42 protein-coding genes and 1 pseudogene are annotated in these 50,874 nt (G+C 45.2%); 17 read left to right on the forward strand and 26 right to left on the reverse strand.

The window, feature by feature from the left end; genetic code table 11:
• Positions 1 to 392: 392 nt before the first annotated feature.
• The gene (locus R7Q41_RS17275; protein WP_318144601.1) at positions 393 to 1,421 is read right to left on the reverse strand and encodes a methionine synthase; all 1,029 of its coding nucleotides are present in this window, start codon (positions 1,419 to 1,421) and stop codon (positions 393 to 395) included.
• A gap of 30 nt (positions 1,422 to 1,451) precedes the next feature.
• Positions 1,452 to 2,426 carry a DUF1852 domain-containing protein gene (locus R7Q41_RS17280; protein WP_042523046.1) on the reverse strand — a complete coding sequence of 325 codons (975 nt, stop codon included), beginning with the start codon at positions 2,424 to 2,426 and terminating at the stop codon, positions 1,452 to 1,454.
• 1,098 nt (positions 2,427 to 3,524) lie between these two features.
• Between R7Q41_RS17280 and R7Q41_RS17285 the strand changes: the two genes are divergently transcribed.
• Both R7Q41_RS17285 and R7Q41_RS17290 read left to right on the forward strand, forming a co-directional pair.
• Positions 3,525 to 4,442: a leukocidin family pore-forming toxin gene (locus tag R7Q41_RS17285; RefSeq protein WP_005376731.1), complete on the forward strand. Its 918-nt coding sequence runs from the start codon at positions 3,525 to 3,527 to the stop codon at positions 4,440 to 4,442.
• Between the two features lie 75 nt (positions 4,443 to 4,517).
• Positions 4,518 to 5,201: a topoisomerase I gene (locus R7Q41_RS17290; protein WP_042523048.1), complete on the forward strand. Its 684-nt coding sequence runs from the start codon at positions 4,518 to 4,520 to the stop codon at positions 5,199 to 5,201.
• A 66-nt stretch (positions 5,202 to 5,267) separates the two neighbouring features.
• On the opposite strand, the gene R7Q41_RS17295 is transcribed toward R7Q41_RS17290, so the two are convergent.
• From R7Q41_RS17295 to R7Q41_RS17360, 14 genes and pseudogenes are all read right to left on the reverse strand, one after another.
• Positions 5,268 to 5,972 carry an ABC transporter ATP-binding protein gene (locus R7Q41_RS17295; RefSeq protein WP_086013877.1) on the reverse strand — a complete coding sequence of 235 codons (705 nt, stop codon included), beginning with the start codon at positions 5,970 to 5,972 and terminating at the stop codon, positions 5,268 to 5,270.
• 22 nt (positions 5,973 to 5,994) lie between these two features.
• Positions 5,995 to 7,278, reverse strand: a complete 1,284-nt coding sequence (locus tag R7Q41_RS17300) for an ABC transporter permease (protein WP_238966207.1) — start codon at positions 7,276 to 7,278, stop codon at positions 5,995 to 5,997.
• 2 nt (positions 7,279 to 7,280) lie between these two features.
• Positions 7,281 to 8,495, reverse strand: a complete 1,215-nt coding sequence (locus tag R7Q41_RS17305; RefSeq protein WP_238966208.1) for an ABC transporter permease — start codon at positions 8,493 to 8,495, stop codon at positions 7,281 to 7,283.
• Positions 8,492 to 9,763 (reverse strand): TolC family protein, encoded by a 1,272-nt coding sequence (locus R7Q41_RS17310; protein WP_318144602.1) that lies wholly within the window; start codon positions 9,761 to 9,763, stop codon positions 8,492 to 8,494. Before R7Q41_RS17310 ends, R7Q41_RS17305 begins: the two co-directional genes overlap by 4 nt.
• The gene (locus R7Q41_RS17315) at positions 9,756 to 10,889 is read right to left on the reverse strand and encodes an efflux RND transporter periplasmic adaptor subunit (protein ID WP_017821642.1); all 1,134 of its coding nucleotides are present in this window, start codon (positions 10,887 to 10,889) and stop codon (positions 9,756 to 9,758) included. The genes R7Q41_RS17310 and R7Q41_RS17315 overlap by 8 nt, the downstream gene beginning before the upstream one ends.
• 217 nt (positions 10,890 to 11,106) lie before the next feature.
• A pseudogene (locus R7Q41_RS17320) lies at positions 11,107 to 11,669 on the reverse strand (GNAT family N-acetyltransferase).
• A gap of 3 nt (positions 11,670 to 11,672) precedes the next feature.
• Positions 11,673 to 12,098 (reverse strand): GNAT family N-acetyltransferase, encoded by a 426-nt coding sequence (locus R7Q41_RS17325; RefSeq protein ID WP_165935362.1) that lies wholly within the window; start codon positions 12,096 to 12,098, stop codon positions 11,673 to 11,675.
• A 19-nt stretch (positions 12,099 to 12,117) separates the two neighbouring features.
• Complete coding sequence (locus R7Q41_RS17330) at positions 12,118 to 12,873, reverse strand: class I SAM-dependent methyltransferase (RefSeq protein WP_054866271.1); 756 nt, start codon at positions 12,871 to 12,873, stop codon at positions 12,118 to 12,120.
• 25 nt (positions 12,874 to 12,898) lie between these two features.
• Positions 12,899 to 13,531 carry a class I SAM-dependent DNA methyltransferase gene (locus tag R7Q41_RS17335; protein ID WP_165935363.1) on the reverse strand — a complete coding sequence of 211 codons (633 nt, stop codon included), beginning with the start codon at positions 13,529 to 13,531 and terminating at the stop codon, positions 12,899 to 12,901.
• Positions 13,532 to 13,692: 161 nt separating this feature from the next.
• Complete coding sequence (locus R7Q41_RS17340) at positions 13,693 to 14,208, reverse strand: protein disulfide oxidoreductase (RefSeq protein WP_025767244.1); 516 nt, start codon at positions 14,206 to 14,208, stop codon at positions 13,693 to 13,695.
• Positions 14,205 to 16,316, reverse strand: a complete 2,112-nt coding sequence (locus R7Q41_RS17345) for a protein-disulfide reductase DsbD family protein (RefSeq protein WP_085569769.1) — start codon at positions 16,314 to 16,316, stop codon at positions 14,205 to 14,207. The genes R7Q41_RS17340 and R7Q41_RS17345 overlap by 4 nt, the downstream gene beginning before the upstream one ends.
• A 64-nt stretch (positions 16,317 to 16,380) precedes the next feature.
• On the reverse strand, positions 16,381 to 16,779 hold the full coding sequence (locus R7Q41_RS17350; protein ID WP_033905718.1) for a hypothetical protein: 399 nt from the start codon (positions 16,777 to 16,779) through the stop codon (positions 16,381 to 16,383).
• A 102-nt stretch (positions 16,780 to 16,881) separates the two neighbouring features.
• Positions 16,882 to 17,484, reverse strand: a complete 603-nt coding sequence (locus R7Q41_RS17355; RefSeq protein WP_085569768.1) for a response regulator transcription factor — start codon at positions 17,482 to 17,484, stop codon at positions 16,882 to 16,884.
• A gap of 25 nt (positions 17,485 to 17,509) precedes the next feature.
• A complete protein-coding gene (locus tag R7Q41_RS17360; protein ID WP_085569767.1) occupies positions 17,510 to 19,333 on the reverse strand; it encodes a sensor histidine kinase in 1,824 nt (607 codons plus the stop codon).
• A 178-nt stretch (positions 19,334 to 19,511) separates the two neighbouring features.
• On the opposite strand from R7Q41_RS17360, the gene dsrO reads away from it, so the two are divergent.
• The 10 genes from dsrO to R7Q41_RS17410 all read left to right on the forward strand — a co-directional run bounded on the left by dsrO (position 19,512) and on the right by R7Q41_RS17410 (position 31,586).
• The gene (gene dsrO / locus R7Q41_RS17365) at positions 19,512 to 20,276 is read left to right on the forward strand and encodes a sulfate reduction electron transfer complex DsrMKJOP subunit DsrO (RefSeq protein WP_054729243.1); all 765 of its coding nucleotides are present in this window, start codon (positions 19,512 to 19,514) and stop codon (positions 20,274 to 20,276) included.
• Positions 20,273 to 21,403 carry an NrfD/PsrC family molybdoenzyme membrane anchor subunit gene (nrfD, locus tag R7Q41_RS17370; protein ID WP_206959668.1) on the forward strand — a complete coding sequence of 377 codons (1,131 nt, stop codon included), beginning with the start codon at positions 20,273 to 20,275 and terminating at the stop codon, positions 21,401 to 21,403. The genes dsrO and nrfD overlap by 4 nt, the downstream gene beginning before the upstream one ends.
• A gap of 17 nt (positions 21,404 to 21,420) precedes the next feature.
• Complete coding sequence (locus R7Q41_RS17375; protein WP_206959659.1) at positions 21,421 to 24,513, forward strand: tetrathionate reductase subunit A; 3,093 nt, start codon at positions 21,421 to 21,423, stop codon at positions 24,511 to 24,513.
• A 277-nt stretch (positions 24,514 to 24,790) separates the two neighbouring features.
• Positions 24,791 to 25,354 carry a c-type cytochrome gene (locus R7Q41_RS17380; protein WP_370687796.1) on the forward strand — a complete coding sequence of 188 codons (564 nt, stop codon included), beginning with the start codon at positions 24,791 to 24,793 and terminating at the stop codon, positions 25,352 to 25,354.
• An 8-nt stretch (positions 25,355 to 25,362) separates the two neighbouring features.
• Positions 25,363 to 26,415: a c-type cytochrome gene (locus R7Q41_RS17385; protein WP_318076380.1), complete on the forward strand. Its 1,053-nt coding sequence runs from the start codon at positions 25,363 to 25,365 to the stop codon at positions 26,413 to 26,415.
• A 300-nt stretch (positions 26,416 to 26,715) separates the two neighbouring features.
• Positions 26,716 to 28,047, forward strand: a complete 1,332-nt coding sequence (locus R7Q41_RS17390) for a paraquat-inducible protein A (RefSeq protein ID WP_025767235.1) — start codon at positions 26,716 to 26,718, stop codon at positions 28,045 to 28,047.
• Complete coding sequence (pqiB, locus tag R7Q41_RS17395) at positions 28,040 to 29,686, forward strand: intermembrane transport protein PqiB (protein ID WP_005376682.1); 1,647 nt, start codon at positions 28,040 to 28,042, stop codon at positions 29,684 to 29,686. Before R7Q41_RS17390 ends, pqiB begins: the two co-directional genes overlap by 8 nt.
• Complete coding sequence (locus tag R7Q41_RS17400) at positions 29,686 to 30,264, forward strand: membrane integrity-associated transporter subunit PqiC (RefSeq protein ID WP_042523078.1); 579 nt, start codon at positions 29,686 to 29,688, stop codon at positions 30,262 to 30,264. Before pqiB ends, R7Q41_RS17400 begins: the two co-directional genes overlap by 1 nt.
• A gap of 102 nt (positions 30,265 to 30,366) precedes the next feature.
• Entirely contained in the window at positions 30,367 to 31,140 is a 774-nt protein-coding gene (locus tag R7Q41_RS17405; RefSeq protein WP_042523080.1) for a hypothetical protein, read from the forward strand.
• Between the two features lie 206 nt (positions 31,141 to 31,346).
• Positions 31,347 to 31,586, forward strand: a complete 240-nt coding sequence (locus tag R7Q41_RS17410) for a hypothetical protein (RefSeq protein WP_033905728.1) — start codon at positions 31,347 to 31,349, stop codon at positions 31,584 to 31,586.
• 60 nt (positions 31,587 to 31,646) lie between these two features.
• On the opposite strand, the gene R7Q41_RS17415 is transcribed toward R7Q41_RS17410, so the two are convergent.
• The 8 genes from R7Q41_RS17415 to sohB form a co-directional block, all read right to left on the reverse strand.
• A complete protein-coding gene (locus tag R7Q41_RS17415; RefSeq protein ID WP_318144603.1) occupies positions 31,647 to 33,485 on the reverse strand; it encodes an extracellular solute-binding protein in 1,839 nt (612 codons plus the stop codon).
• 499 nt (positions 33,486 to 33,984) lie between these two features.
• Entirely contained in the window at positions 33,985 to 34,686 is a 702-nt protein-coding gene (pyrF, locus tag R7Q41_RS17420; RefSeq protein ID WP_005376667.1) for an orotidine-5'-phosphate decarboxylase, read from the reverse strand.
• An 84-nt stretch (positions 34,687 to 34,770) separates the two neighbouring features.
• Complete coding sequence (gene lapB / locus R7Q41_RS17425; RefSeq protein WP_005376665.1) at positions 34,771 to 35,946, reverse strand: lipopolysaccharide assembly protein LapB; 1,176 nt, start codon at positions 35,944 to 35,946, stop codon at positions 34,771 to 34,773.
• Positions 35,947 to 35,964: 18 nt separating this feature from the next.
• Complete coding sequence (locus R7Q41_RS17430) at positions 35,965 to 36,261, reverse strand: LapA family protein (RefSeq protein ID WP_005376663.1); 297 nt, start codon at positions 36,259 to 36,261, stop codon at positions 35,965 to 35,967.
• A 269-nt stretch (positions 36,262 to 36,530) separates the two neighbouring features.
• The gene (ihfB, locus tag R7Q41_RS17435; protein WP_005385816.1) at positions 36,531 to 36,812 is read right to left on the reverse strand and encodes an integration host factor subunit beta; all 282 of its coding nucleotides are present in this window, start codon (positions 36,810 to 36,812) and stop codon (positions 36,531 to 36,533) included.
• 213 nt (positions 36,813 to 37,025) lie between these two features.
• Positions 37,026 to 38,696 (reverse strand): 30S ribosomal protein S1, encoded by a 1,671-nt coding sequence (gene rpsA, locus R7Q41_RS17440; protein WP_005385817.1) that lies wholly within the window; start codon positions 38,694 to 38,696, stop codon positions 37,026 to 37,028.
• A 110-nt stretch (positions 38,697 to 38,806) separates the two neighbouring features.
• Positions 38,807 to 39,487: a (d)CMP kinase gene (gene cmk / locus R7Q41_RS17445; RefSeq protein ID WP_318108830.1), complete on the reverse strand. Its 681-nt coding sequence runs from the start codon at positions 39,485 to 39,487 to the stop codon at positions 38,807 to 38,809.
• Between the two features lie 208 nt (positions 39,488 to 39,695).
• A complete protein-coding gene (gene sohB / locus R7Q41_RS17450) occupies positions 39,696 to 40,757 on the reverse strand; it encodes a protease SohB (RefSeq protein ID WP_005385819.1) in 1,062 nt (353 codons plus the stop codon).
• Positions 40,758 to 41,011: 254 nt separating this feature from the next.
• Here sohB and R7Q41_RS17455 point away from each other — a divergent pair, with 254 nt between their 5' ends.
• From R7Q41_RS17455 to R7Q41_RS17470, 4 genes are all read left to right on the forward strand, one after another.
• Positions 41,012 to 41,758 carry a YciK family oxidoreductase gene (locus R7Q41_RS17455; protein WP_005372980.1) on the forward strand — a complete coding sequence of 249 codons (747 nt, stop codon included), beginning with the start codon at positions 41,012 to 41,014 and terminating at the stop codon, positions 41,756 to 41,758.
• Positions 41,759 to 41,887: 129 nt separating this feature from the next.
• Positions 41,888 to 42,580, forward strand: coding sequence for a translesion DNA synthesis-associated protein ImuA (gene imuA / locus R7Q41_RS17460; RefSeq protein ID WP_054577653.1), 693 nt, complete (start codon positions 41,888 to 41,890; stop codon positions 42,578 to 42,580).
• A gap of 4 nt (positions 42,581 to 42,584) precedes the next feature.
• A complete protein-coding gene (locus R7Q41_RS17465; protein ID WP_206970736.1) occupies positions 42,585 to 43,988 on the forward strand; it encodes a Y-family DNA polymerase in 1,404 nt (467 codons plus the stop codon).
• A 27-nt stretch (positions 43,989 to 44,015) separates the two neighbouring features.
• Complete coding sequence (locus R7Q41_RS17470) at positions 44,016 to 47,090, forward strand: error-prone DNA polymerase (protein ID WP_318108832.1); 3,075 nt, start codon at positions 44,016 to 44,018, stop codon at positions 47,088 to 47,090.
• Between the two features lie 72 nt (positions 47,091 to 47,162).
• Here R7Q41_RS17470 and R7Q41_RS17475 read toward each other — a convergent pair whose 3' ends face one another.
• Positions 47,163 to 48,116, reverse strand: coding sequence for a chemotaxis protein CheV (locus R7Q41_RS17475; protein WP_005372976.1), 954 nt, complete (start codon positions 48,114 to 48,116; stop codon positions 47,163 to 47,165).
• A gap of 363 nt (positions 48,117 to 48,479) precedes the next feature.
• Positions 48,480 to 49,697, reverse strand: coding sequence for an ROK family protein (locus R7Q41_RS17480; RefSeq protein ID WP_005372973.1), 1,218 nt, complete (start codon positions 49,695 to 49,697; stop codon positions 48,480 to 48,482).
• A 410-nt stretch (positions 49,698 to 50,107) separates the two neighbouring features.
• On the opposite strand from R7Q41_RS17480, the gene R7Q41_RS17485 reads away from it, so the two are divergent.
• The coding region (locus R7Q41_RS17485) for a pyruvate kinase (protein ID WP_318144604.1) at positions 50,108 to 50,874 on the forward strand (767 nt) is incomplete at its 3' end.

Raw genomic sequence — 50,874 nt, forward strand, 5'->3', positions numbered from 1 at the left:
TGTGGCGAGCAATGCATTTTCCAACATCCGTCATCCTGAACAGCGAGGGACGAGCGTGATTCAGGAGCTACCCACCGGGTGCTTTGAAGTGCGAAAGTTATCGTCATTTCCTAGCGAGCTGTAACCCGATTCCTAGTCTCGTCTAGACTCGCTGGAAAGACCCTATCTTGAAGCTGCTCCAATACCTAGGGTTGTGGCGAGCAATATATCTTCCAACATCCGTCATCCTGAACAGCGAGGGACGAGCGTGATTCAGGAGCTCCCCACCGAGAGCTTTGAAGTGCGGAAGTTATCGCTATTTCCTAGCGAGCAGTAAACCGATTCCTAGTCTCATTTAAACTCGCTAGAATGACTCTAACTTTAGTTCATGGTGCGGAGCCTAAGTATTAATATCAACCCACCAACTCTTTACGAATGATCTCCGCACCCGCACTTAACGCATTGAGCTTAGCGGTCGATACTTCACGAGACAAAGGCGCCATACCGCAGTTGGTACATGGGTAAAGCTTGTCGGCATCAACGTACTTCAACGCCTCTCGCAGTGTGTTCGCCACTTCTTCTGGCGTTTCAATTTCGTTGGTAGCGACGTCAATCGCACCAACCATCACTTTCTTACCGCGAATCAACTCAAGCAACTCAATAGGCACTCGCGAGTTATGACACTCAAGCGAGATAATATCGATATTCGACTGCTGCAATTTAGGGAATACTTCTTCGTATTGTCGCCATTCAGTGCCTAGCGTTTGCTTCCAATCCGTGTTCGCTTTGATGCCGTAGCCATAGCAGATATGCACCGCCGTTTCACATTTCAGCCCTTCAATCGCACGCTCTAAACATGCAATGCCCCACTCGTTCACATCATCGAAAAACACATTGAACGCAGGTTCATCAAACTGAATGATGTCGACACCTGCAGCTTCAAGCTCTTTCGCTTCTTGATTGAGAATCTTCGCAAATTCCCAAGCCAGCTTTTCACGGCTACCGTAATGATCATCATAAAGTGTGTCGATCATCGTCATAGGGCCTGGCAGCGCCCACTTTATAGGTTGCTTAGTTTGCTGACGTAAGAACTTGGCATCTTCAACAAACACGGGCTTTGTGCGGCTTACTGGGCCAACCACCGTCGGAACACTTGCTTCATAACGGTTGCGAATGGTCACCGTTTTACGGTTTTCAAAATCTACGCCGCTTAAATGCTCAATAAAGGTCGTCACAAAATGTTGGCGAGTTTGCTCGCCATCACTGACGATATCAACGTCTGCCAGTTCTTGCTCTTGCAAAGCGACACGTAGCGCATCGCGTTTGCCATCAATCAGTTCTTCACCTTGGAGTTTCCACGGTGACCAAAGTTTTTCTGGTTCGGCCAACCAAGAAGGTTTCGGTAAACTGCCAGCCGTTGAAGTCGGTAATAGTGTTTTCATCGTCATTCCTTTCTAGATTCTCGTTGTCGATTACGCGTAGTTTGCAGACCATTGTTCAAGCACAGATTGATAAGGTTTGATGAAATGCTCCTCGGCAAATTTCCCTTGTTCAATCGCCAGTTGGCTGCGCTCTTCTCGGTCGTAAACGATTTGAGTTAGCGAGTGGTCTAGGTTTTTTAGGTTTGGCTGGTAGCAATTACCGGCAACCGCGTTGGCATTGTAAATCTCAGGTCGGTAAATCTTCTGGAATGTCTCCATCGTGCTAATCGTGCTGATAAGCTCTAGGTTTGAATAATCGTTCAACAAGTCACCGAAGAAGTAGAATGCCAATGGTGCAACAGTGTTTGGTGGCATGAAGTAGCGCACCTGTAAGCCCATCTTCTTGAAGTACTGCTCCGTCAACGAAGATTCGTTCGGCTGATATTCAAAGCCCAAAACAGGATGTTGATTTTCGGTGCGTCGGTATACCTTGTTGTCCGATACGCTCAGACAAATCACTGGCAGCTTTTTGAAATGCTGTTTATAAGACTCAGAATTAACGAAAGCTTTGAACAGTTTGCCATGCAAATCACCGAAGTTCGCTGGGATGCTGAACTGTGGCTGGTTTTTGTTGTGGTCCAACAGCAAAACGCTAAAGTCGTAATCACGCACGTATGAAGAGAAGTTGTTGCCCACAATGCCTTCGATGCGCTCGTTAGTGTTGTGATCAACAATGTTAGTTTTGAGCACTTCAATCGATGGGAATGCTTCTCCACTACCTTGGATATCCATATCAACAGAGATGATTTCAAGTTCAACTGAGTAGCGGTCACCTTGCGCGTTATCCCAATATGCCAACGCATTAAAACGATTGTCGATCATTCGGAGTGCATTGCGCAGATTCTCTCGGCGGTAGTTTCCGCGAGCCAGATTAGCAAAATTGGTAGTGATTCGCGTGTTGTCTGATGGTTGGTAATTCTCATCAAAGCGAATGCTTTTGATAGCAAATGTGAAATCGTTATTCATCGTGAGTTGGTATCCTATTTCCTTAGATAAAGCAGACTATTCCTAACTCTGTGCATGGGGACATTTTTTGTTTTTTGGTTTTCCCAATCGTTAGGTTGCACAGCACTTACGACGAACGGTTAGTACAAAAATGACCGTCGCAGTGCCTAACACCAGAGCAGTCCTTTTTTTATACTTGCTTCACGAGTTAAGTAATATTGGTATTGTTTCACATTGAACATGAAGGAAATTCATAGTGGGAGTTCCAACCCTGAGAGAGTTATCGTAGATACTGTTTTTCATTGACACCAATACACGTAACTTGGCGAGCATATTGCCAATATGTGTAATTAAGAAACTGATAAGGGATTAGCAGTACGTAAACCAGTTTTAAGCCGAGAAAACGCATTGTATAAACAAGGCACCAACTGGAATATAGGACAGCGTAACTTAAATAGTACTTTTCACACTCCATCGTTTATTCAAGCATTCGTTTAATTAGAAGTACGTTACATTTATATTCTCGGAAACATGATTATTTAATTATCTTATTTATTTCTTTTTCTATCTTTACCATCTTAAACGTAAAGTTTAATTTCCTGCTGTAAAAGCACATATAACTTCATACACGAACATGGCAACTTCATTGACGGACTTTATCACCAAACTATTACATTAAGCTCTAAAAAATAATAACAAAAAACACAAACCACTGTTTTAATTTGAATTAAACCCATAAACCCGAGATAACCACATAACGATACTTTACTTAATTTGGTATAACAAAAACCCTAAAAATAACATGGCTAACATTTATAAAATTCACTTTTATCAATAGAAAATCTAAATATAATATTAGAAAATTAAAATTAAGCAATAACTTAAAAAGACAAGACTTAATAACCAAATTCTTATTTATTATAGTTGAGAGGTGAATTTAAAAACTATGAGACATTAATCCCACGAATCTATCCTTTTTCTTTTTTTAATAAAAAACAAGATGCACTATTTCACCGCTCATTTATTGAGCTTGAATTTACAACCTGTCCATAATTATAAAGTGCCCATCAAGATGGTTTAAAACAAAAGTCTTTATGGGCTGACTAATAGGAAACAATAATGGAAAAACAGCATCTTTCCGCGAGTATTATCGCACTCGCTTTACTTGGTTCTTTAGCACCAGCACATGCTGAAGATACATTAAAATCTTACACTTCGACGTTGCTTCAGCTTGATGATGGTGATGCACGCTCGAAAAAAATCCGCTTAATTTATTCTTTAGAAAATGTCTGGAACCAATCTTTGCTACCAAATGGCGCTAAAGAAGCCAAGTTGATCCTAAATGGCGGTTCTGGCTTCGACATGACTAATGTTCCAAACAAAGAACAAATCTATGGTTTTGCTACTGGGGGAGATTACCGTTACACCGTTCCAACGGCTTTTAAGCTGGCACTGAGCTATTTAAATGGCGCCCCTTTACGCCACATGAGCCATGCTCCAGAAAACACCATTGCAACGGCATCTGTCAGTGAGTCTCTAGATTTTAACCTTGGATTCAGTGCTTCTACTTCTCCAAATATTAGTGGGGGAATCTCCTGGAGCAACCGTGTAACGTACGACCAGCCAGAGTTTCAAACGGTTGCCGATTTTAACCAAGCTAACGAAAGCATTAATTGGTTAATTGAAAACAAGACTATCCGCCATAATACGCCAGCTAAAGACTGGTTATTGTATCGTTGGACCAGTTGTGACATGGGTAATTTGATTGATTACAATGAGTTACCTGTCGTTATGCGTTCAGACTTTAAACCACAAGTCGGCGTCGTATATAGAAAAAATGACATTCAAGATGGCCTAGATACATCAGAGGTCAAGCTGGTTGCTGGTTGGCGAAAAACCAATTACTACTTTGGTCGCGACTGGTGTAGCTGGTATACCACTCCAGAAAATACCTGGAAGAAAAATCGTGATAGCAGTCAATGGACAGAGACTAGCCGAGCCGTAACTATCTCTTGGAATGACGATCTCTACCACTAACTTATTAGCCTGCGGCCACGGAATAAATAAGTGGCCGCCGTATTTACTAATGAAATAAACGGTAAGACATGACACATGACAAGTAACAAAAAACTCTTGACTGGATCGGTGCTAGCACTTGGTGCAGTACTCGCCATATTTCTGATTAATTCAAATAACAAGAATGCCCAGACCGAACCTGTTGCAAGCCTTGACGAGCAAATCAAGACAGAAGACGCTGCGACAATAAGTGTAACGCCTCCTGAGAGCGATGCTGCTCAGAAGGTGGTTACCACTCCAACACCACAAAGTGGCAATGATGATACTTCCGACGTCATTCCAGCTACACCTTGGATATCTGCCCCATTAAATGAACTGAGCAATGAACTGTACGATTTTATTGAAGCTGAACAGGTAAGTTACATCAGTACGACCGACTATCCATTCGACGAGCAAAAGCAAAAACAATTGCGAACATTAGCTAGGCAAGGGGTTCCTATCTTGTTTGACAATACGGAGTCATCCTATTTGGATAGCTACGGTGTCAGCGAAACCAAAGTCGTATCAGAGTATTTTGGTACGGCGTCTGAAGGTGATGTCATCATCGCTACCGGAGTACAGAATGCAGATGGCAGCATTCATTATCTAGTTTTGCCTTTGAAGAGCAAAGATCTCAACGATAACAGTAAATTGATTGAGGACACTAAGCTCGCAATCACTCTACTTAAAGAACAAAAGCATGACTTGATAAAAGAGAGACAAAACGAACATCGCGAATAAAAAGTAAAGGGAGATAGCCTCTGTATCGCTATTTCCCTTAAAACTCAGTTCTCAATTAAGAAAAGCTCATTTCTCCCTACTTACCGGCACCCTATCCGAAATTACCTTGCCGTCTTTGATGGTGATGATGCGTTTAGTGCGCTCTGCCAGAGCGTTATCGTGCGTCACGATGATCAATGTTCTGCCTTCAGCGTGAAGTTGATTGAACAAGGCTTCAATCTCTGCGCCGGATTTTGAATCCAATGCACCCGTTGGTTCATCCGCTAAGATGATTTGCGGATCGTTGACCAAGGCTCTGGCGATAGCAACTCTCTGCTTTTGACCACCAGAAAGCTGGTTTGGTTTATGGTCTAAACGATCCCCTAGCCCGACTTGCTCTAGCAATTTAGCTGCGTGCTGGCGACGTTCTTTGGCTTTGATGCCAGAGTAAACCAACGGCAGTGCCACGTTATCAAGCGCCGTCGCGTATTCCAATAAGTTAAAGCTTTGGAAGACAAACCCGATCTTTTGGTTACGAATGCCAGCCAACTCATTCGCACTTAAACTTGCTACGTTTTGGCCGCCAAGTTGGTACTCGCCATCGGTGGGCTTATCTAAACAGCCGAGCATGTTCATTAGCGTTGATTTACCCGAGCCAGACGGGCCAAGAATCGAAAGAAACTCACCTTGATTGATGGTTAAGTCTACGCCGTCGAGCGCACGTACTTCCGCCTCTCCGCTTGAGTAGTATTTGCAGATGTTGGTTAGCTCAACAAGCGGCTGGTTCGACATGTTCTCTCCAGAGTTATTGTTGTTATTCACTTTGTAGCGCCTCCAATGGGCTGACTTTTGCGGCTCGGTTTGCAGGTAACCATGCAGATGCCACACCAATTATCACTAAGGTGAGGATGACAATCGCGACAACGACCCACGACAACTCAGGGACAGGTTTACCCAGTTGTTCATAAAAGGCATTGCCCTCTAAAGGAATGGAACTGATGGCAGACACCAGCGCGTACGTCACGCCTAAGCCAAGCGCGCCCCCCATCATCATTGTCAATAAAGACTGCACTAAATAGTGCATGCGAATGGCCGTTGGGGTTGCACCGACCGCCATGCGCACGCCGATATCACGCGTAGATCGCTTTACGGTGGCATACATCACATTGGCGATGCCAACGCCAGCAACAGCTAACGTCACGAAGCCGATAATGCCAAGAAAACTCTGCAAACCTATCAGAAACTGCTGCATACTCTTTTGTTTAAGGAACATATCATCGACTTGGACGACCTGTTCATCACTGACACTTGCCCCGTGCTTACGGGCAATCACTTGCCTGATCATCTTTGCTAAGGCTTCTCGGTCTACATCGGCTTGTGGTTGCACATTGATGCCACCAATTTCACCGTTGACATGAAATCGCTTCCACGTCGCTAACGGCACAAAGCTGGAATAGTTGATAAGATCCCCCAGTTCTATTTGGGCGCTGTTTTTCTCCAATACGCCCACAACGGTGAACTGCTCATTGCCGATTTTTACCTTTTGCCCCACAGGGTTGACTTGCAATGTGACTGTCGCAAACCAACTAAAGTCCTCATTCGGGTTGAATAAGTCGGCTGCCAGTTCATAACCCAGTACAACGACTTTGCGCGTCTCTTTTTGATCGAGTGGATTTAACCATCGTCCCCCCGCCATCGGCACCAAATTGGTCATGGATTGAAACTCGCTCGTGACTGCTAACGGCTCTTGCCACGAGCTTCTGTCACCAACGGTGATGCGCTCTTTCCACTTCGCCGTTGGCGCAACGCTTTTTACATCGGGTAACGCTCGAACGACCTCTGAATCGTCCATTTTTAGTGTCAGAAACTTACCTTGGTGAAAAGCACCGTGGTCGACGGTGGCCATCCCTCCGGTCAAATAAATCAAGTTGCCGTTACCATTTTGTGCGGTTTTCAATACGCCCTGACGAATACCCTCACCTACCGCCAACATAGCAGCGATACAAAGGGTCGCCCACGCTACTGCTAGAATGGTCAAACCCAGTCTCAGCTTTTCTGCGGCCATTTCTTGGAAAATTTGTCTCATCGGTAACAACATGACTAAGCCCTCGCACTCAAAGCAATGACTGGCGTGAGACGCGATGCTCGCCTTGCTGGGAAATACGACGCCATCAATGCCAAGATAAGCGTCACAAGTAAAGACCAAGCAATGGAATCTGGCGTGATCACAGGTAAACCAATCCATTCCGGTAATGCCATGCTGCTTAAGACAGATACCACGGCATACGAAAACATCAGACCTAATGCCGCGCCCACGGCTACCAAAATAAGCCCTTCAAGAATAAACTGACTGAGTATGGATTTTTGAGTCGCCCCGATCGCCAAACGCACACCGATTTCACGCGTGCGCTCCGTGACAGATAAAAACATGATGTTGGCAACGCCAAGCGCACCGACCGCCATGGTCATCGCGCCGCTCGCTCCAAGAAAAATCTGAATGCCACGCAAAATTCCACTGATGACCGCTGCACCTTCACTAAAATCGGGTAGTTCGACCGCATCTTTATCACTTGGGTCAAAATGAAGCTGCTTGGCGAAAAAGTTCACGATATTTTGTCGAAATGACGATGCATCCATCCCTTCTCTCGGCTTCATCAATACCATCCAAGGTTTCGCATCCCACAAATCGCGGTACGTTGTTTGAGGAATGAAAACCGTGCGGCTATCGCCGAATGAAATGCCAGTGTCCTCACCAACGGTTATCCCAATCACCAAAAACGGAATGCCGTTGACTTTGAGCCTATCCCCGATTTGGATTCCACCCATTTGCGCAATTTGATCGCCTAACACCGCCACGCGAGTGTGGTTGTCCATATCACTTGGTGACAGGTTTCTCGAACCGGATTGCAGCTTGCGTTGCATTAAAGGAAAGTAAGACGTATCAATACCGCTGACCGTACTCGATAAATTCTGTCCTTTGAGATTGGTGATATTCGCATCCCATTTGGCGTAAACGCTCGACGCCTGTTGCACGAAGCCCGACTGTTTGATCATGTCGACTTTTTCTTGTGGAATATCAATTTGTCGCCTTGAAGGTAACCCTTGCCACGGTTTACTGGTGCTCGATGGAAACACCACTTGCACATTGTTGATCATAAATGAAAACGACTGGGTCTGATGGCGATAAAAGCCTTCGCCAAGTGCGATTAACACCACCACAGAGATCACGCCCCAAGCAATCGCGATAATGGCTAGCACGCTCTTCATGCGGTGCGCCATCAACGTTTGCCAAGTTTGTTGCAATAGGCTGCTCATGAATGAAAAGCCCGAGAGATCAACGCCATGGTATCGTCATCGAGTTTCCCTGCGGTTTGCAGTAAGCCGATTCTCTTACGCCAGTAGCTGTACAAGTTGGTTTGCAGACTGTTTTTCGCCTCAAACAAGCTGTTGTGTGCGCTGATAACTTCCGACACTTCAAGCAGACCAGCGTCGTAAAGTTTCTCTTTGCTTTGCAACACTCTGGCGCGCGACTCAACCAGCTCGTTCGCTATCAAAACTTGATTCCAGCTGATATCGACCTGCGTAAACTGCTGAATAACTCGTTTCTGAATATCAATTTCCACTCTACGCATATCTTGCTTGGCGCTTAAAATGTTCAACGATGCTTCGTCCACTTTAGCTCGCACTGCACCATTGAGGTCAATCGGCAAACTCAAACTAATCCCAGCGTTAAACTCGCCGTTTGAACGATTGTCACCATCGCTGTAGCCCACACTGCCTTTGACGGTTGGGTAGTATCCACCTTTAGCTGAATCTTTCGCGAACTCGCTCGCTTTCACCATCTGCGCCGCGACCAACAGCTCTGGACTACTGTCTTTCGCCAGCTTTAGCCATTGCTCCTGAGAGTCCACCAGCATCGGCGGCTGAATTAGAGAATCCGTTCGAATTTGGTCGACACTCTCCGGCATTTGATTGATTAACGCCGCAAGCTCTGCTTTTTTCACTTCGAGATCGGCTTTTGCATTGAGGATACTTGCTTGCTCAGAAACTTGATTCGCTCGCATCTCTTCAACATCAACCGACTTCACTTTGCCTGCTCGATAGCGTTTCTCGATGATGTTGAGAAGTTCTTTCCCCTCCTCCAGCTTGGACTGCGCCAATTTGAGGTCGCCCTGTGCGCTTGCTACATCTAGGTAAGCAGTGAGCAACTTCTGCGCAAGCTCGTTATGTGATTGAGATAGCTCTAACTGTGCTTTGAGATAATTGGCATTCGCTTGATCCAGTTCCGACCACAAACTGCTATCCCAAATAGTTTGAGATAAGGTAGCGCCGTAACTGTTCGAATGGCTTGAGGACTCATTCCAATCCGCTGACGCACTGGCACTTAAACCCGGCAATAACGCACTGCGGCTACTCTGTACGCCAACCTCGCCAAGCTGGACGCCGATTTTCGCTTTTTCGTAATTAGGATCGTTCTGCTTTGCTTGGTGCCAAGCTTGTTCAATAGAAATTGCGTAGGTCGGCAAACTGAGTGTGGCAGCCAACAATGCAAAGGCGATTTTTGATCGTTGCAGTTTAACCATGCGCCGCTCCCATCATGCTGTTGTCGATAACCTCTTCATCAAGCTCCACGCCGTCAAGCACTTCGACATTGATGCCATCTGACAGACCGAGTTTCACCGGTTGTTTATGAAACCCTTGTTCTGAGCTATCGGGGATCAGAACATTCGGTGCGTCACCATCAAATTGCAGAGCGCGCTCCGGTAGAGTGAGCACGTTTTCAGACTTCTTCAGAATGATTTGAGCCGTCGATGAAAAACCAGAACGAAGCAACACATCTTGTGGGATCTTGAGTTCTCCCACTTCAACCTCAAAACCGTTATCAAAACTTTTTGCCGAAGCGTTGCCTTCTGGTGAGTTAAGGTTCTCAGATTGAATCGCCACTTTGGTTAGCACACCAGAAATCGCCACATCAGGATAAGGCGCAACCGTCAACATAACGGGCATTCCCGGAGACAACTGCGCAGCATCATGCTCACTGACGCTACCTTTAAAAATCAGACTGTTCATGTCGGCCAATGACATCATTTCAGTCGCGGCTTGGCTTGATTGAGTCGAGATGATCGGCTCTCCGACCTCAACTTTCTGGTTGAGTACCGTGCCATCAATTGGCGCGTAGATCGTCGACGTTAAACGTGCATCGCCGATAGACGCCTCACCACTGCGGATGAGTTCGAGATTCTGGCGCTTTTGCAATACGTCCGCTTGCGCAGATTTGACTGCCGAGCGCGCACTTACGTATTCGTCGTAGTTACTTGGAATAATGTCCTGCTTGACCAAGCTTTCTAAGTTGGACAGTTTTTGTTTGGCGGATTCCAGATCGGCTTCGCTACGCATGAGCTCTGCCGATGCATCCGTTAATGCTTGGGGTGTTGGGTTTGGACGCACTTTGATCAGCGGCTGGCCTTGCTTCACCTTTTCACCAACTTTCGCGTAAATTTCACCGACGATACCGTCGATTTGTGACTTGATAGACACGGAGTGTGCAGGGACAATTTTACCAACAGCCACCGCTTGTTTTTCAATCGTGCCTTTTTCCACAATCAATGTAGGCAGCAATTCTGGTTGAGCAGCAGATTGGAGATAGAAAGACGTACCACCGCCGAGCAGCGCGAAGCTCACAGCGGAGACAAACCAACGTTTCGTCATTATTTATTCCAACAATTATTGGGTAGTCTAATGACTACTCCTAAAACACAAAGTTGAAGGAATAATATCCTGCTTTAATAGCGGTTTGGTTGTCACAGTTGGTATGGTTTTGTCAGTCGGCTCTGACAATCAAAAACTAAAGAATCATTCAGCAAAGACGTTGTCTACGATGGCGACTAACAAGCTCTGTAACCGCTCGTTTCAACCGCCACCCTTTTCATTCTGAACAATGTGCAAAATGGCGCAGTTCTGTATCCTCCAATCGCATATCCATACAGTCTTGCGCCTCACGTCCTAGAGCAGGAAAAACTGCATGCGCTTTTAAAATGCTTTGGCTGATAAAGCCGCATTTCTCCAACACACGGATACTCGCGTGGTTGCCAATATGCGGGGCGGTGCGAATGCGCGTTATACCCAAGCTTTGCAGGTAGACAACGCCAAGTTTGCAGGCTTGGGTTGCATAGCCTTTTCCCCGATAGCGAGCAGAAATACCAAAATGGATTTCACTGCTGTCTTGCTCAGGTATCAGCACCAGACAACCAATAGGAGTTTGAGAAGTGAGTTCTTCAATAGCGAAGACTAATAGATTGGGAGACTTTTGATCATATTGAGCACGCCATCTTTCTCGCTAGCTTCAAGGGTTTGATTAACATTTTGGTGGACTTGGCGATTGAGGAAGCGGCATGCTTTCTCATCGCCTAAATAGTTTTCAAACAGGGGAGCAGCGTCTGTTGTTTTGAGGTATCTGATTGCCACTTGTTGAGATTCAACTCTCATCATGATTTAGCTCTGATAAACATTCGGTTTCCAGATTTGCATGAAGTTTTCTACTGGAGCAATAGGAGTGAACCCAAGCTGTTCGTACAACCCATGAGCATCGCGGGTTGCAAGCATCATACGGCGTAAGCCTTGTAGTTCTGGATGAGCAACAATTTCTGATATCAACAACTTACTAATGCCTTTACCACGGTGTACCTCCACAACAAACACATCGGCAAGGTACGCAAACGTGGTACGATCGGTAATTAACCGAGCAAAAGCAACGAGTTGATTTTCATCATCCAAAACCGCGAAACAGAACGAATGGCGCAATGACTTCTCAAAGCGTTCTCTTGGAATACCCTTTCCCCAATAACTGTTTGAAATGAACTGGTAGATAACGTCTAAATCCATGTCATCTAACGACATAGTAATTCGAAATCCTTGCATTGTATCCCTCAACATTGATTTATATTTTCTCAGCCACACAGACAAGCGAGTTGGCATTCGCCTCAAATACTTGCGCTGACCAAGATTGGTACTTCTCTATGATTCTGAATCCCGCTTGTTCAAGGAAACCCTCTATGTCTTCTAGCGGACGATATTTTAAATCAATGCTGGAATGCTCAATCGTTCCACTTTCAAAATGGCGCTCTTTGTTCAAATACATGATGGACGTTTGCAAGTCATACTCGGCCTTCATACCGAAATAATTCACTTCACCATAAGTTGGAGAAACATAGGTTTGCCACAGCGCCATCTCATGATCCAATTCTAGATTTTCTGGCGTTGGTAACCGCGTATCGAAAACAAATCGCCCACCTTTTTCGAGGTGTCTTGATATTGAGCTCAGTGCACCTGCTAGCATCTCGTCACTTAAAAAGGCTTGGAATGCATTCCCTGTCATTATGGCTAGGTCAAACTTCTTACCTAACGAAAACTGGGTTGCGTCGAGATGAAGAAAACGCAAGTTACTCCTGCTTTTGGCTTTGTCCTTTGCGTGTTTGAGCATCCCTTCAGAAATATCAATGCCAATGGCTTCGTTGAGTTGCTCAGAGACTGGAATCGTGACAATACCGGAACCACAACAAACATCCAATACACTTCGAGCATTGGTTTCTTCGATTAACCTTGTGATGAAAGCAATGTCGTGATGGTAATGCTGGTCGTATTGAGCATCGTATTCAATTCCAGACCCGAACTCGGTTAAATCTTGTGTTTTCAAAAACAATCCTTGTTTGTTACTTATTTCAGCGGTGTGACTTTTTCTGCTCTAGCATCAAGTATCGACACACATAACCAACACCAGATACGTAACCAATCACATTTTCTAGGGAAACCACTTCCAACCCAGCTTGCTGACAGAGTTGCTCAACTTCACTTTCGGTATATGCCTTATGCACGACCGATCCACTATAAGTATTTCGAGGCAAATCTTGCCCATCCGGATCGTGGTATTGAAAGCTGATAAAACATCGTCCATTCGCAGTTAGCTTATGCGAAATGCACTCCAGAAGTTGTTGAGGCTTTGCTAGAAACTCAGTAAAACCAAGTGCGGTGATAAGGTCGAAGGTTTGCTCAAACAAAGGGGAAAATGGCTCATCGAGATTATGAACCGCGACACTTTGATAGAGGCTAGTTTGGCGCGCTTTATCAACCATTTTGGACGAGATGTCTAAGCCATGGATGGCGAGTTCTGGATAGTGACTTTTTACGACATGGCCGATACTGCCAGTCGCACAGGCTAGGTCGAGAACCGAGCCTTGCTCGATGGGAAAGGTTTTTAACTTCTCAGAAATCCAACGTGGACCGACGTAGTGACTGCCATCCACCAACTTTTGATAGCGATCCGACACATCATCATACATTTTTGCTACGTTCATCGTTTCCTCCTTGATAACCAGAACGATGCTCGAATGTAACACGCAATAAGCATCTAGACACTTATTGGTTAACTAGTCCTTTATGGAATGTGACCGACTGGTTGTTTAGGACAACAAAAAAATCCGATACTCTATATTTTGAATATCGGATTTTTATTGCGTTATCGAGCTAACCAAATTCTCGTTAATATTCCTATCGGAGTAGTAACGCCAGTTGTGACGGAGGAAATTTCACCATTTCTTAAAACATAAATGGTTGGGGTCACGCTAATTTTCCATTCGCGCATAATATCGCTTGAAGGATCGTTTATGTTTTCGAAACGATATTCTTTTGCCCTCATAAACTGCGCCACACGCTCATTCGGTCCCGACGATCCAGAAACGCCAACTACGGTGTAGTCATCACTCAGCCAACTCACGCTTGGGCTTACAAATTTACAAGCGGGACACCAAGTCGCCCAAAAATAAACAACGACAGGTTGTTCATAACTTTGCGCGATTGCATCGAAGTGTTCGCCATCGCTCAAGACTGAGCTCAATGGTGGTGACTCCTGTTTAGGAATATCTTTAGTGCGATACCAATCCATCGCGATGGAAATGACGGTGACAATGAGCACCATCTGTACGATTTGAACGAGCCAATATCGGAATGTTCTACGCCGCTTTGTCGAACTCATTGAATAGCTCCCCCACTCGCTTGCTTCACCGCACTTAAAACAACATCATCAGTCAGAATCACAGGTAACGGGATACCTTGCGGCGCTGCCGGGCCATAGACGATGTTAAACGGCACACCGTAACGCCCATGAGCTCGTAAAAAGTCAGTTACCGAGCCGTCCGGATGTGTCCAATCCCCTTTTAACGTCGCTACATTAGGGCTTTGCAGCAATGAGTAGACAGGATCTTGCCAGATCACACCGATCTTGTTCGCTTTACACGTGACACACCAATCCGCAGTGACATCCACAAACACCACTCGCCCATTATTGACGTGATCTTCAATCGCCGAGTTAGAAAGCTTCTGCCACGCTAAGTCCTCAGGAAGCGGTGTCGCCCATTGGTCGGCAGTGATACTACCAAGTAGCAGCCCGCCAGCAATTAAGATAAGCGATGCAGAGCCGGATAGCACGAGTGCTTTATCGCCATGAACGCGTTTAACGCGAATCATCAGAACAATAAACGCGACTAAACCGGCGAAAATGACCCAAAACACTGGGAGGTGATTGGCCATCAAAGACAGTAGCCAAACGCTGGTGGCCAACATCATCACACCAAATACGTTTTTGACCACGTTCATCCACTGACCCGGCTTCGGCAATTTAAGCGCAATACTTGGGAAAATTGCCACCATAATCCAAGGCAACGCCATCCCCAACGCTAAGGCGGTGAAAATAGCAAACAGCGTAACCACATCGGCACCCAAAGCAAACGCCACGGCCGTTCCTAGGAAAGGCGCAGAACACGGCGTAGCAAGCAAGGTTGCAAACATCCCTTGCACATAGTGTCCAGCTAACGAGTTGTCACCTTTCGAGGCCAGCCATGTATTGGTACCCGATGATAGACGGACTTCAAACAGCCCCAGCATATTGGCCCCAAACAAAGTGGTGACCAACACCATCAAACCTAAGAACCAGGGGCTTTGAAATTGCACGCCCCAACCAATGGCATTACCTGTTAGCTTGAGCACCAAAATAAAACCAGCGAGAATCCAGAACGACGTTAATATACCAAGTGACGAGGCAACAAACTGAGCGCGAATTTGACGACGCTCGATACCTTGAGCGGCAACAATACTACTTAGCTTCATCCCCAAAACCGGAAGAACGCAAGGCATAATGTTAAGAATTAAACCGCCGAGCAACGCGAATAGAAAAACACTCGTTAGAGACGTGCTCGGCAGCGGTTCAACTATTGCCTCAGCAGTTGCTTGAGTGGTTTCTTCTGCTAGTAAATTGGTGTCTTTGATGGTCACAAACAGCGACTGACCATCTAACTCCACATCGCCCAGCCAAGTATCAACGATATAGCTCGCGGTGACGATGTTTCCTTCTGGATGCATTCCTTCAAGCTTGAAGCTATAGTCTCGCGTTGCTTCATCGACACCATCCACCAGCACTTGTGGTTGTTGCCAACCCTGACTGTTCTGTAGCTTGATTTGTAGTTTCGATTGGTTCGCATCCCAACTCGCCTGAGTAACATCAATAAACGGCGATGGCTGCGGCACGTTACTCACTGCTTGAGCGTAACTGAACATCACGTCTTCATCGACTTTTAGATCAGAAGGCAAGAACGTCAATTGAATTTGATAGTCGGTCAGCACACAAATCGTCGTACAAGAAGAAAGTGTCAGTACCGCATCAATCGTGACAGGTTTGGACATGTCTTCGACGTGCAGCGTCATGGGGAACAAAGTGTCGCCTTTATACCCAAGAGTCTCGATACCTAATAGTTCGAATTTTTGTGGGTGCGGCCATTGCCAATCCACTTTGGATAAATTTTGTGAATTTTGCCAATCAATAGATGGTGCTACGCCGCCCTCACCAGGTGAACGCCAGTAAGTTTTCCAGTCCCCAGCCAACTTGACGTCCAGATAACCAGTAATTGTTTTGGCTTGCGGATCTTGTTGACCAGTGAGCACAAAGCGCGTTTGCACTGGAGGATGTTGTGGGTTGGTTAGCCAACCTGTATCAGTAGTTTGAGCTGAAATACTCAGAGAGAGCAAACTCAAAGCAAGCGTCATAAAAAACATGGACGCAAACTGAGTCAGTTTAGTAATTTGATTCATAGTGATTCCTAGTTAAAAGACAAAGGTGCTAAATAACTGACGCTAGTGGTCAGAAAGCACGCTTTTATTCTCGGAACACACAGAAAGTCAGATGGACTCGATACTTACGGCCTATCGGTTCCGTCCAATGTTGCGCACCAATATAGGCACTGCACAACCAAATTGCCGAAGCAAAAAGACCCACAAACAGAACAACAATAAATACATCGAGTTGATGTTGAGAAAACTGAATTAACTTTTCAGACAATTCGCACTTGCTGGTTTCTTTAGTATCAATCGACTTGACGCTCGAACGCTCATCAGTAAGTGAAACCGCGGGCGATTCCGTCTCATATTTCATAGAGCATGACGATGCAAAGCCTGAATTTTGCATCAGACACACAACGACCACCCAGCCAATAATCGCCAGTAGCCATTTTGCCCGCTTATGTGGCGTGTGATGTCGTTTAGTCAACAAACTCATAAGAATTCAGATAAAGTAAGAACGAAGAAGATAATACGCGAGTCGTCATAAAGCTCAAGTTGTATCCTCTAAATAGCCTTAAGAGGCTTCACTCGCTAAGCTTTAATCTAACTTGCCATAAATATATGCCAACTCTGCGACGGTTTTTGCCGAGAACTTCTTCAATAGATTGGCTCGGTGTACTTCAACCGTTCGCATTGCTATGCAAAGTTCGTCAGCAATACGAATGTTGCGTTTTCCTTCAATGATCAAACGTAAAATGTCTTTTTCTCTAGGTGTGAGCGATTCATAAGCCGATTTAGCTACTGCCATATCGAGGTTTGTGGCAGACTGCGCCTGTCCCTGCAAAATAGCTCGTGCCAGTTCATCGCCTTTGACTGGTTTTTGGAAGAAATTGACCGCCCCAGCTTGTAATGCATCGACCGCCATCGGGACATCACCATGCCCTGTCAGATAAATAACGGCCAACGGGCTGTTGGCTTGATTTAAAATTTGGTGCACTTGCTGACCACGAAAGTTGGGCATTCGGCTATCAAGGATCACGCATCCGGCTTGATGAATGTCCACTTTATCGAGAAAAGATTGCCCATCAGCAAAAGTCGTCACGTTGAAGTCATGCTCTTCCAGCATAAAAGCGAGCGAGTCACGCACCGATTCATCATCATCGACTACAAAAACAGGTAGCTGCTTTTCACCGCTGCTCATTGAATGCTCCTATGCCTAGTTCAGATTAGTTTTGATATGGAAACACAAGCTCAACCAAACAACCATGTGGTGCTGTCGAGCTGATGACAAACTCGCCACCATGCATTTCCATCACATCGCGACAAATGGCTAACCCCAGCCCAAGCCCTTCTTCTTTGCTACTCACAAACGCTTGAGTCGGATTCTCTTGCTGCAACCCTGTACCATTGTCTAACACTCGAATGGAAAGTTGATTGACTTGGTAGTCACTATGCAGGGCAATTTTACCTTGATAACCTGACGAGTGATATTTCTCTTGGAACAAAGTACACGCATCAATCGCGTTACTGATCACATTAACTAAAACCTGTTGAACGCCAACTGCATCGACAAGTAACGGACGAATGTTCCCTTCTGTACTGGCCACAATAGAAATGTTTTGCTTCTTCATTCGAAAATGGAGCAACTCAATCGTGTCATCAATGAGTACTTGAGGATCGCACGGCGCTTTGTCGACACTACGCTTGCGGATCAACGTTCTTAAGCGCTGAATAATTGCATCGGCTCGTTCAACTTGGCCCTGTATTTTCTCAAGCACTGGGACAATATCTTCATGAGGGCGCTTTTTGGCCAAGCGAAGTAAACCGCCTTCACTGTAATTGCGAATGGCCGCCAATGGCTGATTGAGTTCATGGGCAAGACTAGTGCCGATTTCTCCGACAATCGCGACTCTTTGTGAGTGTTCTAACTGTTCGCTTTTCTCTTTTAATCGTAACGATGTCTGCTCCAACGCTTGCTTACTCTTGCTAAATCGATACTCAAGCCAAAAGTGGTACGCGTTCAACACAATAACAAACATGAACAGCGCCCATGCCCATTCTTGATGACTACGCAGCCAGCGCAATGCTTCTTGCCACCAAGGTTGTTGCAACGGATGGAGATCCAACGCCTGATAAAGTTTGTCGATGCTCAGCAAGCTGACGGGGGACGTCCAACCTGACGCGCCTGCCGCAATAACCGCAGGGTGTTCAGGTGGCATCGCTAACAATACTTGCGCAATCTGTTTGGCAATCTGAGCTGAGCCGCGCTCTGTTTTGGCAAATGACCAGTTAGGATAAAGCGGTGTGGAAACAGCGCATAACGAGCGCTCGTTCGGCTGTTGATTTAAAACTCGGTAATTACCCGGTTGTAAAAGCCCTTCACTTAACATCTGTTCCAATAAACAAGCAGGGACGACGGCCGCTTCCACATTGCCATCACGTAATTGATACAGGTTGGCATCAATAGGAAAACCAAGATAGCGGACATCGGAAAAGAAATCGTTTGGATTAAGCCCCATTTTGACTATTTGATAGCGCATCGTTAGATAACCACCAAAGGCTTTTTCTGATACCGCCGCAACGGGACGTCCTGAGACATCTTGCACCGTTTGATAACTTGAATTGGCTCGAACCACAAGCGCCGAACCAATTCCGTAATTCGAGTTTTGTGGTGCTCTGCTGGTTAGCGTTGCCATCCACGACAGCGCGTATTGCCTGCCCAACCGCACTGCTTGACCTGGGTTGGTTAAGATGAAATCCATGGTCTGAAACTTCACCGCTTCGCCCATTTCATCCAAGTTAAGGGGATGAAGAACAAAATGCACATCGGAAATTTGCTGATTGAGCCAATCAATGGTCGGTTGCCATCTCTGCTCGGCATAAAGATGACCACGTATCGCTAACACGCCCACTTCGACTTTTTTCTTGACCTGTGGCTGCTCTGCTTTTTGCTCTTGCAGATCTGCTTGTTCAGAAACTGCGCCGTGAGCCAAAGATGCAAAGGCAACTAAGCAAAGAATCCAAAGCTGAAGCCACAGTGCTTTTTTCATGATGAGTCGAATCGTTCCGTCAAGAGAGTACGACAAGAATAACAGCTACCTTCCCTAAACCACATTTGTTTTAGATCAAGTTTGATCTGGGTATGTGGAAATCCACAATATAAGCCTCGCAGTGCATTTCTCACAATGGAATCAGTCAATTCAAATACAACAAAAAAGCAGGTGAGTTATGGATTCCACCAAACGTCGCTTTCTCAGCGCGGTCACAGCCGGAGCCGCGTTAATTCCAGTCGCAGGCATTGGCACGGCAACTGCGGGAAACATTATTCGAAATAACCAGTCCGCTGACCGAAAAGGACAAGTCGGGAAGCGTTATGCCATGGTGATAGATTTGCGTAAATGTGTCGGATGCCAGGCTTGCACTGTGGGTTGCAGCATCGAGAACCAAGCGCCTATCGGTCAATTCCGAACCACCGTAAAGCAATACGAAGTTACGTTAGATGATGGCTCTACCACGCGAGAAGCAAAAGCCTTTATGCTACCGCGCCTTTGTAACCACTGCGACAACCCACCTTGCGTGGCAGTGTGTCCGGTTCAAGCAACCTTTCAGCGCGAAGATGGCATTGTCATGGTGGATAACAGTCGCTGCGTAGCGTGTGCGTATTGTGTACAAGCTTGCCCTTACGATGCTCGCTTTATCAATGAAGACACCCTCACCGCAGATAAATGTACCTTCTGTGCTCACCGTCTAGAAAAAGGTCTATTGCCTGCCTGCGTGGAAACCTGTGTTGGCGGAGCACGTGTAATTGGTGATTTGAATGATCCATCAAGTGAAGTCCGCCGCTTAATTGCGAAGCACCAAGACGATATCACAGTGCTAAAACCCAATGAAGGCACCAAGCCTCACGTGTTTTACATCGGCATGGATGAACGCTTCACCAGCCACATCGACGGACAACCTGCTATTTACGACCCACAGGGAGAGCGCGCATGAACATCACCGAAGTGTTAGTCCAACCTCAAGCGATGGCTTGGCTCCCGTGGGCGGTGCAATATTTCTTCTACATCGGTTCGGCTTATGCGGCTGCTGTTTTATTCCTAATCGCCCTATTATTTGAAAAACACACCAGTCACAGACTGCGCGCTGCGCTTGTTCTGACGCTGGCCATCGGCGCCATCGTGGGGCCATTAGCGTTAACTGGCGACCTTCACCAACCGGGACGCGCATGGCATTTTTACGCACACATCACTCCGTGGTCATGGATGTCTTTAGGGTCGCTTTTCTTGCCTGTTTTCTCAGGTTTAGCGGTAGTGACTGCATGGCTGTATCTCCGCGAGGATCTGATCAACTTACGTAATCAGCCAGGGAAAGTACTGCCTCTAATTTCAAAGCTGTCACTGGGTGACTGGGCGCTCTCTCGTAGAGTCATGCTTATGGTATCTGTTATCACGGTGCTATCAGGCATCACCATTGCAGTCTACACAGGCGCTGAAATTGCAGTCGTTAAATCGCGCTCTTTATGGCACCAACCCGCGTCGCCGGTTCTTTGGTTTGTCACTGCATTTATGAGCGCGGTCGGATTTTCTCTGTTGATTTGGCTCTTGCTGCCTAGTCAGTCAAAGACGCTGACATCTGGCGATACTAATTTACTTAAAAAATCAGTGGTTACCAGCGGTGTATTAACGCTGATACTGCTACCGATTTGGGCATCCAACAATTCCGCATTTTCGCTCTATTCTAGCGAACAATGGATGCACAACATTGCCCTGCTCACTTTTGTCGTTTTAGGTTGTGTTTTGCTCGCTTTCATCTTCTTGCGCGATACCAAAAAGTCCGCATCAGCCAGATTTCGTCACGTCATAGGGCTCAGTTTCGTGTCTGCTGCCGCACTGGCAAGTGCATGGCTGATTCGCTGGTTTACCATCATGGAAGTGCAAACCATCGCCAAGTTCGATGCAGGGCTGTATCCATACCAACTCACTATGGATGGAAATGGCTGGATAGGCATTATCGGCATGCTCGGATTATGGCTTGCACTGGCACTGCTCGGTTCGGAGCTGGTTCAGTCAAAACAAAAGATCGAAGTAAAAGCCTCATCACTCACCTTAACTGAACGCTAATCAAAGAGGATTTCATCATGGATAACAAACGCCGTCAGTTTTTGAAATCAGGCATTGCAGTGGGTGGGCTTGGCGCATTCGCTGCGGGTTACGCTACCACCACCAAACACATAGTCGAGGGTGCGCTCGAAGGCACTGCGGGAGAAAAAACGCGTGATATTCACCACGGTAACTCGCTTGAACCAGAGTACACGGTCAACAGCAAAGGCAACCTAATCCCTAATCCAAATCAGCGCGTTGCGCCATCGATGTGCTTTGGTTGTTGGTCACTGTGCGGATTGCGTGTACGCATTGATAACCGCAGCGACGATATTTTGCGTATTACTGGCAACCCATATCACCCACTCTCTCATCAGCAAAACATTCCGTTCGAAACGCCAGTCAAAGATGCTTATTTAAGTTTGGCAGGAGAAGCGGGCCTTGACGGTCGTTCAACAGCATGCGCACGTGGCAATGGGATGCTAGAAATTCGCAACAGCCCGTACCGCATTACTCAGCCACTGAAACGAGTTGGAAAACGCGGCGAAGGAAAATGGATTCCGATCAGCTACGAGCAATTGATAGAAGAAGTCGTAGAGGGTGGTGATTTATTTGGTGAAGGCCATATTGATGGCTTACGCGACATCCGCGATTTAACAACGCCCGTAGATCCTGAAAACCCAGAATATGGACCGAAAGCCAACCAATTGTTAATGACCAACGCCGGTAACGAAGGCCGAGACGACATATTCAAACGCTTCGCGTTCAACAGCTATGGTACACGTAACTTTGGGCATCATGGCTCTTACTGCGGCTATGCATTTCGTGCTGGCAGCGGCGCATTTATGAACGACTTAGATAAGAACGCACACTTAAAGCCAGATTTTGATAATGCGGAATACATCATCTTCATCGGTATGTCGCCAGCTCAAGCGGGTAACCCTTTTAAGCGTCAGGCGCGCCAACTCGCCAATGCGCGAACAGAAGGCAGCTTGGAATACACCATCATCACGCCAAGTTTGCCGGCGGGTTCATCGAGCTTGGCCGCCGGTGACAACAACCGCTGGATACCAATCAAACCGGGCACCGACTCTGCCCTCGTGCTTGGCATGATCCAGTGGATCATCGAAAACCAACGCTACAACAAAACCTTCTTGGCGCAGCCGGGGGCAAACGCGATGAAACGAGCCGGCACCGCGCACTGGTGTAATGCTACGCATCTTGTGATAAGCGATAATCAGCACCCGAGAAACGGCACGTTTTTACGCGCGTCGGACTTGAATCTGCCATTCGAGGGCGAAGCGTTGTCTGACTCCGACCCGTACGTCATCGTGGATGATCAAAGCGGCGAATTTGGTGTGCATACCCAGACAGAAGAAGCGGCACTGTTTGTCGATAAAACGGTTTCGCTTGCATCAGGCGAAGTACGAGTAAAATCGTCTCTACAAAGGCTCAAAGAAGAGGCGTTCAAATACAGCCTTGCGTTCTACAGCAAACAATGTGAGATCCCTGTTGAGCAAATCGCAGAACTAGCGAAACGCTTCACCAGCTACGGCACAAAAGCGGTGGTCGATACCCACGGTGGCAACATGCACACCAATGGGTTCTATAACTCGTTTACCATCATGATGCTCAATGCATTGATTGGTAATATCAACATGAAAGGCGGCGCGATGGCCAAAGCGGGTGGCTACCCAACTTCCGCTGCGGGTCCTCGTTACGACTTCACCAAATTTGCGGGTAAGGTCGGCCCGAAAGGCGTCTTTCTATCGCGCAGTAAATTCCCCTACCACAAAACCAGCGAATACAAGCGTCGCGTTGAGGCAGGAAAATCCCCTTACCCAACTCGCGCACCTTGGTATCCGTTTGCAGCGCCACTGCTGACAGAGCACCTATCTGCAGCTATTGATGGTTATCCATACCGCGTTAAAGCGTGGATCAATCACATGGCGAACCCAATGTATGGTGTACCCGGTTTGAAAGCGCTGCTGGAAGACAAGCTTAAAGATCCAAAACAACTCGGTTTGATTGTGTCTGTTGATGCGTTCATTAACGAAACCACCGCATTGTCGGACTATATTGTGCCGGACACGGTCACCTACGAAAGCTGGGGTATGGCAACGCCTTGGCACGACGTTCCGGTGAAAACCGTCACCGCTCGCTGGCCGATTGTGGGAGCGCGAACAGAGAAAACCGCCGATGGTCGTTCAATTTGCTTAGAAAACTTTTTGATTGATGTCGCCAAGAAAATGCAACTAGGCGGCTTTGGTGACAACGCGATTCAAGATGCGCAAGGGAATTGGCACGCCCTCCACAGCGCTGAAGATTTCTACTTACGTTCCGCGGCAAACTTGGCGTATGTGAAAGGCGGGGTGCCTGAAGTTTCGGCAGAAGACATTGCGTGGTCCGGCCTAGAGCGTTTAATGCCAGCCATGCAGAAGACGCTGACAGCGGATGAGATGAAACGTGTGGCGTTTATTTTTGCTCGCGGTGGACGCTTTGAAAATGCAACCGAAGCGTATCAAGGTGAGCAAATGAAGCACAAATGGACACGACCTGTTGCGATATGGAATGAACGTGTCGGCAGCGCAAGAAACACCATGACCGGTGATTTCTACACCGGTTGCCCAACATGGCATCCACAAAAACTGGCCGATGGCACACCAATGGAAGACCAGTTCCCAAGCTCAGAGTGGCCTTTCAGCCTGACGAACTTTAAATCCAACATTCACAGTGCGGTATCCAATCTATCGCCAAGGTTGAACTCGATTAAAGGCGTAAACCCAGTGTACATCCATCCAATCGATGCCGAGCGCGCAGGCATTAAAACAGGTGATGAGTTTGTTATCGAGACACCATCTGCAAGCACCAAAGCACTCGCGATGATAGTCAGCGGGATTCGCCCTAGTACACTCGGATTTGAACATGGGTTTGGTCATACCGAGCTAGGACAACGCTCGCACTGGATCGGCGATAAACAACAACCCGTAAAAACGCGCAGCCAAGATGGCGTCAACATTAACGACATTGGCTTAATTGACCCTACTCGAGAAGGCAAAGGCGTGTTGTTGGATTGGGTAGTGGGCGCGGCGGCACGTCAGTCCCTGCCGGCCAAAATCCGCAAAGCGTAACGCCGCACGTTAAGACGTCTCTACCACTTAGAGCTGCCGATTTGTGCAGCTCTTCACCACTTTGTTTTTATCGCTTATAGAACAACCAATAAAAACAAATACGGCCATTTACACTTATTAAATATGTGGAAATCCACAATACCTTTCATTATTGACAAGGCCGACAATATTGTCCAAGTGACTACCAAGTAGCACTTAGACATATTAATAAAAATTAAAGTGAGTCAGCATGTCAAAAATTCTTCCAGTGGTGGTGGCCTGTTTGTTAGCAACCACTATGGGCGCAAGCGCCTCGTCTATTCCGGAAAAAGCCAGCGTATGTAGCGGTTGTCACGGCCAAGATGGCATGGGACAGCCAAATATCGCGCCGATGATCGCTGGTTTAAACGCGAATTATCTCAACACTCAAATCGAACTATTCCTTAGTGGCGAACGCCAAAATGTGGTCATGCAAGGCATGGCGAAGGAACTCAGCGATCCCGCAGACCGTAAGGAAGTTATGGAGTACTTTGCTAACCTCCCGAGCTATGAGTTCACGAATCCAGAACAACGCGGCGACCAAGCTGATATTCGTAACCCGTATCGTAAGTTAATTTTCCAAGGCGATTGGGATAGAAATATTCCAGCTTGCGCAACTTGTCATGGAGCCAGCGGTATGGGCGTCGACAAGTTCCCTCGCCTCGCAAGCCAACATGCTGATTACTTAAAAACGCAATTGATGGCATGGAAAAACGGCACTCGCAGTGGCGACCCGCTCAATATGATGGGGACCATCGCAAAAAATCTCACTGACAAAGAGATCGAAAATCTTGCTTACTACTTTGCCTCATTACGTTACTAGGAGCAGTCATGAAACGTTTCTATTCTTTGTTCGCACTGCCTTTCATTTCTACGCTCGTACTAGCTAACGATCCATTACCGGACCGCCAGAAAGAGCTACCTGCGATAGAAAAAGAAAATCACGGTGAATACTTAAAACCGCGTGATCTCAGCACAATCCCAAACACCGCATTTGGTGAGCAAGTAAAACGCGGTTACTCGCTCTTTGTTAACTCACAACAAATGCGCGGAAAATACGTTGGCAACGAACAAAACTGTGTGAACTGCCATATGGAGGCAGGACGAAAAGCAAACGCTGCGCCACTGTGGGCAGCTTACATGGCATACCCTGCATATCGTAAGAAAAACGATCGCGTAAACAGCTATGCTGACCGTATCCAAGGTTGTTTCGAGTATTCCATGAACGGTAAAGCGCCCGCTTACGATTCGACAGAAATTGTTGCCCTTAGTGCTTACGCCTACTGGTTAGCGATGGGCGGCTTGCTTGACAAACATGGTATGGCGGATGAACCCATTCCAGAACTAGACGCAAAAACGTTGCAAATTGGTGGAAAAGCAAAAGACTTCCCGTTGCCCGAAGCCATCGCACAAGCATTACCAATTGAAAAGCGGGGTAATCTCTCTGGGCGTGGCTACCCAAAAATCGCCGCCCCTGAGCAAGAACCATCAATAGAGCGAGGCGCATTGGTCTACGAAAAGAACTGTGAAACTTGCCATCGCGCCGACGGTTCAGGCATCAAAGACACCAACGACCATTCATACATTCCACCACTTTGGGGCGAATATGCGTATAACTGGGGCGCAGGTATGCACCGGATTAACACTGCAGCCTATTTTATTTACGAAAACATGCCGCTTGGGAAAAGTGTGCAGCTGACAGAGCAAGAAGCTTGGGATGTCGCAGCATACGTCAACAGCCATGAGCGTCCACAAGATCCTCGATTCAAAGGCAATGTCACCGCAAACGCGGAGAAATATCACCAGCACCAAGGCTATTACGGCAAAACGCTCAACGGTACGCAAGTCGGGGCCAATGCCTTTAAGAGCGGAACGGTCAAATAAAGTACAACTAACCACTTTAAATAAAATACTCTTTTCCCTGCTCAGATTATCTGGGCAGGATTACTTACCCTTAAAAACAAGTAATTACCCCTCCACAGACAAGCAATATCACATTATTTTCGACTTCCAACATACTCATCTTCGCCGTAAAATCTTGTACCAAACGCGACTTCGTTTATGTCTTAGATCTCCCATATGCTCTAATGCCAAAAGTAAGAAACTCGTAAACTCCTGAATCAAAACAAGCGTGCCTAGTGAAAAAAGAGTATTCTTAAAGCAAATGAATCTAAAACCTACCCGATGAGTATTCAACCTAATTCCCGTCAGTTAATTTCATGCGAAGAGTGCGGCCTTGTTGTTCGCATTCCCGATATCGAACAGGGGCAAAAAGCACAATGTCCTCGATGTTCGCATTCGCTGACTAAAGTGAATGCCAAGCCTTACCAAAGCGTGATCGCCATATCATCGGCATGTTTGATCATGTTAGTGCTAAGCATTTCTTTCCCTTTTATGTCGTTCAGCGTGCAAGGGTTGTCGCAAGAAATCACCTTGTTGCACGCTGCAAAAATGCTGGCTGAGTTTCAAAATGTGCTTTTGGGTGTGCTGTTACTCGCAACAGTTATCGTTTTACCTGCAATCTATGTTGGCCTCATTCTCTTTCTTCACCTTGAAGCATTAAAAGCACGTAAACATACCCCCTCTAAAAAGCAGCAACGAATGGCAAAAGTTTTATGCCGTCTTCTGTTTCGAGTCGAACCCTGGTTAATGGTGGATGTCTTTTTGATTGGCGTGTTGGTCAGCTTAATTAAAATCGCTTCCCTCGCAGACATAGGAATGGGCACTTCATTCTGGGCGTTTTGTGTATATACCGTTCTGGTAGTCAAATGCATATCAATGGTCGACAAAAGCTGGCTCTGGGGACACTTTATTCCAGCTATCGAGCTATCTGATGTAAAAGAGGGTGATACGCACCATAACCACAACCATATTGGTTGTCATACGTGTCACCAGCTCAACCCTATTGAAGCTAAAAAACACCAACACTGCATTCGTTGTAAAAGCCCTATTCACAAATACAACCCCGCAGACAATTTACAAAAAGCTTGGGCGCTTTTGTTTGCTTCAGTCATTTTCTATATCCCTGCGAACCTCTACCCTATGATGTACACCGTAAGTCTTGGACATGCAGAAGGTTCAACTATCATGGAGGGGGTAATATTGCTTTGGCATTTAGGTTCTTACCCTATTGCGATGGTAATTTTCTTTGCTAGCGTATTTATTCCAATGGCGAAAATGCTGGCACTCGCGTGGCTGTATTACAATGCGCAAAAAGCGCGATATCTTCCGCACGAAGAGAGTATTTCACGCTTAAAGATCTACCGTATAACTGAGTTTATTGGCCGTTGGTCCATGATTGATATCTTCGTTGTCGCGATCTTAGTTGCACTGGTTCAGCTACAAAACTTAATGGCGATTTATCCAGGTCCTGCTGCGCTCTCTTTCGCGGCAGTGGTCATTTTTACTATGCTTTCTGCAATGATATTTGACTCACGTTTGTTGTGGCAATTGCCACAAAACGAAGTGCAGGAGCCGATTTCTGACAACTTAAACGAGAAAGCCAAATATGAGTGATGAGAACAACGTAACCGCTCAAATAAAACCGCAAAAGCAGATTTCTGCGATATGGATTGTCCCGATCCTTGCGCTAGCCATGGGAGCGTGGATGCTGTTCCAATATATCAACAGTACAGGCCCACAAATTACTCTCCAACTGCCAACCGCAGATGGGATTGAGGTTGGCAAAACCGAAATCCGAGCATTGAATGTAAAAGTCGGACTGATTACTGAAGTCACTCTCAGTGAAAATTACGATCACATCATCGCTAAGGCACAAATGAACAAGGATGCAGAACGCATGCTGCGAGATGACACCATGTTTTGGGTGGTGAAGCCTCGTATTGGCCGTGATGGCGTTTCAGGTTTAGAGACCTTGCTCTCTGGCGCTTATATCCAACTTCAGCCGGGTAAATCTAAAATAGAGAAAGAGCGCTTTACGGTCTTAGATGTTCCCCCAGTCGCCTCTCCTGATGCAGAGGGGTTACGCCTTGTGTTAACACACCGCGAGGCTGGTAAGCTAGGCGTTGGTGACCCCGTCATTTATAAAGGCTTTACGGTTGGTCGCGTAGAGAAAACCAGCTTTGATGTTGACACTCGCAAAGCGTTATACCAACTCTTTATTTTCAAGCCTTATGACAGCTTAGTGCGCACTCGTACCAAGTTCTGGCTGAATTCTGGCGTAGATTTACAGCTCAATGCTGAAGGGTTCGAAGTCAAGTTTGGCTCATTAGAGAGCATGCTAACGGGTGGTGTTACCTTCGATACCGTTCCAGGTCTTGAATCCGGTGAACAGCTCACTGAAAATATGGTCAACTTCCGCTTGTACGATGATATTAAACAACTTCGAGAAGGTATGTACGATGATTATATTGAATTCGTTATGCTTTTTGATGAATCGGTACGAGGACTTAAACGTAAGGCACCTGTCGAATATCGAGGCTTGAGAATTGGTACTGTGATGCGTGTACCAATGCGACTTCCAACCCCAGAAGAGAACTTTTCTGCGAAAAAAATCCCTGTATTGGTACGTATCGAGCTCGGCCGTGTTTATGGCGATTTCCAATCCCAATCTTTACCAATGTTAAAAGATAAATTGAAGAGTGAGTTTGCTAAAGGCCTACGTGGTACTTTAAAAACAGGTAACTTATTAACAGGCGCACTATATGTTGACGCCGACTTCTATCCAAATGACGAGCCTTACGTACCGAGTAAGTTTGCTGATTTAGATGTTTTCCCAACCATGCGTGGTGGTTTTGCGCAGGTTCAGCGCCAAGTGAACGACTTCCTAAATAAGATTAATAACTTACCGATGGAAGAAACGCTAGATTCTCTCAATTCAACGTTAAAAACGTCCGAAAAAACGTTAGCTTCAGCAGAACGCGTGGCGGACAGTATTGATAAACTTTTGAATCAAAAAGAAACGCAAGAGATCCCAACAGATATTCGCCAAAGCTTACAGCAATTACAAAAAACACTCGATGGTTATGGGCCCAACTCAACCATGTACAGCGAAATGGAAGCCACGCTAAAAGAATTAGAAAGCGTGATGACAGAGTTTAAACCCGTACTTAAACAGCTAAACGAAAAGCCAAACTCTCTTGTGTTTGGAGAAGATGAAATCAGTGACCCAATACCAGTTAAAGGCCAAAACTAATGAAACGAGTATTCTTTCTGTCTATCGCGCTATTTGTCGGTCTAACGGGTTGCAGTAGCGCTCCGCAAACTAAAGGAGCTATGTACCTTCTACCTAAGGCGGAACCAGTGACGCTGAGCTCTTCTGATATCGCTCAGCGCCCAACTTTAGTTGTTCGTCCAGTGACATTGGCGAGTTATTTGAATGATAATGGCATTGTTTATCGAACCTCTGAGACCCAAGTTATTCAGGCAAAACACAATCAATGGGCGCACAGTATTTCTGAGCAAATCACTCAGAGAGTTGTCGCGGAACTACGTCAAAAGCAAAGTCATTACTGGCCGACTGAAATGAATAATCTGTTGGATCAAAGCGGTGAAGCCAAACTACAGCTTACGTTAAATAAATTTAATGGCAGCTACAAAGGTAATATCGAAATTGAGGGGGAATGGTTACTCATTAATGCCGAAGGTAAGGTAGAAAACAGCGCGCCAATACAAATCTCTCAGCCGCTTCAAGATGAGGGCTATGAAGCGCTCGTCAACGCTTTATCCATAGGCTTAGAAAGCCTAACCTCAGACATTGCCAAACAACTCTAAGTCAATGTTAATTACAGGGAAGCAAGTTGCTTCCCTTTTTTATGCAGAGTGTAGCGACTTCTACTAAGCTGAAAGCTGACGAAAAGCCGAAAAGGAAATTGGATGAAACCATGTAACCTGCTATCACTCTCCTCACTCATTCTTGTATTACCTACATCAGTAGCGCTCTCAACCGAGACACAAGAATCTCGTTGGCGAAATAGCATAGAAGTGTACATGCTAGGACTGAATATCCACGGGGATACCAGTATTGGTCGCTTTTCATCAGAGGTGGATGTCGATCCTAAGTTCATCGTAGACCACCTCGATATTGGGGCGATGTTGCGATTCGAGAGTATTTACCAAAGTAAGTGGGGCTACTACATAGATTATAGTTTCATGAACTTAAGTGGTGATGTTAATAATATCAAGGGCGCTCTGCCTAACGCTCGTTATCGTGCGGACATCGAAATACGGCAAGGTGTTCTAGAAGCAAAGGCATTCCAACGCGAACAATATTCATTTGGTAAACTGGATTATATGTTTGGATTACGTTGGTGGGACAATGACATCACCGGCAAGCTGTATCGTAATGATAACCGGGTACTAGAAGATAGACTGTCATTACAAGAAGATTGGGTCGATTTTTTAGTTGGCTTGCGACTCATTGATGAATTGAGCGAAAACTGGCGATTTCATGCCAGCATCGACGCCGGACTTGGCAACGATACTCACTTCACTTATGCCATTCAAACTGGTGTTCGTTATCGTTTTAACGAATGGTCTGATCTCAACTTAGCTTACAAGTCGACCTGGGTTGATTACAAAAATGAGGGAGTATTTGAATATGATACAGCTTCTCAAGGGCTTTTAGTCGGACTTGGCTTTTACTTTTGATCAGGTGAAACCCTAGCCTATATTCAAGCGTTGTAACGTGTACTAGCTCTAGGTACACGTCTAGTGTCGCGTTACAGATGCTTAAATAAGGCAAATTGATCTTCATCAGACTATAAATTGCTCTTCGGTGTTACTCTCTGTCGCAAAATATAAAACCCCACTCTATGACCTCATATAGGTCTTATTGATAAGGTTCCCGAGTAGCAATGTCGATTAACATTTCCGATTTAACCACCGCCCTAAATAAGGTGGAGCATATTCATAAAGTTCAGCTTGAAAACGTACATCAGTTCTTCAAAGCAAACGAAGCTTTTTCGTTGCAAACATTCAGCCAGCTGATATCTAGCGACTCGCTTGATGATCGATTTAAAACCATCGATAGAGCGTTCTCTTTGCTTGGTGATGCAAAAACCTACCTTTTAGAAGTGTCTTACCTTATTAAGTAAAAAAGAAAGCCCCGATAAAATTCATTATCGGGGCTATCATTTTCTATCTAAACTACTGATTTACAATTTGTAACGATCATCAGTTACCGTTAGTTCTGGGAAGGTTTTACCCTCGTCCATCGCTTCTTCTGTCTCTTCTTTTACTTGGTTATCAATCCAGAAATTACCGATATCCATTGGATGAAGCACCCATTCTGTCGCTTTTGTCATGCCGTTTTTAGGAATTTTAACCCAGCGCCAATGAGCAACTCGAGAATAAGGCACCATGTAGCCAGGAACGATGATATTTGCTTTGCTGACATAGTTTTGGATTTGATGCGACAAGTCGTAACGCTTCTCCTGATCAAACTCAGAGTCATACGCTTCAATTAACTTGTCTAGCTCAGGGCTGCTGTAGTTGGTGTGAGCATTCGTTTGTGGTCGATTTGCATTATCCGAGTGTAGGTATTCCCAATACGCAGGGATCTCACCAGAGCCCATATTCAAAAACGCTAGCTGATGCTTTTTCTCAAGAATGTATTTAAACGCAGATGAGCCATCCACCAAGTTTAACGTGAACTCAAGACCAGCAAGTTTCGCTTGCTCTTTCAGGTATGCAATACGCGGTGTCCAAGAGTTGTATCCGTAGGTGATGGCAAAGCTCAAGCGTTGGCCCTTGTCGTTAACACGAATACCATCTGCGCCCACTTTGTCAAAGCCCGCTTTTTCGAAGTGTTTAACCGCCGCATCAGCATCAAACTTTGGCGGTGTATTGTTAGGATCATCGTATTCGCCATGACCAAAGCCGAGTCCATGCGGTTTACGTGAATAATCTCCACGCATGATGTTTTCAATCATGCCGTCATAGTCAGTGGCTGCCATAACACCTTTACGCACTTCTAGGTTATCCAACATCGGCATCGCTGTGTTCATCCAAAGACCACCTGCTCCTTGCGGTGCTTCGTTAAAGCCCCAGTACTTTTGGATATAGCCTTTTTTGTACACATCACTATTGGTTTTGTCATGCCAAAAGCTTGGTAGCACCATCTCAAAGTAGTCTAAGTTGCCTTTCTCAAAGTGCTTCATGGCAATATCAGGATCGCGAATCACCTTAATGCGAACCTTTTCAACGTTATAACGGTTTTTATAGTAGCGGTTGTTGTATCCCCACCAATCTTCACCGACATGTTTGAATGTCACGCTCTTACCTTTCTTCACTTGATCAATGTAGTAAGGCGCTGCGGTTGGCTCAGATTTAAAGTTAAACTTTCTGACGAAGTTATCAGGCATGCCATCGTTATTTGCGTCCTTTTCTCCTTCAAAGAAGTGTTCAGGACGAGGCTGAAAACCATTACTTGGCATGTTAATCATAACCATAAGTGAGTCATGACTTTGAGCTACAGCAAGATTGACTTTGATCGTGTAGTCATCAATTTTTTCAACACTCACAATACTGTTTGTGAAGAAGTCGTTATACCACGGGTCGATAATGTCTTTTGACGTGTAGTACTTCATCATAAAGACGTAATCATCTGCTGTAATTTTTTCACCATCTGACCACTCGGCCGTTTCGTCGAGTTTAAAGAATACGGTTTTGTTGTCCTCTCCAAATGCCCATGACTTAGCAAGTTGAGGGATCCATTTGCCAGTATTTGGATGACGCTGAGCCAGTTTTGGTGAACCATCCATTAAGTATTGGCGCAAACCTGAGTTCGCATCTGGACCAACACTTCGTAATGTTTGCGGAAAGCTCTGAATGTAAGTGCGATAGGTGCCACCTCGTACCGCTTCTTCAGAGGCAAATAGAGGTTCGTTGTTGTTTGAAATCCATTCGATATCAGCTGGCAATTCTGCCGCACTCAGTTGAAAACTGGCAGCGGTCAGTGTTGCTAGTACTGAAAATGGCAGTTTTTTAGTCATGTTTCTTCCTTGTTGTGTTTGCGCACTAAGGTCGTAACAAGGAAGACAGCGTGTGAAAGCTCACAGAAAGCTGCGATTTAAAATACGCAGATAGGAAATAATAGGAACGTAATATGAAGTGACGTCCTGCCAGCTTCTATATTAATTTCAAAGAGTTTCACTAGGTCATCCTAGACCTTACAACGCAGTGAATGCATCTTCGCCATAGTATTCTTTAGACATTTGTAACGCAAGCCATCAATAACACATGGTTGCATTTTCGAGGCATCACAGTGAGTTATGTTACAAAAGTGTGATCGGCATAGTACCAAGCCCTACTTTACTCAGAATAAACCGCAGAACCTTTATCTCAATTGGCCCCGATATACCAGTTACAGCGAGTAAATGATCAGACATAGCTGGTTAAAAGGAATGGTTTTTTACCGCGATTAGTATTTTCATTCGATGTAAAAAGTGAGGCATCTTAGCCTCACTTTTCTCCATACAATCGAGACAGTGCTTACATGTTAGATAAGCTCTCATTGATCGACTTCAGCACTTCTGCAGGATTTGACGCTTGAGTGATAGGGCGACCAATCACAAGATAATCTGAACCTGATTGGATAGCGTCTACTGGTGTCATGATACGGCGTTGGTCACCTTGTTCTGAGCCAGCAGGTCGAATACCAGGGGTCACTAATTTAAATTCTTGGCCTAGTTCGCTCTTCAGTAGTGAGGACTCTTGCGCTGAACATACCACGCCATCTAAACCTGCGTTTTTGGTCAAGGTTGCTAGACGAATCACTTGCTCCTGAGGCGCAACATTCAAACCAATACCAGCTAAATCACTTTGTTCCATACTGGTTAGTACCGTTACACCGATAAGAAGTGGACGATCTTTACCATATGGCTCAAGAATTTCACGTGATGCCGTCATCATACGCTCACCACCGCTCGCGTGTACGTTCACCATCCATACACCCATTTCAGCCGCAGCGCGAACTGCTTTCGAGCAGGTGTTTGGAATATCGTGAAATTTTAAATCTAGGAATACAGAGAAACCACGTTTATGGAGTTCACGTACAAAATCAGGACCAAATAGCGTAAACATCTCCTTGCCAACTTTTAGTCGGCATGACGCAGGATCAATTCTATCTACAAACGCAAGTGCATCTGCTTGGTTATCATAATCCAGTGCGACAATAACTTTTTGGTCGATCATTTCATCTCCTAACTGTTTTGGTTCTTATTAAATAAAAAGTTAAAAAAATGCAGCGGACAGAAACTCTGCCAGCTGCATTAAGAATTATTCACCATCCAATCCGCGGATTGGCTTGATCGTCCCCCATCCTTTACAGGACGGACAATGCCAATAAAGGGAATGGGTAGAAAATCCACACTTCCGGCATCGGTAATGCGGTTTCACTTTTAACTGTTCACCCACCATCGCTTGTAGTGTTGATAGGCTGTCTTTCGCTCGACCATCTTCTGCTTCTGCAATGTGGTAGTCAATTAAACGGTAGAAGCCCTTCATGGTTGGGTTTTTCAGCAATTGTTTCGTCAGTAACTCTTGAGCAGCCCCAACGTTCTCGTGATGAGCAACTAATTGAGCCAACATCAACTCGGCTGATACGCCTGCTTTCTTATCAATGCAAGCTCGCAGAAATTCGACAAGTTCATCTTCCTGACCCAGATGATGATAGCATTCTGCAATAGTTGGCAAGACATCACTGATAAAGTCTTTATCTTGCTCAAGTACCCCCGTCAGATATTTGATGGTGTGCTTATAGTCTTCAGACTCTAGGTAAATTCGTCCCAAAGCTATACTTGCTCGAACACACTTCGGGTCTTCCGCTAACGCTTTTTTAAAATGCTGTATTGCCTTATTAGTATTCCCATCAGCTTGGTCGAGCATGGCTATTTCACACCAAAAATGGGCAATATTTGCACGCATCCTTGAGCGTTTATTACCTAACTTAGCCAATTGGTTCGCGTAATAAATCGCCTTTTCCCATTCTCGTGTTTGCTGATAAATGGTCACTAATTGTTGAAGAGCCGCCTCTTTGTAATCTGGCTCTTCGACTAACTGTTCAAAGATTTTCTCTGCACGATCAAGAAAACCTGAGACCATGTAGTCTTTCGCTAACTGTTGAAGGGCGAGGTTCTTTTGGTCCAGTGTTAAGCCTGAACGAGAAATAAGATTTTGGTGAATTCTGATTGCGCGGTCGACTTCACCACGAGACCGGAACAGGTTACCCAACGCAAGGTGAGTATCGATGGTCTCGTTATCAACTTGGAGCAATTCAATAAAGTGATCGACAGCCTTATCTGATTGGTCAGAGAGCAACAGATTAAGACCCGTCATATACTGACGAGAGATTTGATGAGATTGCTTCTGCTTGTCTTGCTGAGCGCTGCGATGCCCCATATACCAGCCATACGCAGCAGCTATAGGCAACAACAAGAAGAGTAGTTCAAGCATTAAAGTTAAGCCTTATCCTTATGCCTGTTTTTCAATGGCTGGCTTATCAGCAGCGTTGTTTGATTCAGTTGGTTCGTACTTTTTCAGTTTTTTCTTTAAACGACGGACCTGTAGCTGAGTTTTCAGTTGGATGCTACCAAATATAACCCACGCTAAAGCAAAGCCAACCACAAATACTACACCTAATAGCGTAGATAAGTGGAACTCTCCTTTTGCTAGAAGATAGTTAAAAGTCACGAGCTCTTGGTTTTGGGAACCTAACGCCAATGCAATTAAAAAGAGAGCTAAAACAGCAACGATTTTTATAATTTTCATGTTACATCACCCTTCTAGGAGTAAGTCGGTAAGATTATGCAGGAAAATGCTTCTTCAGACTACGTATATTAGCAATAATCTATACCCAAGTAACCTCAAGATGCTTAGTTTGTAGACATGCTTAGAAGTTAAAGTTATTTGGGTATAGAAAACAGCTGAATCCACAATTAGATTAGTAAACGATCTTGGATGTATGACTAACTTGGATACATTACAAAAAAGCGGCATACACAAACGTATGCCGCTTTTTTCAAACTAATAAGAGTGCATTAACCAATATTTACACGCTCACGAAGTTCTTTACCAGGTTTGAAATGTGGAACGTATTTACCTTCCAATTCCACTTTATCGCCCGTTTTAGGGTTACGACCTACGCGAGGCTCGCGGTAATGAAGAGAAAAACTACCAAAGCCACGGATCTCGATACGGTCACCGCTCTCTAGTGTAGAGGCCATGTGCTCTAAAATATCTTTTACAGCATCCTCTACCTCTTTCGCTGATAAGTGTGTTTGCTCAGCGCAGAGTCTTTCAATCAGTTCAGACTTAGTCATAGTTGCCCTCTTTGAGTATCTTTATCACTTATTATAGTAAGTAATACTAATTCCAACAAACACTTGCTGACAATTCTAGACAAATTTTATGCAAAATGCGCAATGAAGAAATGCCTTTTATTAAGATAGTTTACTGTCATTAGTATTACTACTTAAATATGACCAAATATAAAAAAGGAGCCTTGCGGCTCCTTTTTTGCTTAAGCGAGTATATTATTCGCCTTTAGCAGCTTTGAAAGCGTCAGCCATTGCGTTACCGAATGCATTGTCATCTTGCTTGTTGATAGATGCCATTGCTTCTTGCTCGTCAGCTTCGTCTTTAGCTTTGATAGATAGGTTGATTACGCGGTTCTTACGGTCTACACCTGTGAACTTCGCTTCAACAACATCACCAGCGCTTAGGATTAGAGAAGCATCTTCTACGCGATCGCGTGATACTTCAGAAGCACGGATGTAACCTTCAACGCCTTCTGCGATTTCAACAGTAGCGCCTTTAGCGTCAACAGCAGTTACAGTAGCGTTAACTAGAACACCTTTCTTGTTGTCAGCAACGTAAGCATTGAATGGGTCATTTTCCATTTGCTTGATGCCTAGAGAGATGCGCTCACGCTCAGCGTCTACTGCTAGAACAACTGCAGAGATCTCGTCGCCTTTCTTGTACTCACGTACAGCTTCTTCGCCAGCAACATTCCAAGAAATGTCAGATAGGTGAACTAGACCGTCGATGCCGCCTTCTAGACCGATGAAGATACCGAAGTCAGTGATAGACTTGATCTTACCAGTAACTTTGTCGCCTTTAGCTTGTGCTTCAGCGAATGACTGCCATGGGTTAGCTTTACACTGTTTCAGACCTAGAGAGATACGACGACGTTCTTCGTCGATTTCAAGAACCATAACCTCAACTTCGTCGCCAACATTAACAACTTTAGAAGGGTGGATGTTCTTGTTAGTCCAATCCATTTCTGAAACGTGAACTAGACCTTCAACGCCTTCTTCGATTTCAACGAAGCAGCCGTAGTCAGTTAGGTTAGTTACGCGACCAGTTAGTTTGTGACCTTCTGGGTAACGCTTAGCGATTGCTACCCATGGATCTTCGCCTAGTTGCTTAAGACCTAGTGATACGCGAGTACGCTCACGGTCGAACTTAAGAACTTTAACTTGGATCTCGTCACCAACGTTAACGATTTCAGATGGGTGCTTAACGCGCTTCCAAGCCATATCAGTGATATGTAGAAGACCGTCAACGCCACCTAGGTCAACGAACGCACCGTAGTCAGTAAGGTTCTTAACGATACCTTTAACTTCAGAACCTTCTTGTAGAGTTTCTAGAAGCTCGTCACGCTCAACGCTGTTCTCTGATTCGATAACTGCACGACGTGAAACAACTACGTTGTTACGTTTTTGGTCAAGTTTGATAACTTTGAACTCTAGCTCTTTGTTTTCTAGGTGAGCAGTGTCGCGGATTGGACGTACGTCTACTAGAGAGCCAGGAAGGAAAGCACGGATACCGTTTAGTTCAACAGTGAAACCGCCTTTAACTTTACCGTTGATGATACCAACAACAGTTTCAGCTTCTTCGTAAGCTTTCTCAAGTACGATCCAAGCTTCGTGACGCTTAGCTTTCTCACGAGAAAGTTGAGTTTCACCGAAACCATCTTCAACAGCGTCTAGAGCTACGTCTACTTCAGCGCCAACTTCAACTTCAAGTTCGCCAGCAGCGTTCTTGAACTGTTCAGCAGGGATAGCAGATTCAGACTTAAGACCAGCGTCAACAAGAACGAAACCGTTCTCGATAGCTACTACAGTACCTTTAACGATGCTGCCTTGTTGGAATTCTGTTTCGTTTAGAAACTCTTCAAAGAGTTGAGCAAAAGATTCAGTCATTTAATTAATCTTCAATAAATTAAACTTCCACGGGTATCCTACCGCATGGGGTTATTAAATTCGCCAGTCATCATCCTTGCGACCAACGCTCTTAGCCTAGTCGAGTATTATTACCCAGCTAGCTTCGATTCGATATATTGTAGTGCCTTTTCTACTACTTCGTCGATAGTCATCGACGTAGAATCTAGCACAAGCGCATCCTCAGCAGGGCGTAATGGCGCCACTGGGCGGTTACGATCTCGGTCGTCACGCTCTTGGATCTCGCTTAAAAGGTCAGCAAATCTAACATCTAACCCTTTCTCTTGCAACTGTTTAAGGCGTCGATTTGCACGCTCTTCAGCACTCGCATCAAGGAAGATTTTTGCTTGCGCACTCGGGAATACAATTGTGCCCATATCACGACCATCAGCAACCAGACCCGGAGCGGTCTCAAATGCACGCTGACGACGTAGTAATGCTTCACGAACACGTGGCAAAGCCGCAACTTTAGATGCTGCCATACCCGTTTCTTCTTTACGAAGCTCCCCTGACACATCTTCGCCTTCTAGAATGACCTTAACTAAGTCACCTTCCGCGATAAATTGAACGTCTAGGTGTGTTGCTAGTGGGACAAGAGCATCTTCTGACTCGGTGTCGACACCGTGGTGAATCGCAGCGAGTGCAAGTACACGATAAATTGCGCCAGAATCTAAGAGTTGGAAACCCAACTTTTTCGCCAGCAACATACATAAAGTGCCTTTACCTGCACCACTAGGTCCATCTACGGTTACAACCGGAGTTTGAGAGGACATGTTCTTCTCCACCAATAGTTTCTTTTCAGCAATTTGCTCGGTTTTCGAGGCGCACATTATACGGGTAATCAGTCTTTGGAGCGAGGAAAAATGTCGTGTAAAGCATTACACCTAATGCGTAATTGGATTCATCAATAAACATAAAGTTCAACAAAAACGGCGAGAGCTTCTGCCCTCGCCGTTTTAAATGCCATGAACTTAAGCTCGATTAAACAATCGGCTTTTGACCACGCTCAGCTAACTTTAAAATCACACTATCAGCGACTTTACCCGCCACACCTGCTAGCTTGTCGGCCAGTTTTTTCTTTTGTACATAATGCACAGAAAGTACAGTTTTATCTTTGCATGCTGCAACAACGATATCATCAGATGTACTAATGTCATCCACCAAACCAAGCTCTTTCGCTTGTGTACCGAACCAGTGCTCACCAGTGGCTACTTTGTCTAGGTCCAAACTAGGGCGACGCTCACGAATGAAGTCTTTAAACAAGACATGTGTTTCTTCAAGTTCTTGCTTAAACTTATCGCGCGCTTTATCGGTATTCTCACCGAACATCGTTAGCGTGCGCTTATATTCACCCGCTGTTAGTTGTTCGTACTCAATGTCATGTTTCTTCAACAGTTTGTTGAAGTTAGGAATTTGTGCGATAACGCCAATAGACCCCACAATTGCAAATGGTGCAGAAACAATCTTATCTGCTACACATGCCATCATGTAACCACCACTTGCCGCAACTTTGTCAACAGAGATGGTCAGAGGAAGACCCGCAGCTTTGATTCGGTCCAGTTGAGAAGAGGCAAGGCCGTAACCATGAACCATACCACCGCCAGACTCTAAGCGAAGTAACACTTCATCACCTTCACGTGCGACAGCCAAAATAGCGGTGATTTCTTCACGTAGAGACGCGACTTCTTTTGCGTCTATGCTACCGTTGAAATCAAGAACAAATAGGTGTGGTTCACGCTTGCTATCTAATGAACCGTCTTTGCTCGCTTGTTTGATTTCTTTCTCGCGAGATTTGTTCTTCTCTTTTTCTTCTTTCTTGACGGCTTTATCTCGAGCCTTGATGAAAGCATCGTCATGCAAATGATGCTCTAACTGCTCAACAGATTGTTTGTGTTGCTCTGAAAGGTTGGTAATCTCTAACTCCCCTTTCGCCGCACCCGATTTGCCACCAGCCGATTTTGCAATAATGAGCAGAACAATTATCGCAGCAACCACCGTGATAATTTTGGCCAGAAACAGACCATAATCTAATAAAAATTCCAACGAGAGCTCCTTTATCTCATTTCAGATGACGTTAGTATGTTACGCAGAAACATCAGCGAGAAGGCAGCGCGGTTTGTAACCACTTGTTCTGATTGATAGCATACCTAACGAAAGTTCTGGAATTGGTATAACACATGAATTGGTGTATTGTAACCATCTTGTCACGATTACCAAGATTTTCCATTGAGAAACAGGCGTTTTTTAGCGTCAATTAACTATCATGGACCCTCTTACAATAATAAGGATTTATCGCCGTGAACTACTCCGTTTCAGCTGATGCTCTAAAAGGTAAAGTCATTCTTGTTACTGGCGCTGGTAATGGCATCGGCCGTCAAGCCGCGCTTTCTTATGCCGAGCACGGTGCAACTGTTATTCTCTTGGGTAGAAATGTGCAAAACCTTGAATCTATCTATGATGAGATTGAAGCTGCTGGCTATCCACAAGCAGCTATCATTCCATTGGATCTCAAGGGCGCAACTCAGCAGAATTACATTGATATGGCAGAGACAATCGAAGGACAGTTTGGTCGCTTGGATGGTCTATTACACAACGCAGGTGTCTTGAGTTCGCTGTGTCCATTTGATCAAATCAAAGAGGAAGACTTCGACGATATCATGCAGATCAACGTGAAAGCCGAAGTGCTAATGACTCAAGCACTACTGCCTGTGATGCGTAAATCAGAAGCTGGGCGTATTATCTTTACCTCTTCAACCGTCGGCCACTCTGGCCGCGCATTCTGGGGGCCATACGCTATCTCTAAATTTGCCGTAGAAGGCATGATGCAAGTTTTGGCTGACGAGCTGAGTGATACACCGATCCGCGTTAACGCAATTAACCCTGGTGCCACTCGTACTCGCATGCGTGAAAAAGCATATCCGGGTGAAGATGCGAATACTCTCAAAACGCCACTGGATATCATGCCGCTATATTTGCACTTAATGGATCCTGCGGTTACCGATGTGAACGGTCAGTGCATCGACGCTCAACCGAAGCGTAAATAACTCATTCAGGTTACCTCACATAATCGATTGAAAAGGCAGCAAACGCTGCCTTTTTTCATTTCTCTCTTCATAAAAATCTTGCGACTTTCTCCCACAGAAATATACTGTACATATATACAGGTGTTTATTATGCAAGATATTATTCAGAACTTAAAAAGCCAACACCTTGTTTGGCAAGCAAATTTAACGAAAGCAGATCCTCAGCAGTTGCAGACTAGTTCCGGTTTTTCTGAATTAGATGATTTGCTCGGCGGAGGCTTTCCACCTCATGGCGTAGTGGAGATGGAATCTATTGGTAGTATTGGTGAATTGCGTTTGCTCGCTCCCTATTTAAAAGCCACTCAGACCAATGGTATAACCGCATTTATTCAACCACCTGCGCTAGTGAATTCTCTGTTTTTACACTACATCGGGTTGGATATAAACCAAGTGTGGGTTGTTAATCCAGCTCATCCCAAAGATGCTCTTTGGGCTGCAGAGCAATGTCTGAAAAGTGGGGTATGCAGTAATGTTTTGTTATGGCAAGAAGAGCTTGAAATACATCAAGTGAAACGCTTACAGGTAGCAAGTGAACAAGGGAGTTGCCCGCTCTTTATGCTTAAAACAGATACTATCAACCGCTTGTCTTTGCCTGTGTCACTCAGTTTAAAACTGAAAGGCGACGAGCAAGGGATTAATGTTGAAGTGCTGAAAAGGAAAGGAGGCTGGAATAGAGGTAGCGTTAGTATCGGCTTCCAACACCATTACCCGCAACTGGTGAAACCATCATCTGAAACTGTGCACTCGACTGTGGTCAATTTCCCACTGGCGAACCAAGGTTAGTGATATGGCTCTGTGGATTTACTTGCACTTCCCTCGCCTACAGCTAGACGCACTCTTTGGTGATAACCAAGAACAACCCGTGGTGATTGTCGAAAGCCAACGTTGCCAGATTATTCAATACAACGAGATTGCCGAACAACAAGGCATTAAGCCAGGTATGGGCCTAGGCAGTGCTGCGTCCTTGTGTCGAGATTTACAAGTGCATCCTTATCATCCACAAACCGAATTAAATAAATTACAAGAGGTAGCTCAGTGGTTGTATTTGATCACATCTGACGTTGTGTTGATGCCAAACCAAGGTATTTTACTGCGTGCTACTCCAATGCTCGCTCTGTATGAAGGGCTTGAAAACTATTGGAATAAAGTCAGAGCTCACTTATCGGAGCTGAAACTGAGTTTTCAATTCGGATGTGGTTTTTCTCCTTTTGCTGCCAAATTGATGGCAATATCAGGAGCGAACGTCATCAGTGAAGACAAATCTGCCATACAAAAAGCTTTATCACCACTACCGTTAAAACTGACAGATTTATCAAACGCTACCGTAGAGAAGTTACAACGTGTAGGTGTCACCACATTGCAAAACCTGCTTGAACTGCCATTGCAAGACATCGCACGACGCTTTGATATCGATTTGGTGAACTACGTTGGTCGACTGACTGGGCAGTTTAAACACCCTGTCGACTTTTATCACCCTACCGAATCCTTCCAAGTTTATTTAGAGCTGTTGTTTGAGATCGAAAACGTTCAGTGGATTGAAAAGCCGTTGGCCAAATTACTTCGTCAACTCGAAATCTTTCTTAAATTAAGAGATAAGGTCGCTTTTGAACTGTGTTTAACACTCCACCAGCGTGAGAAACAAGAGCAACACCTTCAACTCACTTCTGCGCAAGGTGATTACCTATGTCAGCGTTGGCAACAGTTAGCGAGTTTGAGCTTAGAGTCACTCTCGCTTAATGGCCCAGTCACAGGGCTAACGTTAAAAGTCATCCGTCAAGGTGAGCCTCTTAGTGCATCACGCGATCTCTTTGCTGGGCAGAAAGGAAACATGAATGCTTTAGAGTTGCTTTCTTTACTGCAAGCTAAATTGGGGAAAAGTGCCGTTTTAAAACCCAATATTGCTTGCGATCCTAGACCAGAAAAGGCCAGTCAGTATCGCCCTGCTGATGCTACGGATGAAAAGGGGCACGCCATACCATCCATACTACGCCCAGCAATGCAATTACCGACTCCCATTGTATTGCAAGAGCAAGTTTCTTTGGTCCACGGACCTGAGCGAATAGTTTCTGGGTGGTGGGATGGTGATGAGATCATGCGTGATTACTACATTGCACACACCAAGCAAGGCCGCTGGTTATGGATATTTCGTGATCAGCACAAGCACTGGTTTCTTCATGGCTATTTTTGTTAAATCGACAGTTATTTTTGTTGGGTCATTATGAGTTACGCGGAACTATTTTGTCAGTCTAACTTCTCTTTTTTGACTGGAGCTTCTCATGCAGAAGAGCTGGTACTCCAAGCTGCTTTCTATCGCTATCAAGCTCTAGCTATAACGGATGAATGTTCAGTCGCGGGCGTTGTCAAAGCCCATGCGACCATCGAACAACATAAACTCGATATCAAACAAATCGTTGGAAGTATGTTTTGGTTAAATGATGAATGCCAAATCGTACTGCTTTGCCCTTGTCGCAAGGCTTATGCCGAGTTGTGTCGTATCATCACAAACGCAAGAAGACGCAGTGAAAAAGGCAACTATCAACTGTTCGAATGGGATTTGATGTCGGTTCGACATTGTTTGGTATTGTGGCTGCCCACACATCAAGAGAGTGATCACTATTGGGGGCGCTGGCTCAATCAACACCACGCTAATCGTTTGTGGGTAGCGATTCAGCGCCATTTGAGTAACAACGATACTGAGTACATTGCGCACTGCGAGCAGTTAGCACATGAATTTCAATTACCTATAACTGCCTGCGGAGGCGTTCTCATGCATGACGTTGAACGCTTGCCATTACAGCATGTACTTACTGCTATAAAACATGGGTGTAGCGTCGATAAACTCGGTTTTGACCGTATTTCGAATACTGAGCGAGCGCTTCGTCCTTTTAAAAAGTTGATTCGGATTTACAAACCAGAATGGCTGGAAGAAAGTACTTACATCGCCGATTTATGCGAGTTTAAGCTCTCCGATTTAAAATACGAATATCCTACCGAGCTGATCCCAGATGGTTATACACCCGACTCTTACTTACGTATGTTGGTCGAACGTGGTAAAAAGCTGCGTTTTCCTGAAGGCGTGCCCGCAGAAGTCAATCAAACCATCGAGAATGAACTGGCGCTTATTCAAGAGCTTAAATACCACTACTACTTCCTTACTATTCACGACATCGTAATGTTTGCGAAACAGCAAGGTATTCTTTACCAAGGGCGAGGTTCCGCTGCAAACTCTGTGGTGTGTTATTGCCTGGAAATTACCGCCGTCGATCCTCGACAAATCGCTGTCTTATTCGAACGATTTATCAGTAAAGAACGTAAGGAACCGCCGGATATTGATGTGGACTTTGAACACGAGCGCCGTGAAGAAGTTATCCAGTATATTTACAAAAAATATGGCCGTGAGCGTGCAGCACTTGCTGCAACAGTGATCAGCTATCGCTTTAAAAGTGCCGTGCGTGAAGTCGGTAAAGCACTAGGGATTGAAGAGACCCAATTAGATTTTTTCATTAAGAACGTTAATCGCCGAGATCGCAGCCAAGGCTGGCAAGCTCAAATTATTGAACTTGGCTTACAACCAGAATCTCTCAAAGGGCAGCAGTTCATCCAATTGGTCAACGAGATCATTGGCTTCCCACGCCATTTATCTCAGCACGTAGGTGGCTTTGTAATTTCATCTGGCCCTTTATATGAGTTGGTACCTGTTGAAAATGCCTCGATGGAAGAGCGCACTATCATTCAATGGGATAAAGACGATTTAGAAAGCTTGAAGCTACTAAAAGTCGATGTACTCGCACTCGGCATGTTAAACGCCATCAAAAAGTGCTTTCAACTGGTCGAGAAACATCACCAGCGATCCCTCTCGATTTCCGAGATCACTCGCCGACAAGATGATCCACTCGTGTACCGCATGATCCAAAAAGCTGACACGATAGGCGTATTCCAAATTGAATCTCGTGCACAAATGAGCATGCTTCCTCGCCTAAAGCCTGCTTGTTATTACGACTTAGTGATTCAAATTGCAATTGTTCGTCCAGGCCCTATTCAGGGTGATATGGTGCATCCTTTTCTAAAACGACGAGATCACAAAGAGCCTGTCAGTTATCCATCGGAAGAAGTAAAAAGCGTTCTGGAGCGGACTATGGGCGTCCCTATTTTCCAAGAGCAAGTCATCAAGCTAGCCATGGTAGCCGCAGGGTTTAGCGGCGGCGAGGCCGATCAACTCCGTCGAGCGATGGCATCATGGAAAAAGAATGGCGATCTCGCTAAATTCAGACCAAAACTGATCAATGGTATGCAAGAGAGAGGCTATGACTTAGCGTTTGCTGAGCGCATTTTCGATCAGATTTGCGGCTTTGGTGAGTACGGCTTCCCTGAAAGTCATTCAGCGTCTTTCGCAGTGCTGGCATATTGTTCTGCATGGTTAAAATATTATTACCCAGCCGAATTTTACACTGCATTGTTGAACAGCCAACCAATGGGATTTTATAGCCCATCGCAATTAGTACAAGATGCTCGCCGACATGGCGTCGAAGTATTGCCGGTGTGCGTCAATCATTCAAAATATCAACATCATCTCGTCTCACGTCCGAATGGCAGGCTCGGCGTGCAACTTGGTTTTCGCTTGGTGAAAGGCTTTAACGCAGAAAGCGCACAAAGACTTATTGAGCGCAAACCACTTAATGGTTACCGATCGATTCAAGAAGTAAAGCAGATATTAAGAAGCCGAAGTGACATTGAATTATTGGCTTCAGCCAATGCATTTCAGGCCTTATCGGGGAATCGTTATAACGCTCGCTGGGCAGCAATGGATTCCTTATCTGACCTACCATTGTTTCACAAGGTCGAAGAACCCAATGTTAGCTACCAGACTCAACCTTCTGAATATGAAAATTTAATTGAGGATTACGCAAGCACGGGACTATCTCTTAGCCGCCATCCAATTAAATTATTAGAAGAAACGGGCAAACTCCCTCACTTTACCCGCATGAGGCAACTGACAGAGAAACCGCATAAGTCACTGGTCACAGTGGTAGGTGTGGTAACAGGAAGACAATCTCCAGGCACCGCCGCTGGCGTGACATTTTTTACGTTAGAAGATGACACGGGCAACATTAATGTGGTCGTTTGGCAAGCGACAGCACGAGCCCAAAAGCAAGCGTATTTAGGCGCTAAAGTATTAATGGTGAAAGGCATTCTTGAAAGAGAGGGAGAAGTCACGCACGTCATTGCTGGTAAGTTGATTGATTGCACGCACTACTTGAACAATCTACAAAGTAAATCTCGGGATTTCCATTAGTACAGAGGAATTAAGGAGAGAGATGTTAAAAATCAGAGAGAGGTGCGCTCCCTCTGATTTCACTAGATCTAATCATGCACTTTTAGAAAGCATCTGGCGTAATCGGTCTTGAGCAACTTCAACCAGCAGATCCGGTTGGAATTTAGATATAAAGCGATCACAGCCTACTTTTTGCACCATGGCTTCATTAAAACTACCGCTCAGAGAAGTGTTCAATGTGATAAACAACTTAGACATACGTGGATCTTGGCGCACTTCATGGGTCAGTTTATAACCGTCCATTTCAGGCATTTCAGCATCCGTAATCATCATCAACAGCTCTTTTTCTACATCTTTACCTTCATCACACCAACGTTTTAAAACCGTTAACGCTTCTAGCCCGTCACGGCACTCGATGATATTCATACCCAATTGAGAAAGCGTATCGCGAACTTGATTACGAGCTGTAGAGGAATCATCCACAATCAGAACATTACGCCCGACCATTGCTTGGGCCAATTCTTGATCGAGAATGTCCTCCGAGATAGTCACGTCGTAATGTACGATCTCTGCTAAAACTTTTTCAACGTCAATAATTTCGACAATTTGAGAGGCATCCCCCTCTTTGATTTGCGTGATAGCCGTGAGGTAATTCGAGCGACCAGACGTGGAAGGAGGCGGCTGAATTTCAGTCCATGCCGTATTAATAATGTTTTTAACCGGGCCGACTAAGAAGCCCTGCACCGTGCGGTTGTACTCTGTCACGATCAAATTTTCTTCTTCCGCTTCACCACGTAAAGCAGGAAAACCAATTGCGCCTCGTAAATCAATCACTGGTACCGCTTCACCTCGTAGAGAAGCAACCCCACGAATATTGTAGTGCGATCCAGGGAGCTTGGTTAACGGTGGAAGCTTGATGACCTCTTTCACTTTGAATACATTAATCGCAAATAACTGGCGACTATTTAAAGTGAACAGCAGAAGCTCTAGTCGATTTTCACCAACCAAGTTTGTACGCTGGTCAACCGTATTTAACACTCCGGACATACTACTACCTAAATTATGGATAATTCTTATTTTACTCGAAATCAGTACAGACACAGCAAGGTTATATAACCAAATAACCTTAAAATATTTGGCTTTTCGAGCACAGCTTTAAAGTACAACAGTTTTAGCGTATTACTTCTCTTTGCATCAGACGCAAAGTCACGCAGCACATTGAAAGCCATTTTGTTTATTTACTTGAGCTTTTTAGGAAATTACATGAATGGCGCAGATATAGCAATGCAACATAACTCAAATTCCCTTTCTAGTAATAGGCGATCAAAAAGGGTGAGCCGTTAAGTCTCACCCTAAATCACCTACAAATGCAGTCTCAACAGCCAGGCACATCATCATGTTAAAAAGTACTTAACCTTCCACAACCTTCATCAATAGTTGACCATCGTACAACGCTTGCTTAATCAACGCGGCACCAGGCATTGTGGCTTGCTTATAGAAACGAGACTCCACCAGCTCAAGATCTTGGTGATAAACAGGTAAACTCTGCTCTTCGATACAGCGACGAACCGCAGGATAAAGCACATCTTTTGCTTGGTTAATCACACCACCGATCAAGATTTTCTCAGGGTTAAATAAGTTGATCACAATAGCAATTGCAGAGCCTAAGTAGCCTCCAAGTTTTTCAATCACATCGACGGCCAAAGGATCACCGTTTGCAGCGGCTTCACAAATGCTCTCAATACTCATTTCTTCTTGTTTAGCAAGAATAGAGTCTTCGCCATCAGCGATTCGTCTTACGACTTCTTCACGAATTGCTTGAGAACTGGCAACGGTTTCCAAACAGCCAATATTGCCGCAATGACAACGTTTTCCATTTGGGTCAATTTGAATATGCCCGAGTTCACCAATGTTACCGTGACGGCCTTGCAAAACGCGCCCATCCAGAATGATGCCCGCACCTAAACCGTGGTGGATAGAGATAAGAACGGAGTTGTCATTATCTTGAGAATGACCAAAAAGCTTTTCTGCTAATGCCCAAGCTCGCGTGTCATTGGCAATGAAAACTGGCAAGCCTGTTGCTTTGTATATCTCTGGTCCAAGAGCAAGATTTTCGACATTGTAATGAGGCATCTGCAAAACGACACCTTGCTCTGAGTTCACGAGACCAGGCAGTGTAAGGGCAATACTGGTAACCCGATCCAGTTGATCCGCGTAAGTCTGAAAAAATTCATCAATTTCGTAAAGCAGGCGCTCAAGCACATCGTCTTGGTCAAGCTCGTGTATCTCGATTTTAGTATCGATCAGTACATCACCGCCTAACTCATGCAAAGCAATGGTTAAATAACCCCGCCCCAAACGCATTGACAAAAATTGCCAGCCTTCATTATTGACCTGCAAACCGACAGCAGGTCGACCACGACTCGTCGCTTCTTGTACTGTCGTTTCATGAATCAAGTGCGCTTCAATTAATTCTCGAGTGATTTTGGTGATACTAGCAGGAGCAAGCTCACTCTGCTTGGACAAATCAATTCGAGAAATAGGACCTTTTAGGTCAATTAGTTTATATACACGACCAGCATTGACCTGTTTGATATGATCAATATGGCCCGGTTGAGCCATGTACATCTTGCACTCCGAAATTCTATAACGGGACAATTTTTTTACTTTGCGAACTAATTGTGAAGTGAATTAATAAATCCCCGTGACAAGCATCACGTATAAACCTGTTTGTTTGTGTATTCAATCAAATAACGAAGAATCTACTCCTGTTAAATTGTTTGAAAAATAACTTATTTTTATTCACTAAATTATGAAGTAGTGCCTTTAAAGCAGCGCATTTTTATCAATAAGGCCATTGCCTGTCGAATATCTGTCTGTTTTACCGGGGTTACTCTTAATGTAAACATTCTGTGCATATACTTATATTCAAGTAGCTTTAAGGTGTGGGCTCAGCAACGAGGCTAACCTTGAGAGCGATTGCGTAAAGTAAGGATAGAGTTCAAGTTACCTTTACACACACATTCATCGGAGAATCTATGACTTCCAAATTAAGACGAACAAAAATTGTCACTACGCTGGGTCCTTCAACGGATAAGGACAATATACTTGAGGAGATCATCAAAGCCGGTGCAAACGTTGTCCGTATGAATTTTTCACATGGAACCAGTGAAGACCACATTCAACGTGCGAACAAAGTCCGTACCATTGCAGCAAGACTTGGGCGTCAGGTTGCAATTCTTGGTGACTTACAAGGCCCTAAAATCCGTGTATCAACGTTTAAAGACGGCCAAGTCATTTTGAATGTGGGCGATAAATTCACATTAGATAGTGATTTACCAAAAGGTGAAGGCAATCAAGAATCTGTAGGGTTAGATTATAAAGAACTACCGCAAGATGTTTCACCAAATGACATTTTATTACTCGATGATGGACGCGTTCAGCTGCAAGTTACTACAGTAGAGGGTAATAAAGTTCATACCCGTGTGATTGTCGGTGGCCCACTGTCCAACAATAAAGGGATCAACAAAAAAGGCGGCGGATTGTCAGCGGATGCGCTCACAGAGAAAGATAAAGCCGACATTCTTACCGCCGCAGCAATTCAAGTAGACTACCTTGCTATTTCATTCCCGCGTAACGGCGAAGACATGCATTACGCTCGACGCTTAGCCAGAGATGCAGGCCTTGAAGCCATGTTAGTGGCTAAAGTCGAACGAGCAGAAACCGTCGCGACCAATGAGTCTATTGACGACATTATTCTCGCATCCGATGTAGTGATGGTTGCACGTGGTGACCTTGGTGTAGA

This window comes from Vibrio sp. 2096, from assembly GCF_033339595.1.
Classification (GTDB): domain Bacteria; phylum Pseudomonadota; class Gammaproteobacteria; order Enterobacterales; family Vibrionaceae; genus Vibrio; species Vibrio alginolyticus.

Excerpts from the sequence above, each read along its gene's own strand:
- cmk (WP_318108830.1), bottom strand. The coding sequence starts at position 39,487 with ATGTCCTCTCAAACTCCGGTTGTAACCGTAGATGGACCTAGTGGTGCA.
- pyrF (WP_005376667.1), bottom strand. The coding sequence starts at position 34,686 with ATGATCGACCAAAAAGTTATTGTCGCACTGGATTATGATAACCAAGCA.
- R7Q41_RS17345 (WP_085569769.1), bottom strand. The coding sequence starts at position 16,316 with ATGAATCAAATTACTAAACTGACTCAGTTTGCGTCCATGTTTTTTATG.
- R7Q41_RS17475 (WP_005372976.1), bottom strand. The coding sequence starts at position 48,116 with ATGTCCGGAGTGTTAAATACGGTTGACCAGCGTACAAACTTGGTTGGT.
- R7Q41_RS17415 (WP_318144603.1), bottom strand. The coding sequence starts at position 33,485 with ATGACTAAAAAACTGCCATTTTCAGTACTAGCAACACTGACCGCTGCC.
- R7Q41_RS17390 (WP_025767235.1), top strand. The coding sequence starts at position 26,716 with ATGAGTATTCAACCTAATTCCCGTCAGTTAATTTCATGCGAAGAGTGC.
- dsrO (WP_054729243.1), top strand. The coding sequence starts at position 19,512 with ATGGATTCCACCAAACGTCGCTTTCTCAGCGCGGTCACAGCCGGAGCC.
- R7Q41_RS17470 (WP_318108832.1), top strand. The coding sequence starts at position 44,016 with ATGAGTTACGCGGAACTATTTTGTCAGTCTAACTTCTCTTTTTTGACT.
- rpsA (WP_005385817.1), bottom strand. The coding sequence starts at position 38,696 with ATGACTGAATCTTTTGCTCAACTCTTTGAAGAGTTTCTAAACGAAACA.
- R7Q41_RS17380 (WP_370687796.1), top strand. The coding sequence starts at position 24,791 with ATGGGCGCAAGCGCCTCGTCTATTCCGGAAAAAGCCAGCGTATGTAGC.
- R7Q41_RS17280 (WP_042523046.1), bottom strand. The coding sequence starts at position 2,426 with ATGAATAACGATTTCACATTTGCTATCAAAAGCATTCGCTTTGATGAG.
- R7Q41_RS17350 (WP_033905718.1), bottom strand. The coding sequence starts at position 16,779 with ATGAGTTTGTTGACTAAACGACATCACACGCCACATAAGCGGGCAAAA.
- R7Q41_RS17285 (WP_005376731.1), top strand. The coding sequence starts at position 3,525 with ATGGAAAAACAGCATCTTTCCGCGAGTATTATCGCACTCGCTTTACTT.
- R7Q41_RS17355 (WP_085569768.1), bottom strand. The coding sequence starts at position 17,484 with ATGAGCAGCGGTGAAAAGCAGCTACCTGTTTTTGTAGTCGATGATGAT.
- imuA (WP_054577653.1), top strand. The coding sequence starts at position 41,888 with ATGCAAGATATTATTCAGAACTTAAAAAGCCAACACCTTGTTTGGCAA.
- lapB (WP_005376665.1), bottom strand. The coding sequence starts at position 35,946 with ATGCTTGAACTACTCTTCTTGTTGTTGCCTATAGCTGCTGCGTATGGC.
- R7Q41_RS17410 (WP_033905728.1), top strand. The coding sequence starts at position 31,347 with ATGTCGATTAACATTTCCGATTTAACCACCGCCCTAAATAAGGTGGAG.
- ihfB (WP_005385816.1), bottom strand. The coding sequence starts at position 36,812 with ATGACTAAGTCTGAACTGATTGAAAGACTCTGCGCTGAGCAAACACAC.
- R7Q41_RS17360 (WP_085569767.1), bottom strand. The coding sequence starts at position 19,333 with ATGAAAAAAGCACTGTGGCTTCAGCTTTGGATTCTTTGCTTAGTTGCC.
- R7Q41_RS17385 (WP_318076380.1), top strand. The coding sequence starts at position 25,363 with ATGAAACGTTTCTATTCTTTGTTCGCACTGCCTTTCATTTCTACGCTC.
- R7Q41_RS17295 (WP_086013877.1), bottom strand. The coding sequence starts at position 5,972 with ATGTCGAACCAGCCGCTTGTTGAGCTAACCAACATCTGCAAATACTAC.
- R7Q41_RS17340 (WP_025767244.1), bottom strand. The coding sequence starts at position 14,208 with ATGAGTTCGACAAAGCGGCGTAGAACATTCCGATATTGGCTCGTTCAA.
- R7Q41_RS17405 (WP_042523080.1), top strand. The coding sequence starts at position 30,367 with ATGAAACCATGTAACCTGCTATCACTCTCCTCACTCATTCTTGTATTA.
- R7Q41_RS17480 (WP_005372973.1), bottom strand. The coding sequence starts at position 49,697 with ATGTACATGGCTCAACCGGGCCATATTGATCATATCAAACAGGTCAAT.
- R7Q41_RS17290 (WP_042523048.1), top strand. The coding sequence starts at position 4,518 with ATGACAAGTAACAAAAAACTCTTGACTGGATCGGTGCTAGCACTTGGT.
- R7Q41_RS17375 (WP_206959659.1), top strand. The coding sequence starts at position 21,421 with ATGGATAACAAACGCCGTCAGTTTTTGAAATCAGGCATTGCAGTGGGT.
- R7Q41_RS17430 (WP_005376663.1), bottom strand. The coding sequence starts at position 36,261 with ATGAAAATTATAAAAATCGTTGCTGTTTTAGCTCTCTTTTTAATTGCA.
- R7Q41_RS17300 (WP_238966207.1), bottom strand. The coding sequence starts at position 7,278 with ATGTTGTTACCGATGAGACAAATTTTCCAAGAAATGGCCGCAGAAAAG.
- R7Q41_RS17315 (WP_017821642.1), bottom strand. The coding sequence starts at position 10,889 with ATGACGAAACGTTGGTTTGTCTCCGCTGTGAGCTTCGCGCTGCTCGGC.
- R7Q41_RS17400 (WP_042523078.1), top strand. The coding sequence starts at position 29,686 with ATGAAACGAGTATTCTTTCTGTCTATCGCGCTATTTGTCGGTCTAACG.
- R7Q41_RS17305 (WP_238966208.1), bottom strand. The coding sequence starts at position 8,495 with ATGAGCAGCCTATTGCAACAAACTTGGCAAACGTTGATGGCGCACCGC.
- R7Q41_RS17465 (WP_206970736.1), top strand. The coding sequence starts at position 42,585 with ATGGCTCTGTGGATTTACTTGCACTTCCCTCGCCTACAGCTAGACGCA.
- R7Q41_RS17335 (WP_165935363.1), bottom strand. The coding sequence starts at position 13,531 with ATGAACGTAGCAAAAATGTATGATGATGTGTCGGATCGCTATCAAAAG.
- pqiB (WP_005376682.1), top strand. The coding sequence starts at position 28,040 with ATGAGTGATGAGAACAACGTAACCGCTCAAATAAAACCGCAAAAGCAG.
- R7Q41_RS17275 (WP_318144601.1), bottom strand. The coding sequence starts at position 1,421 with ATGAAAACACTATTACCGACTTCAACGGCTGGCAGTTTACCGAAACCT.
- nrfD (WP_206959668.1), top strand. The coding sequence starts at position 20,273 with ATGAACATCACCGAAGTGTTAGTCCAACCTCAAGCGATGGCTTGGCTC.
- R7Q41_RS17310 (WP_318144602.1), bottom strand. The coding sequence starts at position 9,763 with ATGGTTAAACTGCAACGATCAAAAATCGCCTTTGCATTGTTGGCTGCC.
- R7Q41_RS17325 (WP_165935362.1), bottom strand. The coding sequence starts at position 12,098 with ATGCAAGGATTTCGAATTACTATGTCGTTAGATGACATGGATTTAGAC.